Annotated in this window: 61 protein-coding genes and 4 pseudogenes (1 of these 65 running past the window's edge); 58 read left to right on the forward strand and 7 right to left on the reverse strand. The window is 35.3% G+C overall.

Annotated features, from left to right (window positions below; translation table 11 throughout):
* Positions 1-161 precede the first annotated feature (161 nt).
* On the forward strand, positions 162-863 hold the full coding sequence (locus BM153_RS05345) for a 5'-methylthioadenosine/adenosylhomocysteine nucleosidase (protein ID WP_092871512.1): 702 nt from the start codon (positions 162-164) through the stop codon (positions 861-863).
* Positions 864-899: 36 nt separating this feature from the next.
* A complete protein-coding gene (locus tag BM153_RS05350; RefSeq protein ID WP_092871514.1) occupies positions 900-2,240 on the forward strand; it encodes a glucose-6-phosphate isomerase in 1,341 nt (446 codons plus the stop codon).
* Positions 2,241-2,262: 22 nt separating this feature from the next.
* On the opposite strand, the gene BM153_RS05355 is transcribed toward BM153_RS05350, so the two are convergent.
* Positions 2,263-2,526, reverse strand: a complete 264-nt coding sequence (locus BM153_RS05355) for a hypothetical protein (protein WP_092871516.1) — start codon at positions 2,524-2,526, stop codon at positions 2,263-2,265.
* Positions 2,527-2,670: 144 nt separating this feature from the next.
* Here BM153_RS05355 and BM153_RS05360 point away from each other — a divergent pair, with 144 nt between their 5' ends.
* The 7 genes from BM153_RS05360 to nth all read left to right on the forward strand — a co-directional run bounded on the left by BM153_RS05360 (position 2,671) and on the right by nth (position 10,715).
* Positions 2,671-3,294 carry an MBL fold metallo-hydrolase gene (locus BM153_RS05360; protein WP_092871518.1) on the forward strand — a complete coding sequence of 208 codons (624 nt, stop codon included), beginning with the start codon at positions 2,671-2,673 and terminating at the stop codon, positions 3,292-3,294.
* A gap of 28 nt (positions 3,295-3,322) precedes the next feature.
* Positions 3,323-4,108, forward strand: a complete 786-nt coding sequence (murI, locus tag BM153_RS05365) for a glutamate racemase (RefSeq protein WP_092871520.1) — start codon at positions 3,323-3,325, stop codon at positions 4,106-4,108.
* Between the two features lie 128 nt (positions 4,109-4,236).
* A complete protein-coding gene (locus BM153_RS05370; RefSeq protein ID WP_092871522.1) occupies positions 4,237-4,623 on the forward strand; it encodes a DUF3783 domain-containing protein in 387 nt (128 codons plus the stop codon).
* A 30-nt stretch (positions 4,624-4,653) separates the two neighbouring features.
* Positions 4,654-6,228: a tetratricopeptide repeat-containing diguanylate cyclase gene (locus BM153_RS05375; protein WP_092871524.1), complete on the forward strand. Its 1,575-nt coding sequence runs from the start codon at positions 4,654-4,656 to the stop codon at positions 6,226-6,228.
* A gap of 29 nt (positions 6,229-6,257) precedes the next feature.
* Positions 6,258-8,318: an HD domain-containing phosphohydrolase gene (locus tag BM153_RS05380; protein ID WP_092871526.1), complete on the forward strand. Its 2,061-nt coding sequence runs from the start codon at positions 6,258-6,260 to the stop codon at positions 8,316-8,318.
* A complete protein-coding gene (locus BM153_RS05385; RefSeq protein ID WP_092871528.1) occupies positions 8,315-10,072 on the forward strand; it encodes a B12-binding domain-containing radical SAM protein in 1,758 nt (585 codons plus the stop codon). Before BM153_RS05380 ends, BM153_RS05385 begins: the two co-directional genes overlap by 4 nt.
* Positions 10,062-10,715 (forward strand): endonuclease III, encoded by a 654-nt coding sequence (gene nth, locus BM153_RS05390; protein WP_092871530.1) that lies wholly within the window; start codon positions 10,062-10,064, stop codon positions 10,713-10,715. Before BM153_RS05385 ends, nth begins: the two co-directional genes overlap by 11 nt.
* A 10-nt stretch (positions 10,716-10,725) precedes the next feature.
* Here the strand turns inward: nth and BM153_RS05395 are convergent, their stop codons facing one another.
* The gene (locus BM153_RS05395) at positions 10,726-11,355 is read right to left on the reverse strand and encodes a hypothetical protein (RefSeq protein ID WP_092871532.1); all 630 of its coding nucleotides are present in this window, start codon (positions 11,353-11,355) and stop codon (positions 10,726-10,728) included.
* A 292-nt stretch (positions 11,356-11,647) separates the two neighbouring features.
* Here BM153_RS05395 and BM153_RS05400 point away from each other — a divergent pair, with 292 nt between their 5' ends.
* The 5 genes from BM153_RS05400 (at position 11,648) to trmL (ending at position 16,584) form a co-directional block, all read left to right on the forward strand.
* On the forward strand, positions 11,648-13,240 hold the full coding sequence (locus tag BM153_RS05400; protein ID WP_092871534.1) for a VanW family protein: 1,593 nt from the start codon (positions 11,648-11,650) through the stop codon (positions 13,238-13,240).
* 39 nt (positions 13,241-13,279) lie between these two features.
* On the forward strand, positions 13,280-14,269 hold the full coding sequence (locus tag BM153_RS05405) for an AIR synthase family protein (RefSeq protein WP_092871536.1): 990 nt from the start codon (positions 13,280-13,282) through the stop codon (positions 14,267-14,269).
* Between the two features lie 28 nt (positions 14,270-14,297).
* The gene (locus BM153_RS05410; protein ID WP_092871632.1) at positions 14,298-14,783 is read left to right on the forward strand and encodes an Lrp/AsnC family transcriptional regulator; all 486 of its coding nucleotides are present in this window, start codon (positions 14,298-14,300) and stop codon (positions 14,781-14,783) included.
* Entirely contained in the window at positions 14,780-15,940 is a 1,161-nt protein-coding gene (locus BM153_RS05415) for an aminotransferase class I/II-fold pyridoxal phosphate-dependent enzyme (protein WP_092871538.1), read from the forward strand. The genes BM153_RS05410 and BM153_RS05415 overlap by 4 nt, the downstream gene beginning before the upstream one ends.
* Positions 15,941-16,080: 140 nt before the next feature.
* On the forward strand, positions 16,081-16,584 hold the full coding sequence (gene trmL / locus BM153_RS05420) for a tRNA (uridine(34)/cytosine(34)/5-carboxymethylaminomethyluridine(34)-2'-O)-methyltransferase TrmL (protein WP_092871540.1): 504 nt from the start codon (positions 16,081-16,083) through the stop codon (positions 16,582-16,584).
* Positions 16,585-16,714: 130 nt separating this feature from the next.
* On the opposite strand, the gene BM153_RS05425 is transcribed toward trmL, so the two are convergent.
* Positions 16,715-19,096: an endonuclease MutS2 gene (locus tag BM153_RS05425; RefSeq protein ID WP_092871542.1), complete on the reverse strand. Its 2,382-nt coding sequence runs from the start codon at positions 19,094-19,096 to the stop codon at positions 16,715-16,717.
* 237 nt (positions 19,097-19,333) lie between these two features.
* Here BM153_RS05425 and BM153_RS05430 point away from each other — a divergent pair, with 237 nt between their 5' ends.
* The 37 genes and pseudogenes from BM153_RS05430 (at position 19,334) to BM153_RS05605 (ending at position 47,373) form a co-directional block, all read left to right on the forward strand.
* Positions 19,334-20,284: a 3'-5' exoribonuclease YhaM family protein gene (locus BM153_RS05430; RefSeq protein ID WP_092871544.1), complete on the forward strand. Its 951-nt coding sequence runs from the start codon at positions 19,334-19,336 to the stop codon at positions 20,282-20,284.
* 53 nt (positions 20,285-20,337) lie between these two features.
* On the forward strand, positions 20,338-21,729 hold the full coding sequence (gene rlmD, locus BM153_RS05435; protein WP_092871546.1) for a 23S rRNA (uracil(1939)-C(5))-methyltransferase RlmD: 1,392 nt from the start codon (positions 20,338-20,340) through the stop codon (positions 21,727-21,729).
* Between the two features lie 49 nt (positions 21,730-21,778).
* The gene (locus BM153_RS05440; protein WP_092871548.1) at positions 21,779-22,150 is read left to right on the forward strand and encodes a mannose-1-phosphate guanylyltransferase; all 372 of its coding nucleotides are present in this window, start codon (positions 21,779-21,781) and stop codon (positions 22,148-22,150) included.
* 213 nt (positions 22,151-22,363) lie between these two features.
* Positions 22,364-22,675 carry an ORF6N domain-containing protein gene (locus BM153_RS13935; protein WP_242949077.1) on the forward strand — a complete coding sequence of 104 codons (312 nt, stop codon included), beginning with the start codon at positions 22,364-22,366 and terminating at the stop codon, positions 22,673-22,675.
* A 182-nt stretch (positions 22,676-22,857) separates the two neighbouring features.
* The gene (locus BM153_RS13940; RefSeq protein WP_242949078.1) at positions 22,858-23,286 is read left to right on the forward strand and encodes a hypothetical protein; all 429 of its coding nucleotides are present in this window, start codon (positions 22,858-22,860) and stop codon (positions 23,284-23,286) included.
* Between the two features lie 30 nt (positions 23,287-23,316).
* Positions 23,317-24,318, forward strand: a pseudogene (locus BM153_RS14270) (recombinase family protein); the annotation flags it as partial.
* A gap of 109 nt (positions 24,319-24,427) precedes the next feature.
* Positions 24,428-25,222 (forward strand): LEM-3-like GIY-YIG domain-containing protein, encoded by a 795-nt coding sequence (locus BM153_RS13675; protein WP_177205584.1) that lies wholly within the window; start codon positions 24,428-24,430, stop codon positions 25,220-25,222.
* A gap of 58 nt (positions 25,223-25,280) precedes the next feature.
* Complete coding sequence (locus BM153_RS13480; protein ID WP_143088270.1) at positions 25,281-25,457, forward strand: DUF6440 family protein; 177 nt, start codon at positions 25,281-25,283, stop codon at positions 25,455-25,457.
* Positions 25,458-25,517: 60 nt separating this feature from the next.
* Positions 25,518-26,150 carry a GyrI-like domain-containing protein gene (locus BM153_RS05465; protein WP_092871552.1) on the forward strand — a complete coding sequence of 211 codons (633 nt, stop codon included), beginning with the start codon at positions 25,518-25,520 and terminating at the stop codon, positions 26,148-26,150.
* A 142-nt stretch (positions 26,151-26,292) separates the two neighbouring features.
* Positions 26,293-26,808, forward strand: coding sequence for a helix-turn-helix domain-containing protein (locus BM153_RS05470; protein WP_092871554.1), 516 nt, complete (start codon positions 26,293-26,295; stop codon positions 26,806-26,808).
* Between the two features lie 125 nt (positions 26,809-26,933).
* Positions 26,934-27,668, forward strand: a complete 735-nt coding sequence (locus tag BM153_RS05475; RefSeq protein WP_092871556.1) for a MerR family transcriptional regulator — start codon at positions 26,934-26,936, stop codon at positions 27,666-27,668.
* 161 nt (positions 27,669-27,829) lie between these two features.
* Positions 27,830-28,144 (forward strand): annotated as a pseudogene (locus tag BM153_RS05480) (23S rRNA (uracil-5-)-methyltransferase RumA); the annotation flags it as partial.
* Positions 28,144-28,293, forward strand: a pseudogene (locus BM153_RS05485) (TnpV protein); the annotation flags it as partial. The pseudogenes BM153_RS05480 and BM153_RS05485, both read left to right, overlap by 1 nt.
* Positions 28,294-28,425: 132 nt before the next feature.
* The gene (locus BM153_RS05490) at positions 28,426-29,109 is read left to right on the forward strand and encodes a response regulator transcription factor (protein WP_092871558.1); all 684 of its coding nucleotides are present in this window, start codon (positions 28,426-28,428) and stop codon (positions 29,107-29,109) included.
* Positions 29,106-30,014, forward strand: coding sequence for a sensor histidine kinase (locus BM153_RS05495; protein ID WP_092871560.1), 909 nt, complete (start codon positions 29,106-29,108; stop codon positions 30,012-30,014). The genes BM153_RS05490 and BM153_RS05495 overlap by 4 nt, the downstream gene beginning before the upstream one ends.
* Before the next feature lie 98 nt (positions 30,015-30,112).
* The gene (locus BM153_RS05500; RefSeq protein ID WP_092871562.1) at positions 30,113-30,793 is read left to right on the forward strand and encodes an ABC transporter ATP-binding protein; all 681 of its coding nucleotides are present in this window, start codon (positions 30,113-30,115) and stop codon (positions 30,791-30,793) included.
* A gap of 13 nt (positions 30,794-30,806) precedes the next feature.
* Entirely contained in the window at positions 30,807-33,356 is a 2,550-nt protein-coding gene (locus BM153_RS05505; RefSeq protein ID WP_092871564.1) for an ABC transporter permease, read from the forward strand.
* A 22-nt stretch (positions 33,357-33,378) separates the two neighbouring features.
* Positions 33,379-33,684, forward strand: coding sequence for a hypothetical protein (locus BM153_RS05510; RefSeq protein ID WP_092871566.1), 306 nt, complete (start codon positions 33,379-33,381; stop codon positions 33,682-33,684).
* A 666-nt stretch (positions 33,685-34,350) separates the two neighbouring features.
* A complete protein-coding gene (locus BM153_RS05520) occupies positions 34,351-34,584 on the forward strand; it encodes a hypothetical protein (protein ID WP_092871569.1) in 234 nt (77 codons plus the stop codon).
* A 102-nt stretch (positions 34,585-34,686) separates the two neighbouring features.
* Positions 34,687-34,905 carry a helix-turn-helix domain-containing protein gene (locus BM153_RS05525; protein WP_027113728.1) on the forward strand — a complete coding sequence of 73 codons (219 nt, stop codon included), beginning with the start codon at positions 34,687-34,689 and terminating at the stop codon, positions 34,903-34,905.
* Complete coding sequence (locus tag BM153_RS13945) at positions 34,889-35,050, forward strand: hypothetical protein (RefSeq protein WP_242949079.1); 162 nt, start codon at positions 34,889-34,891, stop codon at positions 35,048-35,050. The genes BM153_RS05525 and BM153_RS13945 overlap by 17 nt, the downstream gene beginning before the upstream one ends.
* 17 nt (positions 35,051-35,067) lie before the next feature.
* Complete coding sequence (locus BM153_RS05530) at positions 35,068-35,457, forward strand: hypothetical protein (RefSeq protein ID WP_242949080.1); 390 nt, start codon at positions 35,068-35,070, stop codon at positions 35,455-35,457.
* 79 nt (positions 35,458-35,536) lie between these two features.
* Positions 35,537-35,848 (forward strand): annotated as a pseudogene (locus BM153_RS05535) (recombinase family protein); the annotation flags it as partial.
* A 330-nt stretch (positions 35,849-36,178) separates the two neighbouring features.
* A complete protein-coding gene (locus BM153_RS05540) occupies positions 36,179-36,424 on the forward strand; it encodes a 23S rRNA methyltransferase (RefSeq protein WP_092871571.1) in 246 nt (81 codons plus the stop codon).
* A gap of 151 nt (positions 36,425-36,575) precedes the next feature.
* Positions 36,576-37,142, forward strand: a complete 567-nt coding sequence (locus tag BM153_RS05545; protein ID WP_242949081.1) for a TetR/AcrR family transcriptional regulator — start codon at positions 36,576-36,578, stop codon at positions 37,140-37,142.
* A gap of 96 nt (positions 37,143-37,238) precedes the next feature.
* Entirely contained in the window at positions 37,239-37,460 is a 222-nt protein-coding gene (locus BM153_RS05550) for a hypothetical protein (RefSeq protein WP_092871575.1), read from the forward strand.
* Positions 37,461-37,563: 103 nt separating this feature from the next.
* Positions 37,564-37,824 carry a hypothetical protein gene (locus BM153_RS05555; protein ID WP_092871577.1) on the forward strand — a complete coding sequence of 87 codons (261 nt, stop codon included), beginning with the start codon at positions 37,564-37,566 and terminating at the stop codon, positions 37,822-37,824.
* Between the two features lie 101 nt (positions 37,825-37,925).
* Positions 37,926-38,105 carry a hypothetical protein gene (locus BM153_RS05560; RefSeq protein WP_242949082.1) on the forward strand — a complete coding sequence of 60 codons (180 nt, stop codon included), beginning with the start codon at positions 37,926-37,928 and terminating at the stop codon, positions 38,103-38,105.
* Entirely contained in the window at positions 38,102-39,085 is a 984-nt protein-coding gene (rsgA, locus tag BM153_RS05565; RefSeq protein WP_092871581.1) for a ribosome small subunit-dependent GTPase A, read from the forward strand. The genes BM153_RS05560 and rsgA overlap by 4 nt, the downstream gene beginning before the upstream one ends.
* A gap of 202 nt (positions 39,086-39,287) precedes the next feature.
* A complete protein-coding gene (locus tag BM153_RS05570; RefSeq protein WP_092871583.1) occupies positions 39,288-39,998 on the forward strand; it encodes a phosphatase PAP2 family protein in 711 nt (236 codons plus the stop codon).
* Positions 39,961-40,572 (forward strand): helix-turn-helix domain-containing protein, encoded by a 612-nt coding sequence (locus tag BM153_RS05575; protein ID WP_092871585.1) that lies wholly within the window; start codon positions 39,961-39,963, stop codon positions 40,570-40,572. Before BM153_RS05570 ends, BM153_RS05575 begins: the two co-directional genes overlap by 38 nt.
* Before the next feature lie 19 nt (positions 40,573-40,591).
* The gene (locus BM153_RS05580) at positions 40,592-41,122 is read left to right on the forward strand and encodes a GNAT family N-acetyltransferase (RefSeq protein WP_092871587.1); all 531 of its coding nucleotides are present in this window, start codon (positions 40,592-40,594) and stop codon (positions 41,120-41,122) included.
* Positions 41,123-41,448: 326 nt separating this feature from the next.
* Complete coding sequence (locus tag BM153_RS05585; RefSeq protein ID WP_092871589.1) at positions 41,449-42,195, forward strand: N-acetyltransferase; 747 nt, start codon at positions 41,449-41,451, stop codon at positions 42,193-42,195.
* A 365-nt stretch (positions 42,196-42,560) separates the two neighbouring features.
* Positions 42,561-45,125, forward strand: a complete 2,565-nt coding sequence (locus BM153_RS05590) for an EAL domain-containing protein (RefSeq protein WP_092871591.1) — start codon at positions 42,561-42,563, stop codon at positions 45,123-45,125.
* A gap of 232 nt (positions 45,126-45,357) precedes the next feature.
* Positions 45,358-45,813, forward strand: a complete 456-nt coding sequence (bcp, locus tag BM153_RS05595) for a thioredoxin-dependent thiol peroxidase (RefSeq protein WP_092871593.1) — start codon at positions 45,358-45,360, stop codon at positions 45,811-45,813.
* Positions 45,813-46,031, forward strand: a complete 219-nt coding sequence (yaaA, locus tag BM153_RS05600; protein WP_092871595.1) for a peroxide stress protein YaaA — start codon at positions 45,813-45,815, stop codon at positions 46,029-46,031. The genes bcp and yaaA overlap by 1 nt, the downstream gene beginning before the upstream one ends.
* A 70-nt stretch (positions 46,032-46,101) precedes the next feature.
* Positions 46,102-47,373: a hypothetical protein gene (locus BM153_RS05605; protein WP_092871597.1), complete on the forward strand. Its 1,272-nt coding sequence runs from the start codon at positions 46,102-46,104 to the stop codon at positions 47,371-47,373.
* A gap of 109 nt (positions 47,374-47,482) precedes the next feature.
* Here BM153_RS05605 and BM153_RS14390 read toward each other — a convergent pair whose 3' ends face one another.
* The gene (locus BM153_RS14390; protein WP_408606168.1) at positions 47,483-47,596 is read right to left on the reverse strand and encodes an Ltp family lipoprotein; all 114 of its coding nucleotides are present in this window, start codon (positions 47,594-47,596) and stop codon (positions 47,483-47,485) included.
* Complete coding sequence (locus BM153_RS13955; RefSeq protein WP_092871599.1) at positions 47,563-47,763, reverse strand: zinc-ribbon domain-containing protein; 201 nt, start codon at positions 47,761-47,763, stop codon at positions 47,563-47,565. Before BM153_RS13955 ends, BM153_RS14390 begins: the two co-directional genes overlap by 34 nt.
* 344 nt (positions 47,764-48,107) lie before the next feature.
* Here BM153_RS13955 and BM153_RS05620 point away from each other — a divergent pair, with 344 nt between their 5' ends.
* The 6 genes from BM153_RS05620 to BM153_RS05645 all read left to right on the forward strand — a co-directional run bounded on the left by BM153_RS05620 (position 48,108) and on the right by BM153_RS05645 (position 55,453).
* Positions 48,108-49,052, forward strand: coding sequence for a helix-turn-helix domain-containing protein (locus BM153_RS05620; RefSeq protein WP_092871601.1), 945 nt, complete (start codon positions 48,108-48,110; stop codon positions 49,050-49,052).
* A gap of 130 nt (positions 49,053-49,182) precedes the next feature.
* Complete coding sequence (locus BM153_RS05625) at positions 49,183-49,788, forward strand: MptD family putative ECF transporter S component (RefSeq protein ID WP_092871603.1); 606 nt, start codon at positions 49,183-49,185, stop codon at positions 49,786-49,788.
* Positions 49,788-50,519 carry an energy-coupling factor transporter transmembrane component T gene (locus BM153_RS05630; RefSeq protein WP_092871605.1) on the forward strand — a complete coding sequence of 244 codons (732 nt, stop codon included), beginning with the start codon at positions 49,788-49,790 and terminating at the stop codon, positions 50,517-50,519. The genes BM153_RS05625 and BM153_RS05630 overlap by 1 nt, the downstream gene beginning before the upstream one ends.
* Positions 50,516-51,997: an ABC transporter ATP-binding protein gene (locus BM153_RS05635; RefSeq protein WP_092871607.1), complete on the forward strand. Its 1,482-nt coding sequence runs from the start codon at positions 50,516-50,518 to the stop codon at positions 51,995-51,997. The genes BM153_RS05630 and BM153_RS05635 overlap by 4 nt, the downstream gene beginning before the upstream one ends.
* Positions 51,939-53,717, forward strand: coding sequence for an ABC transporter ATP-binding protein (locus BM153_RS05640; protein WP_092871608.1), 1,779 nt, complete (start codon positions 51,939-51,941; stop codon positions 53,715-53,717). Before BM153_RS05635 ends, BM153_RS05640 begins: the two co-directional genes overlap by 59 nt.
* Before the next feature lie 2 nt (positions 53,718-53,719).
* Complete coding sequence (locus BM153_RS05645) at positions 53,720-55,453, forward strand: ABC transporter ATP-binding protein (protein ID WP_092871638.1); 1,734 nt, start codon at positions 53,720-53,722, stop codon at positions 55,451-55,453.
* Positions 55,454-55,567: 114 nt separating this feature from the next.
* On the opposite strand, the gene pdxT is transcribed toward BM153_RS05645, so the two are convergent.
* Both pdxT and pdxS read right to left on the reverse strand, forming a co-directional pair.
* Entirely contained in the window at positions 55,568-56,128 is a 561-nt protein-coding gene (gene pdxT, locus BM153_RS05650) for a pyridoxal 5'-phosphate synthase glutaminase subunit PdxT (protein WP_092871610.1), read from the reverse strand.
* Between the two features lie 3 nt (positions 56,129-56,131).
* Positions 56,132-57,007: a pyridoxal 5'-phosphate synthase lyase subunit PdxS gene (gene pdxS, locus BM153_RS05655; protein ID WP_092871612.1), complete on the reverse strand. Its 876-nt coding sequence runs from the start codon at positions 57,005-57,007 to the stop codon at positions 56,132-56,134.
* A 530-nt stretch (positions 57,008-57,537) separates the two neighbouring features.
* Between pdxS and BM153_RS05665 the strand changes: the two genes are divergently transcribed.
* Positions 57,538-57,671, forward strand: partial view of a methyl-accepting chemotaxis protein gene (locus BM153_RS05665; protein ID WP_092871614.1) — the 5' end (the start) only. The gene runs 1,579 nt beyond the window's last position; the window shows 134 of its 1,713 coding nt (coding positions 1-134); it begins with the start codon at positions 57,538-57,540; its stop codon lies off the right edge, out of view.

Here is a 57,671-nt window from a genome sequence, read left to right on the forward strand (position 1 = left end):
CTTTAAGCGGGGGTATAAGCTTACTAGTGTCAGAAGGGGTTAAAGCCCCTTCTGACAGGTGGCACAAAGTGCCACTGCGTTCATGAGGAAGTAGCTAAGCGGATTCCGAATGTCCGCTTTACATTAAAGAAAGGAAAACTGCTTTGCAGTAAGGTAAATTAATGAGTGTAATCGGAATTATCGGCGCAATGGAAAATGAAGTCGCTGAGTTAAAAAGATCAATGGAGATTAAAGAAACCCTGAAAAAGGCCGGAAGGGAATTTTGTCAGGGAGTGTTAAATGGAAGAGAAGTAGTAGTTGTTGTATGCGGAGTAGGAAAAGTTGTTGCAGGACTTTGTGCACAGATTCTTATTGATGTATTTAATGTGGATTATATTATTAACACAGGTATTGCAGGCTCTTTAAAAAACGAAATTGACATAGGCGATATAGTTATTTCAACAGATGCATTACAGCATGATGTGGATGCGACTTATTTTGGATATCCAATAGGTCAGATACCGCAGATGGATACCTTGGCATTTAAGGCGGATGAACATCTTATAGAGGTGGCATATTCTGTTAATAATGAAGTTAACAATGACATTAAAACCTTTAAGGGAAGAATCGTAAGTGGTGATATGTTTGTATCAAGCAGCGCTCAAAAGCAAAATATTTTATCTCATTTTCCGGATGCTTATTGCACGGAAATGGAAGGTGCTGCCATAGCACAGTGTGCTCATATAAATAATGTGCCATATGTTATTATAAGAGCCATTTCCGACAAGGCAGACGAATCAATTGAAGTTGATTATAACGAGTTTGAAACAGGTGCTATAAGGCATTCAGTTAAACTTACAAAAGAAATGATTAAACACATATAATAATTAAAACCGGAGTGCTTAAGGAGGAAGAAAAACATGGTAAATATTGATTATTCAAAAACAAAAAAATTTATTAGCGATGAAGAAGTTGAAATAATGTCAAAAAAGACCCTTGAAGCAAAAAAAGAGCTTCTTTCAAAGGAAGGGGCTGGAAATGATTTTTTGGGATGGCTTGATCTTCCGGAAAATTATGACAAAGAAGAATATGAAAGAATAAAAAAAGCTTCCGAAAAAATCAAAAGTGATTCCCAGGTTTTAGTAGTAATTGGTATAGGTGGTTCTTATCTTGGAGCCAGAGCAGCAATAGAATTTTTAAATGATGGTTTTTATAATGATGTTGATAGTAGTATAAGAAAAACTCCAAGAATATATTTTGCCGGAAACAGCATTAGCTCAACCTATTTAAAAGGACTTGAAAAAGCTATAGGAGATGCAGATTTTTCAGTAAATGTAATATCAAAATCCGGAACAACAACAGAGCCTGCCATTGCTTTTAGATATTTTAAAGAAAAATTAGAAAAAAAATATGGAAAAAGTGAAGCTGCAAAGAGAATATATGCTACTACAGATAAGAAAAAAGGTGCATTAAAAACCCTGGCTGATGCAGAAGGATATGAAACCTTTGTAGTTCCTGATGATGTGGGAGGAAGATTTTCAGTTCTTACGGCAGTAGGACTTTTGCCTATTGCAGTAAGTGGAGCTGATATAGATAAATTAATGAAGGGTGCACAGGATGCAAGGAAAGTTTGCAATGAAAAGGAATTTAAGGAAAATCCTGCCCTTATTTATGCAGCAATAAGAAATATCCTTTTAAGAAAGGGAAAATCCGTAGAAGTAATGGCAAATTATGAGCCTAGTCTTCATTATGTGGCAGAATGGTGGAAACAGCTTTACGGAGAAAGTGAAGGAAAAGACCAGAAGGGAATATTCCCGGCGTCAGTAGACCTTACAACAGACCTTCATTCCATGGGACAGTTTATTCAAGATGGAGCCCGTATTCTCTACGAAACAGTTCTTAATGTGGAAGATGCAGGCTGTGAGATAATTATGCAAAATGCTGAAAATGACCTTGACGGTCTTAACTATCTTGCAGGAAAAGATATGGACTTTGTTAATAAAAGTGCCATGAATGGAACAATACTTGCCCATACAGATGGTAATGTGCCAAATATTATTGTTAATATTCCTAAAAAAGATGAAGAAACTTTAGGACAGCTCTTTTATATATTTGAATTTGCCTGCGGTGTCAGTGGATATATTTTAGGAGTAAATCCATTTAACCAGCCAGGTGTGGAAGCCTACAAGAAAAACATGTTTGCTCTCCTTGGTAAAAAAGGATATGAAAAAGAAAGAGAAGAACTTTTAAAAAGATTATAATAATAAAAGAACCCTTAAAGGCCTAGTCTTCAAGGGTTCTTATTTCAAGATAATCAAAGTCTATTTCTTCAATGAAATTGTCCTGACTAAATCTTGCCTTGTTATGATATTTAAAATCGTTGATGGTTTTATCAAGCCATATGGGTTTTGAAAGGTCAAATTCAAGGCAGATTTTTTCCAGGGCATTAAATACTTTGTGGGTTCGGGTTTCATGGCTGTTATCCTCGATAACAAGGTCTTTTAGGGTTTTACTGTTTTTTACTGTTCTTGCCCAAAGTCTAAACATAAAATACTCCTGATGTTCTAATAAATTTCTTGATTCTTGTGTTATAATTAAATAGTTTATAACAAAAAAATTTAAATTACTATAAAAAATTTTTCTTAAAAATCCGTTTTAAAAGACAAGCACAAAAAAGGGGGAAAAAATTTAATGGAAAATATTAAGATTAAATGGTATGGACACTCATGTTTTAAGGTTACATATAAGGGATACAGAATTGCTTTTGACCCATACGAAGATTATATACCGGGATTACATCTTCCAAAGATAAAGGCAGATGAAGTAATATGCTCTCATGGTCATAATGATCACAATTACAAAGAAGGAGTTACCATTGAAAAAAATGCACCAAATCCCTTTAATATTAAACTAATAAAAGGTTGGCATGATGAGGTAAAGGGTGCCAAAAGAGGAGAAAATACCATAAGCCTTTTAGAGGCAGACGGATATAAAATTATACATTTTGGGGATATTGGAGAAGAGCTTTCAAAAGAAAATGAAGAACTTTTCATGGATGCCGACCTGGTATTGATTCCTGTAGGAGGATTTTTTACCATTGATGCAGCCTTGGCCAAAGAAATTACCGATAAAATAAATGCTAAAATTATTATTCCGATGCATTACAGATCAAAGGATTTTGGATTTGAACAAATTGGACCGGTGGAAGATTTTACAAAATTGTGCGATAATGTGAAAATATATGACGGTTCTGAAATCGAAATAAACAAGGATACTTCACCTCAGGTGGCAGTATTAAAACCTTTCCAGGACTAAAAAATACTTTTTACGAGGAAATAAATAAATGAACAAAGAAAATAATCCTATAGGAGTCTTTGACTCAGGTTTAGGAGGTCTTAGCACTTTAAGAGAGTGCTTGAAAATAATGCCCAACGAAAATTATATATATTTTGGGGATTCAAAAAACGCTCCCTATGGAATAAAAACCGTAGAAGAAGTCAGAAGTCTTACCTTAAAAAATATCGAACTTTTAGTAAAAGAAAATGCAAAAGCAATAGTGGTGGCTTGTAATACGGCCACCAGCGCAGCCATTTTGGATTTAAGGAAAGAATATAAAGATATTCCTGTTATAGGCATGGAGCCAGCCCTTAAGCCTGCTGTTAATTTCAAAAAAAATCCGAAAGTTCTTGTTTTGGCTACGGATATGACACTTAAGGAGGAAAAATTCCACAATCTTATGGAGGAATATAAAGACAGGGCAGAAATAATAAAAAGACCTTTGACAGGACTTGTGGAATTTATTGAAAGGGGAGACTTTTTAGGAGAAGAAATAGAAGCTTATCTTGAAAAAGAGCTGGGAGAATACAAAGAAAAAGTTGATTGTGCCGTACTTGGATGTACCCATTTTCCCTTTGCAAAAGATGCTATTTCTTTAGTTTTGGGTAAAGAAGTAAAGCTTTTTGACGGAGCAGAAGGGACTGCAAAACAGCTTTATAATAAATTGCAGGAGGCAGGTACTTTAAATCTTTCCGGCAAAAGGGGAAGTGTAAGATTTTATAAAAGCTTTAAAGAACAAATGGAAGTTATTAAAAGGGGAAAATTTCTTCCTGAAGAAACGAATATTTTGTAAAAGTGTCGATTTTTCGGCACTTTTTTTCTTTTATCAAATCTTTCTTACCCAGTTTGTAAACTTAATATATGTATTAAAAAAACCGAAAAATATTATGTAATATTTATAAAAAGTGGGAGGAAATCATAATGAAAAACGCAGTGGTTTTAATGTATAACTTTGATGAAAACAAGGGTAAAATGATAAAAATGCTTTGTTTGAAAATGGGAATTCGTATTAAGACTATCGGAAAAGACCAGTATAAAGAGTCTATTGGAAGTTTAAGTGGAATAAAAGATGTTTACAAAGTTGACGATATAGATGATAATGCGGCAGCAGATTTTGATGATGAAATGCTTATTATGAAAGGATTTTCTTCAGACGATTTAAATATGTTTTTAGGTTCTTTTAAGAAAAACGGAATAACAAAAGTTGCATTAAAAGCAATAGTAACTCCTACCAATGCCAGCTGGAACTCTTTAAAACTTTATAGAGAAATAAGAAGTGAAGCTATGGCGATGGGGGATCTTAGATAGTAACACAGTTTAAAAAATCAGGATGAGATTATGGAAGACATTAAATATAATGATTCTCTAAAGAAAAAGGTAATTGAAAGCAGATATCAACCTGTTACCAGGGAAACTTTTGCAATCATTTCTGCCTATGAAATAGAAAGCAGATTTACAAATGATTATGATGGTTTGTCTTTGGCATATTTTTGCAAAGGGGAGGCATATTTAAGACAGGGGAAATTTTCAGAGACTATTACGGCTTTGGAAGAGAGTTTAAAATATAATAAAAATTCAAATATAGGTGGATGTGAGGGAGTCTGTTATAACACCATGGGGCTTGTTTATGCATATCAGGGATATGAATTAAATGCCATGAAATATTATTTTGAAGGAATAAACTTTGCCCAGGCTCATAATGATATTGAACTTTTGTCTACGCTTTATATCAATATAGGCTGGCTTTATTATGAACTTGGAGATACAAAAAAGGCCATTGGTTGTTATGAAAAGGCTTATGTAGAACTTCAGACTCTGGAGAATAGTTTCAGCCAAGAACTGGTAGATCCGGAAATAATGTGTCAGATATATCTTGGACATGCATATTTTGATCTGAAAAATTATGATACGGCTCTTACATATTTTTACAGTGCTGAAAAAATGCTCTCAACAAAAAAAGATTTGTATTATGATGTGTGTCTTTTTAATTTTTACATAAGAATATTTGATTACTTAGATGATAAAGAAAACAGTCAAAAAGTCTTTGACAGTGTTTCAGATATCCTTATTAGGGGAAAGGACTTTCTTGAATTTCTTGAGTTTTATATAGATCTGGCTGAATATTTTTTGGAATACAATCATTATGAGAGAGCTAAAATATTTGTGGATTATTTAATAGACAGGGCAGAAAAAATTGATCTTATCTATTTAAAGTACAGAATAAAAAAATTAAATATTAAATTTAATGAGCTTTATGGAGACAGAAATTCTTTTTTGGACGCCTGCGTAAAGTTTATAAAGATTGATTTTCAATATCAGGAACTGGCAGATGCCTCAAAGGTTTCTAGTATGGAAAATATGGAATTATTAAATATATCTAGAAATCAGACCATGTTTTATGAATCTTTGGCAAGACATGATAACATGACAGGACTTTTTAATAAAAATGCAGCAGAATATATGATTAAGCAGTTTCTTTCTAAAAGAAATTCAGGTGAAATGTGTATTTTTGCAATAATGGATTTAGATAAATTCAAGCAGATAAATGATACCTGCGGCCACTATGAGGGAGACAGGGTAATTATAAAAACTACAGAGCTTATGAAACAGATTTTTTCACAGGCAGAGGTTCTTGGAAGATTCGGAGGAGATGAATTTGTCGTTTTTTATAAACATGTAAGCGGATTTAGAGAACCCTTTAAACTTTTTGAAGAGTTTAAAAAAAGGGTGCATAGCGAAATTTCAACCAAAGAATCGGGAGTTGAGGTGGAAGTGTCTACCAGCATAGGAATTGTTTATACAAGAAGAATTGATATTTCCTATACAGATTTATTTAATGAGGCTGACAATCTGCTTTATGAATCAAAGGAAAAAGGCAGAAACAGAATTACTTTTGTAGAATACCAGGGGTAAAAGTTATTATTAAGGGAAAGTGAATTAAAATGCAAAATATTTTAATACTTGCAGTATATATAGCTGTTTTGGGCTTTGAAGAAAAATTTATAAGAAATCTTATGGAGTATAATCAGGAAGGGGTAAAGCCTCTTAGAAGGGCTATTATCGCTTTGGGCTCAATGACGCTTGTTTTTGCATTAACAACCCTTTCAAACAGTATTTATCTTTTAAGTTTTGTTACTTATTCAAAACTTATTATTTTAGATTGTGTAGCCTATCAGATGTTACTTTTTTCCACTTCTTTTTCCGGTATGGAGGAAAAATATAAAAAGATACTGGTGTCTGTTTTTAAAGTTCTTACAATCTGGGATATAGCTTTGGTAGTATTTAATATGGTTAATCCTTATTTGCTGGATTTAAGGATGGTAAAAGGCGGATTCTTAGGAGATTACCTTGCATACGGACCAAATGAGTATCTTTATATGCATTATGCATATTTGTATATTTTAATGGTGGTGCAAGTTGGCGTACTGGTATACAGATTTTTAAGGGTACCTCACTGCTATAAGAAAAAGTATGTTGTATCTATTGTTTGTCTTATAGGTTCCTATGCCCTAGGGTATGCAACTGCCGGAAGGGTGAATGCAGTATACGGATTAATCTTTGTCTTTTTCATTCCGATTATGCATCATTTGTCAGATTGTGTTACCAGCATGGATAGAAGAAATATTGTTAAAATGTCCCAGAAAGTTATTAATAATTATATAGATTTGCCAATCATAGTTTTTGATTACTATGGAAAAGTTATGGAATATACAAGTGTGGCATATTGTATTTTCGGGGAAGATATTGAAAAGTATGATTTTGATATAGATGAATTTTTCCTGGAACATTTCGGTTTTGACTCAAAAAATATCCCGAAAAATAATAGAGGACAGGAGATTTTTGAATATCACTATGACAGTGAAGATAATTTTTGTTATGAAGTAAGTACAATAAAGCTGACTGACGAAATGGGCAATTTAGTGGGAACATTGCTTATTTTCAGAGATATTAAAGAAACCAAGGAAATTCAAAAGCGTCTTGAATGGATCGCCTCCTATGATTCTTTAACAAATATTTACAACAGATCAACAATGATTTCAAAGGCAATGATAATGGATTCTGTTCAAAACCTGCCTTTATGCATAACTTATATAAATATTAACGGTTTGGATACAATAAATGATATTTTTGGTTTCGAAGTTGGTAATGAAGTAGTAAAATATGTAGTTGAAAACTTAAAAAACGGAATCAAAGAGGGAATGGTACTTGGAAGGACTGAGGGAGACGAATTTGGAATCATTGCCAAAAATATCACCAGTCTTGAAATGTCCGGCATTTTGGAAAATATAAGAAAAAAAGTCTTGAAAAACAATCCTTTTGATGTGGCAGTAACTTTTGAATATGGTATTGCTCAAAAGAACAATATAGAAGAATCTTTTTCAGAAATAAGAAAAAGCGCCAGAGAGGCCATGGTAAAGAAAAAACTTCTTTGCAATGATTCTGCCAGAAGTGCTTTGGTTGAGGCATTAAAACAATCTCTTATTGAAAATAACCCGGATACTAAAAGGCATATTGAAAAAACAGAGGTTCTGGCCCGAAAATTAGGGGAAAAATTAGAACTTCCGGATGTGGAAATAGCAAGTCTTTGCCTTTTGGCTATTCTTCATGATATAGGAAAAATAGGAGTACCTGACAACGTAGTCAATAAAAAAGCCAAATTAAATGAAGAAGAGTGGGAGGTAATGAAGCTTCATACCATAAAAGGCTATCAAATCGCCTGTTCCTGTAAATATTTAGAATCAATAGCCACAAGCATTTTGCACCACCATGAAAGATGGGACGGAAAAGGCTATCCCGCAGGATTAAAGGGGGAAGAAATCCCATTAAATGCAAGAATTATATCCCTTGTAGATTCCTTTGCTGCAATGACAAATGACAGACCTTATCATAAAGCATTAGATAAAGAGACTGCCATAGAGGAGATACGAAAAAATATTGGAAGTCAGTATGATCCTAAAATTGCAGAAGTATTTATTAAACTTTTGGAGGAAGAAAAAACTTGAAAATTCTCTTGGTTGGCGTAAATGCCAAATACATACATACAGGTCTTGCCATAAGAAGTCTGAAAAAATACAGTGGATTTAAAGAAGTTGAATTATGTGAATATACCATAAATCATGAAAAGGGATTTGTAATATCAGAGATATTTAAAAAGAAAGCCGATGTTTTGGCATTTTCTTGTTATATCTGGAATATCAACTACATATATGAAATATGTTCGGACCTTTCCAAAATTTTACCGGAAACAGATATCTGGCTGGGAGGTCCCGAGGTTTCTTTTGATGCAGAAGAAGTACTGAAAAATCATCCTTATCTTAAAGGTGTAATGAGGGGAGAGGGAGAGGAGATTTTTAAGGAACTTTCTTCTTTTTATGTAAAAAAAGAAACGGATTTGGAAAGTATTAAGGGAATTACCTATAAAGAAAAGGACGAAATAATAAAAAATCCGGATATGCCTCTTTTAAACATGGATTTACTGCCTTTTTGCTATGACGAGGAAGAATTTAATGACAAAAAAATAATGTATTATGAAGGAAGCAGAGGTTGTCCGTTTTCTTGTAGTTATTGTCTTTCCTCTTTAGATAAAAAAGTGAGATTTAAAAGTATAGACCTGGTAAAAAAAGAGTTAAAAATCTTTATTGAAAAAAAAGTCCCTCAGGTAAAATTTGTGGACAGAACCTTTAACTGCAGTAAAAAATATACAATGGCAGTATGGAAATTTCTTGTGGAAAATGACAAAGGGATTACAAATTTTCATTTTGAAATAGAAGCTGATATTTTAGATGATGAGGAAATTGAGCTGATTAATTCCATGAGACCGGGACTGATACAGTTAGAAATCGGAGTTCAATCCACTAATGATAATACAATTAAAGCCATAAATCGTCGGGTGGAATTTTCCAAAATAAAAAAAGCTGTGGAAAAAATCGCAAAAAACAATAATGTACACCAGCATCTTGACCTTATAGCAGGACTTCCTTTTGAAGGCTTTGAAAGCTTTAGAAAATCCTATAATGATGTATATTCCCTAAAGCCAAATCAGCTGCAATTGGGATTTTTAAAGGTTTTAAAGGGCTCAAAGATGCATGAAATGGCAAAAGAATACGGAATTAAATATCAAAATAAGGCTCCTTATGAAGTTTTGATGACGGACTTTTTAAGCTATGATGAAATAATAAAGATAAAACTGGTGGAGGAAATGACAGAGGTTTATTATAACTCTCATCAGTTTGACACCTGTCTTGCCACAATAAATCCCCAAAATACTTTTGATTTCTTTTTAAATCTGGGAAAATATTATGATGATAAGGGACTTTTGGAAATAAAACATAAAAGAGTAAGCCGTTATGAAATATTAATAGATTATGTGAAAAATGAAGCTTTGGCAGAGGAAAAATTACTTTTGGAAGCAGCAGATTTTGACCTGTATTTAAGGGAAAATATGAAAACAAGACCGGCATTTTCAAAGTCTTATTCAAATGAAGAAAAGGAAATCATTAAAGAATTTTATAAAAAAGAGGCAATGGAGCATAATCTTTTAAAGGACTATGAGAAAATGGATTATAAACAGCTTATGAGAATGACCCATATAGGTATTTACAGTAATGATTTTACCAGGGCGGATGCTGATTTTAAGTTGGATAATGAAAAAAAATACTATATATTATTTGATTATAAAAACAGAAGTGAGATAGATTATTCTGCAAGGGTTTACCTTATAAATGATTTGCTTAAAGGAGAAACAAATGTTATTTGATGTCAACGACAAAAAAAGCTTAAAAAGGCGTGATAATATTTTAAAAGCCTTAGATGAAAAATACGGCAAAGAATATATCTGCTATCTTAATCATAAAAATGCCTGGGAATTGCTGGTTGCCACAATACTAAGCGCCCAGTGCACAGATAAAAGAGTAAATATTATTACAAAAGATTTGTTTAAAAAATATGATACAATGGAAAAATTTGCCGGGGCGGATATTTCAGATCTTGAAATAGATATAAAACAGGCAGGTTTTTATCATAATAAAGCAAAAAATATAAAAAATGCAGCTATTATGCTTTTGGAAAAATATAATGGAGAAATACCCTCGGATTTAAAGGAACTTACTTCCTTACCGGGAGTAGGCAGAAAAACAGCCAATGTCATCAGGGGAAATATTTTTAATGAGCCCAGCATTGTGGTGGATACCCATGTAAAAAGGATTTCAGGCAAATTAGGCTTCACCGGTGAAAAAGACCCGGTAAAAATAGAATATGATTTAATGAAGGTTTTACCAAAGGATCACTGGATACTGTGGAACATTCATATAATCACGCTGGGACGAAGTATCTGCTTTGCCAGAAATCCGGATTGTGATAATTGCTTTTTAGGAAATTTTTGTCCCTCTAAGGGAAAATAAATAATAAAAGTCAGTCTGTATCAAAATCCTCTTTTTCTCCTATGGAGGATTTAAGGGTTCTTATTATTTTTGCTCTGGAAAGAGAATTAAGGGTCTTTGCCTGTCTGATAAGCTCCGGAATTTTATCTTCAAGATCCATATCCTTATAACAGTTGGCAAGCGTTTCATAGCTGATGCTTATATCTGTTCCGATAAAAACGGCATATTCAAGGATTTTACGGCACTCATCAAGGCGGCCGGCCTGGTAAAACCTGTCTCCCAAAGCATTTAAAAGTCTGACTAAAGTGGTGAAATTTTCATCTGCTTCGATTAAAAACTGAAGGTTGGCAGGACCATACTCCATTTTCAATTCGGTATTGCTTATACCGGTTAAATTTAGTATAGTTTTATCAGTAAGTTCAATGATTGTAGTCTTTATATTGTCAATTTCCGAATTGTTTTCCATGTTTAATGGAAGCTTGTCAACGGGAACTTTAATATAATCCAGAGAATTTATATCCTTTTTACGGGATGAGTTGGCTTTTGACTCTTTTTCCCAAAAGTCATCCACCGTGTTTTTATTTTTAGATTTTGACATTTTGATAGCGATATTGGTAGCTATTACAAATGTAATAAATATTGTTAATAATGGGAAATGCATATTTTAATCCTTTCAGAAAGAGGTGAATCAAACAAATGTTTAACTTTAAAAAAACAAAAAACAGACGCATATTTGCAGCTGCCATAGTTGTAGTATTAGTACTTGCAATGGTAGTGCCGATGGTATTATCTGCTCTTGTTTACTAATTTAGTTCATATTGAATATTGTGTCAATATCATGTAATAAGTTATTTTTTTTTAAGAAAAGCATTTTAATTAATGCATAATCAAAAGAAGAGATAAATTTTATCAATAAAATTTAGCATTAATTAAAAGCAGGAAAGGAAATAGTCATGAAAAAGAACCCAGGAGTGTTTTTTATTATGCTTGGTCTTGTAAGTGCATTGCTTCTTGTTATTTCCATGGATTCTTTTGCCGCTTCAAAAGATGAAACCATATTAAATGGTGTTAAAGCCGGCGGAAAAGATATTTCGAAAATGACCTTAGATGAGGCAAAACAGGCAGTTTCTGACTATGTTAATACACTTTTAAGCAAGACGCTAACTGTAAAAACCGGAGAAAATAAGACTGAAGTTGCGGTTTCGGATTTTAATATCAGCTGCGACTATGAAGAAGTTGCTGATGAGGCCTTCGAAATCGGAAGAAATGGAAACATTGTTACTCGTTACAAAACTATTCAAAAGTTAAATAGTGACGGAATTATTATTCCTATCAGTTTTAAAGCAGATGACGAAGCAGTAAGTTCAATCGTAAAATCCCAGGCGGATAGCTTTAATGTGGAGCCTGTTGATATGTCCCTTACAAGACAAAACGGAGAGTTTGTTATAAATGAGGGAAAGGAAGGAATAGTAGTAAAAGAAGATGCCTCAAAAGAGCTTGTTTCGAAATTTTTTGAATCTTCATTTTCTGATGGAGAGTCGGTTATAGAACTTGATTATGAAGCAGAAGCACCAAAGGGAGACAGAAAACAATTAGAAAAAGTTCATGATCTTTTAGGTTCATTTTCCACTAATTGCGGCTCTGGAGCCCGAGTTACAAATATCGCAAATGGTGCCTCCCTTATAAATGGTTCTATTGTTTATCCGGGAGAAGAATTTTCCGCAAACGCAGCCATGGAACCATATGACGGAGCACATGGATATGTTTTGGGAGGTTCCTATGAAAACGGCACGGTAGTTCAAACCTACGGCGGAGGTATCTGTCAGGTTTCTTCTACTCTTTACAATGCAGTACTTTACGCCGAACTGGAAGTCACCCAAAGACAATGTCATTCAATGCTTGTAAATTATGTGGCGCCTTCAAGAGATGCTGCCATAGCAGGTGATGTAAAGGATTTGAAATTTAAAAACAATACTGATGCACCTATATACATAGAAGGTTATGTATCAGGTGGAGTAGTAGGTTTTAATATATATGGACATGAAACCAGAGACCCAAGTAGAAGTGTAGAATACGAAAGCCAGACTCTTAGTACCAATGAGCCACAAAAGACTTTTACAGCTTCAGGGGCGGCTTTTGGTAGTATGAGCACAGTATCTACGGGACATGTTGGTAAAAAAGCTGTACTTTGGAAAGTGGTTTATGAAAACGGAGTAGAAAAAAGCAGAACACAGATTAACAGTAGTTCCTACAGAAGTAGTCCTACCACTATATCAGTAGGTATTTCATCAGTTTTAGAAGAGGCCAATGTGGCACTTAATTCAGCTATTGCTTCAAACAGCGAGGCTGCCATTAATCAGGCTATTGCAACCTGGTCAGGCCCTATTGCCGAGGAAGAGGCTAAAATAGCTCAACAGCAAGCAGAAGAAGAAGCTAAAAAAGCTGAGGAAGAGGCAAAGAAAGCCCAGGAAAACGGTGAAAATACTGAAAATAATCAGGAAGGGGATAATTCAAACCCGGATTCCGGTGAGAATAATCAACAGTAAAAAATTTATGCTAAAAATGCATAATCGGAGGGAAATGATATGGAAATAGGTAAAGTTCCGGAAACGGTATTAAAACGTTCCATAATCAAACAGATAAAAAATCAAAGAAGTGAAGTTTTGTTGGGAAGCGGAGTAGGCGAGGACTGCGCCGCTTTAAAACTCCTTGAGGATGAGGTTTTTGTGGTTTCAACAGATCCCATTACCGCATCAGATAAGGACATGGGAAAACTTGCTATAAATATAACGGCTAATGACCTGGCTTCTGCGGGAGCTGAGCCAGTAGCCGTTATGCTTACCTTTTTGCTTCCTCCTGCCACTTTGGAGGAGGATATTAAGGAATTGATGACTCAGATTCAATTAGAATGTCAAAGACTTAATATTCAGACCATTGGAGGACATACAGAAATTACTGATGCAGTAAATAAACCTGTCATTTCAGTTACCGGAATCGGAAAGGTACAGGAAAGTAAGCTTATAAGTACAGCCGGCGCTAAAAGCGGGCAGGATGTGGTTGTTACAAAGTGGATAGGTATAGAAGGCACTGCAATTCTTGCCAGAGAATTTGAAGATGAACTTAAGAAAAAATATCCTGAAGAATTTATAGACAGGGCAAAGGAATTAAACAGGTATCTCTCGGTACTAAAGGAGGCCGCCACCGCCGTTAAGTTCGGCGTCAGTGCTATGCATGATATTACCGAGGGTGGCGTATTTGGAGCTCTTTGGGAGATGTCACAGGCTTCTGGTGTCGGACTTACAGTAGATTTGAAAAAAATTCCCATTCGTCAGGAAACAGTTGAAATTTGTGAATATTTTGAAATCAATCCATATAAATTAATATCTAGCGGGTCAATGCTTATTGCAGCGGATAATGGACATGACCTGGTTTCTTTACTGGAAAAAGAGGGCATATCTGCCAGTGTAATCGGAAAATTTACAGACAGCAATGACAGAGTTTTCCTAAATAATGACGAAAGAGGATTTTTAGAACCACCAAAAACAGACGAAATCTATTCAGTATATAAGCGATAAAAGGAAGGCGATAAAAATGCAGGAATCAATGCGTGAGAAAATTTTAACTTTTATAGAAAAAAACAGCCGTATTGAATTAAAAGAGCTGGCAATTATTCTTGGGGTGGAGGAAGCCACAGTAGCCAATGAACTGGAACAAATGGAAAAAGAAAACATTATTTGCGGTTATCATACCATGATTGACTGGGAAAAAACCTCTAAAGAAAGAGTTTCAGCTCTTATCGAGGTAAGGGTAACTCCACAAAGAGGTCAGGGATTTGACAGAATTGCCCAAAGAATTTATAACTATTCAGAAGTTGAATCAGTATTTCTCATGTCAGGAGGCTATGATTTATTAGTAACTCTTGAAGGAAAGACTCTTAGAGAAGTTTCTCAATTCGTATCAGACAAATTATCAACATTAGACTCAGTAATAAGCACCACCACTCACTTCATCTTAAGAAAATACAAAGATCACGGAACTATCCTTTGTCAGGGAGCATCCGATGACCAGAGAATGAAGGTGTCATTTTGAGAAATCCCTTATCAAAAACAGTTGAAGGACTTGCTCCTTCAGGTATAAGAAAATTTTTTGATGTTGTCAGTGAGATGAGTGATGCAATTTCTTTAGGTGTTGGTGAGCCTGATTTTGATACCCCTTGGCATATTCGTGATGAGGGTATTTATACTCTTGAAAAAGGAAAGACCTTTTATACCTCCAATGCAGGTTTAAAAGAGCTTAAAGAAGAAATCTGCAAATATTTAAAAAGACGTTTTAATGTAAGCTATCATTTTCAGGACGAAGTACTTGTTACAGTAGGAGGAAGTGAAGCCATAGATGTTGCCTTAAGAGCAATGCTTGACCCGGGAGATGAAGTTTTGATTCCCCAACCAAGTTATGTTTCCTATGAGCCTTGTACCGTACTTGCAGGGGGAGTTCCAAAGATTATTAATCTTAAAGAGGAAAATGAATTCAGACTTACAAGGAAAGAACTTGTAGATGCCATAACCCCAAAAACTAAGGTTTTGATACTTCCTTTCCCTAATAATCCTACCGGTGCTATTATGGAAAAGAAAGATTTGGAAGAAATAGCAGATGTAATAGTTGATAATGATTTATATGTTATTTCTGATGAGATATACGCAGAATTAACCTATGGCAGAGAACATGTCACAATAGCCTCTTTACCAGGGCTTAAAGAAAGAACCATTCTTATAAACGGTTTTTCAAAGGCCTATGCCATGACAGGCTGGAGACTTGGATATGCCTGCGGTCCGGAAAATATTATGGAGCAAATGATAAAAATACATCAATATGCTATCATGTGTGCCCCTACAAATAGCCAGTATGCAGGAGTTGAAGCCCTTAAAAAAGGTGATGAGGATGTTGCTATGATGAGGGAAACTTATGATGGCAGAAGACGATTTTTAATGCAGGCTTTTAAAGATATGGGAATAGATTGTTTTGAGCCTTATGGTGCCTTTTATGTTTTTCCAAGCATAAAAAAATACGGCATGACTTCTGATGAATTTGCTACAAAACTTTTGGAAGATCAAAAAGTGGCAGCAGTTCCGGGAACAGCCTTTGGAGCCTGTGGTGAGGGATTTTTGCGAATTTCCTATGCTTATTCCTTAGAAGACTTAAAAGCGGCTTTGGAAAGAGTAGAAGCTTTTATTAAAAAGCAAAAATAAAGAATAAAAAACAGACCGGTATCTTTTTAAAACAAATATGGGATATCGGTCTTTTTAAGTGAATTTAAGCATATATTTTTGTAAAAGCGTTGGATTATGTGTTAGAGGAAATCTTAAAAATTAGAAAGTGAGAAGAAAAAATGTCAAAAATGAATATTGTATTGTTGGAGCCTGAGATACCGGCAAATACAGGAAATATTGGAAGAACCTGTGTTGCAACAGGAACAAGACTTCATTTAATAGAGCCACTTGGCTTTAGGCTTGGACAAAAAGAATTAAAAAGAGCCGGAATGGATTACTGGCAGGATCTTGATGTTACAAGATATATGAATTGGGAGGATTTCCTGGAAAAAAATCCCGGGGCAAAGATTTATATGGCCACAACAAAATCCAAAACAAATTATACAGATGTTAAATATGAAGAAGACTGTTTTATTATGTTTGGTAAGGAAAGTGCAGGAATTCCGGAAGAAATCCTGGTTAAAAATCAAAAAAACTGTGTCAGAATACCCATGAATCATGATATAAGATCACTAAATTTATCAAATTCAGTGGCAATTGTTCTTTATGAAGCCCTTAGGCAAAACGGCTTTTCAGACATGGAAAAGCAAGGAAATCTTCATAGATTATCCTGGAGCGAATAAATATAATAATAGCCAGGCAACTTTTTACATAAGTGCCCGGCTATTATTTTATGTTTATAAAATTAGTAACTGCCTTGGCAGGAAACTATATGACGGATGAAATAATCAGGAGTCTAATGAATTAATGTTTTTACTTAAACTCGACTATTGTGACACCGCCACCACCTTCTCCAAATTCACCAAGTCTATAGGAATCTACATATTTTAGCCTTCTAAGGTGATTATGAACGGCATTTTTAAGTGCCCCTGTTCCACGACCGTGTACAACTCTAACATTTGGTAAATGAGCAAGGTAGGCATCATCAAGATATTTATCAAGAACTGAAACCGCTTCATCACAGGTCATTCCTATAAGATTAACCTCTGGTGAAATATTGGCGGTTTTACTCATTTTTATCTTACCCTGATTACTTATAGTTATATTACTTCCTGTATAAACTGGTTCATCATTTTCAAGGAGTTCAAGGTCATTAATATTTATCATGGAATTTAAGATTCCCATTTGAACCTTTGCTTCTCCTTTGGCATTTGGAGCTTTAATTATGACACCTTTTATATTCATGCTGACTACCAGTACGCTGTCACCTTCTTTAAAATCAATTTTTTTATTAGATTTTTTCTTTTTAGGTTTATGTTTTTCCATGTAGGCATCAGCTTCATTTATTTTTTCTCTAAGTCCTGCTCTTTTCTTTTCCAGTTCCTTAACTGAGTTAGGAGAATTTGCCATTTTATTAATTTCATTTATGGTCTTGTCTGCGTATTCCTTTGCTTCTGCCAGGATTTTTCTTGCCATTTCATTGGCATTTCTAAGCATATTGTCCTTTTGTTTATTAGCATTATTCTGTTTTTCTTTGCTTTTTTCCTTAAGTTCTTTGGTTTCTGCCTTTAATCTTTCTATTTCGGCTCTTTCCTTTTCTATCTGACGGCGGCTTGAATCAAGGTCGGATAGTAAATCTTCAAAGCTTTGGGAATCCTCGTCAATTCTTTTTGTGGCATCAGCAATAATGGAATCAGGAAGGCCTAATCTTTTGGAAATAGCAAAGGCATTACTTTTTCCCGGAATACCAATAAGAAGCTTATAAGTAGGGCGTAGTGAATGCACATCAAACTCACAGCTGGCATTTTCCACTCCCGGTGTAGAAAGAGCATATACCTTAAGCTCGCTATAGTGGGTGGTTGCCATGGTATTAATATGTCTTTCGTGGAGCATATCCAAAATGGAAGTAGCCAGAGCAGCACCTTCGGTAGGGTCTGTTCCTGCCCCTAATTCATCAAATAATACCAGAGAATTTTTTGAAACATTTTTTAAAATCTCAACTATTTTAGTCATATGTGCAGAAAAGGTACTAAGACTTTGTTCAATGCTTTGTTCATCACCGATATCTGCATAAACTTCTTTAAAAACGGCTAAAGTCGATCCGTCTCCCGCAGGGATAAGAAGTCCTGCCTGTCCCATTAAAGTAAGAAGACCAACGGTTTTTAGAGAAACGGTCTTTCCTCCGGTATTTGGACCTGTAATAATAAGAGTAGTAAAATCCTTTCCAAGATATACATTTACCGGAACCACTTTTTTAGGGTCAATAAGAGGATGTCTTGCCTTTTTAAAATTGATATGGCCATTGGTATTAAGCTTTGGCATGGTACCGTTATATTTAAGCCCCAGATTAGCCTTTGCAAAAATGAAATCCAAAAGACTTAGATAGTGAAAATTATCGGATAAATTCTCAATATACTGGCTACAAAGCTGGCTTAAGTTTTCTAAAATCTCTTCAATAGCCTTTTTTTCATCATTATAAAGTTCCTTAAGGTCATTATTTAACTTAACAACCGACATAGGCTCTACAAAAATAGTAGAACCCGTGGAAGAAGTGTCATGGATAAGTCCTGGAACACTATTTTTAAATTCTGCTTTTACAGGCAGACAATATCTGTCATTTCTTAGAGTAATGACAGCATCCTGCAGATAACTTCTTACCGTATTATTGGAAAGAAGAGAATTTATCTGATTATGAATGGAATTATTAATATTATTGATTTTTCTTCTGATTTGATTAAGGGCAGGTGAAGCATTGTCACTGACCTCTGTTTCGGAAATGATACAACGGTCGATTTCCTTTTTTAGGGAAACCAAAGGCTCAATAGGTTCAAAATACTGATCCAAAGAATCCTCAGGCTCATCTTCTCTTTCATGTCCTGCGTAATTTTTAACATTTTTGCAGGCATAAAGCACAGATGATATATCAATAAGGTCTTTTTGGGACAAAGAACCACCGATTTTTAAATGTTTTAAGGCAAAACCAATGTCACAAAGACCGCCAAGGGGAATAGTTCCCTTTTTAAAAATCCTTGTAAGAGCATCGTTGGTATTGTTTAAAGCGACACTTATGTCATTTATATTAGTCATTGGAAGCAATTCATGGCAAAGTTTTTCGCCGGCTTTTGAGGCGGCTTCTTTTTCAAGAAGTGCTATAATTTTATCAAATTCAAGAGCTTTGTAAAATTTCTCTTTCATAATTATTCCTTTCTGTTATATAAGAAAAATTTTAGGCATTTTGAAGATAATTATACAATTTAAAGTCTTTAATCGCAAGACTTGGGAAAGGAGGATAAAAACCTGATAACTTTTACATTGACTTTTTTTTCATGCTTGGTAAAATACACTTGTGTTATTGTGTAAAAACAATATTTTTTCTATAATAAATTATCGCGTTTTTGATATGGAAAGTTATCAGCTAGAAGGGAAAATTAAATGAAATTTATTAAAGATTTGAGAGAGGGAGAAAGAATACAGGGAATTTATCTTTGTAAGCACAAACAGTCTGCAGTGACCAAAAACGGAAAGAGTTATGAAAATGTCATATTGTCAGACAAAAGCGGAAATATAGATGCCAAAATCTGGGAGCCTAATTCACAGGGAATAGAGGAATTTGACAAACTTGATTACATTGATATTACAGGAGATGTAAGTGCTTATCAAGGCTCACTTCAAGTCAGCATTAAAAGAGTCAGAGTAGCTGGTATAGAAGAGTATGATCCGGTAAATTATCTGCCGGTTAGTTCAAAAAACATAGATGAAATGTACCAGGAGCTTTTACAATTTATTAGCAGTGTAAAAAATCCTTATCTAAATACACTTTTATCATTAATTTTTATCCAAAATACAGAATTTGTTAGAAGTTTTAAGGCTCATTCAGCAGCCAAAAGTGTACATCATGGTTTTGTAGGAGGACTTTTGGAACATACTTTAGCAGTTACAAAGCATTGTCATTATTTTGCAATGACTTATCCGGAGGTATTAAACAGGGATCTTCTTATTACAGCAGCTATTTGCCATGATATGGGAAAAGTAAACGAACTTTCAGAATTTCCAATGAATGATTATACAGATGAAGGACAACTTTTGGGACATATAGTAATGGGGTCTGAAATGGTAGCTAAAGCTGCTGATAGAATCAAAGGTTTTCCAAAATCATTAGAAAGTGAATTAAAACATTGCATTTTGGCACATCATGGCGAATATGAATACGGTTCTCCAAAAAAACCTGCTTTGGCAGAGGCAGTTGTATTAAATTTTGCCGATAATATAGATGCAAAGATGGAAACCTTAAAGGAAGTATTTTCTACGGTTTCAACAAACGATTTAAGCTGGCAGGGTTATAACCGCTTTTTTGAATCCAATATCAGAAGAAGCGGAAACTAAAAGCCGGTAAGGATATAAGTTGATGATTAAATAGTCAGACAGAGGGAAAAAAATTGCAAAAAGACGATTTAATAGAACTTTTAATTGAAGATACAGGAGTTAACGGAGAAGGAATAGGTCATTTTGAAGGAATGACCTTTTTTATTAAGGACAGCTTAGAGGGGGATATTGTAAAAGCCAAGATTATAAAAATGAAAAAAAATTTTGGTTATGGAAGATTAATGGAAATTATTAAACCCTCTCCTTATAGAACACAAGCCAGGTGCCAGGTTTATAAGCAGTGCGGAGGTTGTCAGATACAGGCTCTTTCCTATGAAAGACAGCTGAAATTCAAGCAAAATAAAGTTATTAATAATCTAAAAAGAATCGGCGGCTTTGAGGATATAGTTGTTAATGAAACTATTGGCATGGATAAACCCTGGTATTACAGAAACAAGGCTCAGTTTCCTGTGGGAAAAGATAAAAACGGTAATATTCTTGTGGGATTTTACGCAGGACGAACCCATTCCATTATAGAAAGTGAGCATTGTTATATTGGAAGACCTGAAAACGAAAAAATCGTTGAGGCAGTTAAAGAGTATATGGAAGAAAACAAGGTGCCTTCTTATGATGAAAAAAGCGGTCAGGGGCTTATAAGGCATATACTTGTAAGAGTGGGCTTTAAGACAGATGAGATAATAGTTTGCCTTGTTATAGCAATAGATAAACTTCCAAAACAGGAAAAACTCATAGAAAAATTATCAAAAATAGAAAATCTGGTGGGAATCGACCTAAACATAAATAAAGAAAAAACAAATGTTATTCTTGGAAAAGAAAGCCATACAATCTGGGGAAGGTCTTATATTGTAGACTACATAGGAAATATCAAATATCAGATTTCACCCCAGTCTTTTTATCAGGTAAATCCTGTTCAAACCAAAAAGCTATATGACAAAGCCCTGGAATATGCAGACCTTAAAGGAAATGAAACCGTCTGGGATTTATATTGTGGAATTGGAACCATAACCTTGTTTTTATCCCAAAAGGCAAAAATGGTTTATGGTGTTGAAATAATTCCCAAGGCAGTGGAAAACGCAAAAAACAATGCAAAAATAAACAATATCGAAAATGTAGAGTTTTTTTTGGGAAAAGCCGAAGAGGTACTACCGGATTTTTATAAAAATTCCAACAAAGGTAAAGCCCCGGATACAAAAAATGTTGATGTAATAGTAGTTGACCCTCCAAGAAGCGGTTGCGATGAAAAGCTTTTAGAAACAATTCTTCTTATGGAGCCGGAAAAAGTGATTTATGTCAGCTGCGATAGCGCCACCCTTTCCAGGGATTTAAAATACCTTTGCCAAAGTGGAAAATACAGCGTTCACAAGGTTCAGCCCGTGGACATGTTCCCCCACACGGTGCATGTGGAGGTCGTAGTCTCGATGTCTCGGGTCGGGTCGAGACAATAGAACTATTGTATAGATAACAAATCAAGAGTGAATAATGGAGGATTAACCAGTGGATATTAGATACATTGAATTAAAAACAGGGTTTAACGATAATGGTCCTGCGTGGATCGGAAATATAAAAGAATCGAAATCCGGAAAGACGATTTATTTTAATGACCATGCATTCCAAAAATATCATGGTGTATATAGCAATTATATCGATATAGAAACAAATGATGAATATTGGATTTCAAGAGTAAAAAAGAACGGAGAAGATAGGCACTGGGCTGGAAATGGAAAAATTACAATAGATCGGAAGGTTGTTGATGAGTATTTAGCGATAGTCAATGCGGATAAGCTTGATGATTCAAAGTACATAATTGCTGATATTGAAGATATATTTCCAATTGAAAGAATAAGCAATTATTTGAACGCAGTGTAAGCAATCCCCCGCTTCAAAAGCGTAAGCTTTAAGCGGGGGTATAAGCTTACTAGTGTCAGAAGGGGTTAAAGCCCCTTCTGACAGGTGGCACAAAGTGCCACTGCGTTCATGAGGAAGTAGCGAAGCGGATTCCGAATGTCCGCTTTACTATAGAATACATGAAGTCACAATTTGTGACTTCAAAAAAAGAAAATGCAAAGGAATATAGTGTTTATGAAAAATACAACAGACTTACTCACAGTTGAGTCTATTAGAAACTGTGTATATACGATACGCGGACAACAGGTGATGCTGGACAGTGATTTGTCTGATATTTATGGATATGAGCTTAAAGCTATGAATCAGCAGGTGAAACGAAATATTGAGCGATTCCCGGAAGATTTTATGTTTCAATTGACAAAAGATGAAGTTAAATTGGTGAAGTCACAATTTGTGACTTCACGAGAAAACACATTTTTTCTGGACAAGGTGGAGGTCGTAGAAAATTTCCATATGCCTTTACAGAATAGGGCATTTATATGTTAGCAACGGTTCTAAAGGGTGAATTGGCCACTAAGCAGAGTATTTTTATAATGCGTGCTTTTAAGGAGATGCGTCACTTCATTGCTAATAATGCTCTAATGTTTGAGAAGATTAATGCTATCTAACTGAAGCAGTTGGAATATCAAAAAGATACAGATGAGAAGTTTGGCAGGATATTTGAGTATATGGCAAATCATGAGGAAGAAAATCAGAAGATTTTCTATGATGGTCAGATTTTTGATGCCTTCAGTTTTCTTACAGATATTATCGGACATGCAAAGAAGGAAATTGTTTTAATAGATCGATATATTGATGTGATTACATTAAATATACTTGCTAAGAAAAATTCGGGCGTTGATGTATTTGCATATACGTTGCCCAGTGCAAGAATATCTTCGCAGGATATTAATAATTTCAATGCACAGTATCCTACATTAACAATTAAAAAGACTATAGCTTTTCATGATCGGTTTTTGATTATAGATGGTGTGGAAGGCTATCATATCGGAGCTTCTTTGAAGGATGCAGGAAAGAAGTGTTTTGGGGTGAATAAGATAGAGGGTACGGATGTTGTTAAGGATATTATGAAGAAAGCACAACAGACAGGTACGTAACATAGAAGGGATTGATTAAATTGGGTAAGGATAAAACAAAAGTATATTTATATATATACCCGTGTTTCCACATCTATGCAGATAGATGGCTATTCTTTGGATGCACAGAAATCCAGAATGAAAGCTTTCTGTGAATTTAACGATTACGAAATATCCGGAGAATATGAAGATGCCGGAAAGTCTGGTAAATCAATAGAAGGGCGTGTAGCTTTCAATAATATGATGGAAGACATCAAATCCGGTAAAGATGATATTTCTTTAGTTCTGGTATTTAAGCTTTCCAGATTTGGCAGAAATGCAGCTGATGTTCTTAATTCACTTCAGATTATGTAGGATTTTGGAGTGAATCTGATTTGTATGGAAGATGGAATTGATTCATCAAAAGAAGCAGGAAGGCTTATGATTTCTGTTCTTTCTGCCGTTGCCGAGATTGAGCGTGAAAACATACGTGTACAGACTATGGAAGGCCGTATGCAAAAGGCTAGAGAAGGTAAGTGGAATGGCGGCTTTGCTCCTTATGGATATGCCTTGGTTGATGGAAAGCTTGAAATAAATTAAGAGGAAGCTGTAGTTATCAGAACCATCTTTGACCAGTACGTAAATACAGATATGGGGTCAAACGGAATCGCAAAATATTTGGAAAATCATGGAATACACAAAATAGCCAGACAAAATGGAAAGAATCCACTTTTTGATGCTTCACTTATCCGACGTATTATTCAGAATCCTGTATATTGCGGCAAAATTGCCTATGGCAGGAGAAGAACAGAAAAGGTTCATGGAACAAGAAATGATTATCGCCAAGTCTATAAGGATGATTACCTGCTTGTAGATGGGCTTCATGAGGCTTTAGTATCAGAAGAAGTATGGGAGCAGGCACAGATAAAAGTAGCAGCTCAGGCAAAAAAATATGAAAAGGTAAATTCACCTAAAGGTGAGAAAATACATCTTTTATCAGGTATATTAAGGTGTCCTGTCTGTGGTGCAGGCATGTATGGGAATAAAAGCATTAAGCATAGAAAAGATGGAAGTTGAAGGTATGCCATATCCACAAATGAAAATGATTGATATGGGTTTTTGGCAGGTCGGCTTTGATCTGGATACAAGCAAAGGAATAAAGACTGCACACTAGGAGAAATGGATGGATAGATTTTCAGAGAAGAGCCTTCTTTCACTTGGAGATTATTATGTGTATGGACTCATAGATCCACGCAGTAAGCAAATCTTCTATATTGGAAAAGGCACGAAAAACAGAGTATTTGAACATGAAAAAGAAAGCTTGGGCAGTCCTGATAGTGAGAAGTTGAAACTGAAGACTATTGCAGAAATTAAGGATGCCGGACTTGAAGTTGAAAAGATAATTATAAATTCAAATTTGACTGAAGAAGAGGCATTTGCTGCAGAGGCATCACTGATCAATGTTTTCAACTATGTTAGTGATGCGGGACTGACAAACATTGTTGCCGGACATCATTCAGCAGAGGCTTTATCAGTTGATGAGTATGAAAGAATAAACGGTGCCGTTGAACTTGAGGAAAAGGACATTAGGCACAGAATCCTTGTCATCAAAATAAACAGACTCTACCAGAGAGGTATGGATGAGAAGGTATTATATGATGCTGTTCGTGGTGTTTGGAGAGCATCAAAAGAAAAGGTTAAAACAGTGGAGTATGTTTTCGGTGTTTATAACTCTTTGATTGTGGCCGTTTATAAGCCGTCAGAGTGGTTTGTATGTAAAGAGGCAAAGGACAGACTTCCAAGACAGGATATCGTTCTGACACCGAAAACTGAAAATAGATTATTCTTCGTGGATGAAAGATATGAACAGGGACTTCCCCTTGATGAGAATGAAGAGTTCTATATCGGAAAGTCGATAGCCGGACTTAAGTTAAATCAGTCGGCACAGAATCCGATTACATATCTGAATCCACGTTAGAGCGATAAAATTCAGATTTTCGGAATTAAACAAATATGAATTTGAGGAGGATATTGAAATGGATAACAGGTTTGAATTTATTGAAAAGAAAGGTCTGATGGAAGGCACACGTATCATTGTTGACAAGGAGACGGGAGTCCAGTATTTAATGGCTCACTGGACTAACATTGGTGGTCTTACTGTTCTTGTCGATAAGGACGGAAAACCTTTACTTGACCTAAGATATGCAAAGTAACAAATCCCAGTTTGTAGGGATGATATAAAATTCCTATTTTGCTGTGAAGGAGAAATGAAAATGGCATTTGATTTTAAGAAAGAATATAAAGAGTTCTATATGCCAAAGAACAAACCAGAGATAGTTACTGTTCCAAAGGCAAATTATATTGCGGTAAGAGGAAAAGGTAATCCAAATGAAGAAGGTGGAGCATATCAGCAAGCTATAAGCATTTTATATGCTGTAGCCTACACACTTAAGATGAGTTATAAGACCGATTATAAAATTGACGGGTTCTTTGAATATGTTGTGCCACCACTTGAAGGCTTTTGGTGGCAAGATAATGTTGATGGTGTAGATTATTCCAACAAGGATACTTTTAATTGGGTTTCAGTAATAAGACTTCCAGAGTTCATAACAAAGCATGATTTTGATTGGGCTGTTGAAACGGCAACGAAAAAGAAGAAGTTGGATTGTTCATCTGCAGAATTCCTCACTATTGATGAAGGTTTATGTGTTCAGATTATGCATTTGGGTCCTTTTGATGATGAGCCAGCTACAGTTGAAATTATGAATGCATATCTTGAACAAAATGGGTATGCGAATGATATGAATGATAAGAGACTACATCATGAGATATATCTATCGGATGCGAGAAAAGTTGCTCCAGAAAAATGGAAGACGGTTATTAGACATCCGATTAAGAAAAAATAAAATTCCTATTTTCCGCGCCATGATAGGTATAAGTAGTACTAGACAGATTTGTCTAATAGCATAAATACGGCATTTTCTCGTTTTATGTCGTGTTATAAGTTTGCTCATTAAGTTAGTCTGTTGATGAAAGGAGGAAGTCTTAATGGACCAAAAGAAGATTGGTAAGTTTTTAAAAGAACTTCGTAAAGAAAAAGGAATTACACAGGAAGAATTTGCAGAAATGTTAAATGTATCTGGAAGAACTGTATCTCGTTGGGAAACAGGAACTAATATGCCAGATATAAGTTTGTTAGTTGATATTGCAGAGATTTTTGATGTAAGTATTCCGGAAATTATCAATGGCGAAAGGAAAAGTGAGATTATGGAAAAGGAAGTAAAAGAAACAGTATTATCATTATCTGATTATGCGGAGGCAATTAATAAAAAAATAAGAGGAAGGTTATTGGTGCTTACGGTTATTGCTATCGTGGGGATGATTGCATTTGTTGCCATCGAAAGTACGGGGTTAGATACTCCTGGAAGCATTTATGAAAAAATAGCAAGTGCAGGTCTTGGATTAGATTTTGGGATGTTAATTGTACTTGCGATGTATCTTTCTGGTTTGTTAGGGAGAATTAAAGCTAGGCGTAAAATGAGACGAGAAACAAATGTTAAATGATAGGTTGCACTGTAAATTCATATTTGTCGAGCTACTTAGATGAAAAAATTTTTTGAAAAAAGTATTGACTCCGACGTTACGTAATAGTTTATGCTGAAGTCACCAAGTTAAGGGAGGAAATAATAATGATGACAGTGCATGAAGTGAGTAAGCTTGCCGGAGTGAGTATACGCACTCTACAATATTATGACAAGATTGGTCTTTTACATCCGACGGGATATACCGATGCAGGCTACAGACTGTATGACGATACAGATTTGGAGCGCCTTCAACATATTCTGCTGTTTAAGGAATTGGAGTTTCCTCTGAAAGACATTAAGGCAATTATCAATAGTCCTGGTTTTGATAGAAGTAAAGCTTTAGAACAGCAAATAGAGTTGCTAAGGCTTAAGAAGGAACATATTGAGAACTTGATGAACTTTGCACTTGGAATCAAAATGTTAGGAGTGAAACATATGGATTTTAAGGCTTTTGATAGAAGCAAACTGGACGAATATTCCAGACAGGCAAAGGAATTGTATGGCAATATGCCAGAATACAAGGAGATGGAAGAAAAGCAAAGGAATCGAACTGAAGAGGACGAGCGAATTATAGCAGATAGATTTATGCTTCTGTTTAAAGAAGCTGGCGAGATGAAGAATATGGATCCGGCTTCTGCTGATGCTCAGAATCTTGTAAAGAGAATACAGGACTATATTACAGAAAACTTATATACATGCACAAATAAGATTTTGCGTGGATTAGGGAAAATGTATTCAGGCGGTGGAGACTTTACAACGAATATCGATTCATATGGTGGAGAAGGTACAGCCATCTTCGTAGCAAATGCGATAGAAATTTATTGCGATGATGCAGAGTAAAATTGAAATTTACGCAATAGGCATTTACTGTATTTGCCTATACGAGCAATAAGGCAACTCAATATTGGTATCGGTTCGACATACCCATTTTTAGGCGAAAATAGGTGTTCCACCATTCCCTTGTACAGTAGGCATGAAATGCGTTACTCGTTGGAGAACCGAGCCATGTGGAGACGGTTGTTCTTCTGTCCCAACAAAAATCAGATGACACGATAGAGATCGACTTAGACCTGGACGAGCTGGATGCCACCAGTGCCGAGTTGAAAGCAACCTATCAGGAAATCAAAGATTATGTGCTGAAAGAATTTGACCTGAAGGTTTCAAATTTATATATTTCTCAGGTAAAACGCAAATATGGAATTGAAGTGGGAGAAAACTATAATCTTCCAAAATCAGAAAATGCAAGAATTCCACAATGCCCGAAAGAGAAAGAAGATGCTATCAAGGCTGCCCTGAAATATTTTGCGATGATCTAAGGACATATATTCTGATGCGTCAGATGATGGAGCGGCAGGGCATTACGGAAGAATTGAAAGCTCGTGACCAGATGGAATGGGTCAGATTGGTAAATGGTATTCGTAATATGGCAGAAGAGATTGTGTTAAAAGAATTGATGTATATTTAAAGTGTGGAAAGCTCCTTCGGGAGCTTTTTGCTGTCTATAAGATAAATTCTGTCGGAGGTTTTGATCTAATAATTTGAATTATAAAACTGACAATGATACAATTAGCGTAATTTGTAAGAAAGTAGAGAAAATATGAGTGAAAAGTTACTGATTGTTGAAGATGACAAAAAATTAAATGATGGAATCTGTCTGGCTTTAAAGAATGATGATTATTTCTTTTATCAGTGCCAAACTTTGCAGGAAGCTAGAGAAATCTTGAAAAAGGAAGATATCACATTGGTTTTATTAGATGTGAATTTGCCGGATGGGAATGGGATTAATTTTGTAAGAGAAATAAGGAAAAATAGTCAGGTGCCGATTATTCTGCTTACAGTAAATAACATGGAAGTAGATATTGTAACAGGATTGGAAGCTGGGGCAAATGATTATATTACGAAACCGTTTAGCTTGATGGTTTTGCGTGCAAGAGTGTCTGTACAGCTTAGAAATAAAGAGGCAGCAGCTAAGAATTCTATGGAGCTTGATGGATTTGAGTTCTATTTCGATAAAATGGAATTTTTCAAAGATGGAGAACCTATTGAACTTAGTAAGACAGAACAAAAGCTCCTTAGAGCGCTGTGTGAAAACAGAGGAAAAGTATTGAAACGGGAATATCTGATTGACGAGGTATGGCAGGGAGATACAGAGTTTGTGGATGCCCATGCCTTGACTGTTGCTATCAAACGCCTCAGAGACAAATTAGAAGATGATACGCAGAAGCCTGAATATATCAAGACGGTTTATGGAATTGGTTATACATGGGCGGTGAATGGATGATAGAAACAATTATGTTGATTGTAGTTATATTTGTCCTGAGCGGAGTTTTTTGGTACAGCTTTTTTTATCAGAAAGAAAAAAAGCTTTTGAACCGGCTGCAGCAAATGCTGGATTGTGCAGTAGATGGAGAACTGGAACGGACAGAAGTATCAGAAGAAAAGTATTCTGCTCTTGAAAACAGCATGAAACAATATATAGACAGTAGCTTTCTGGCAGGAAAAAATCAACAGGAACAGAAAGAAGTGATACAAAAACTTATTTCAGATATTGCGCATCAGACACTGACTCCTATTTCAAATCTGAAAATCTATGGAGAAATACTCTCTGAAGTGAGTAATGAAAATCAGGAGGAGATAGCTACCATTTTGGAGCAAACAGATAAATTAGATTTTTTGATACAATCATTGGTCAAATTATCACGGATGGAGAGTGGAATTATCGCAGTACATTCGGAGGATACTACTATTAAGCAGATGCTTGAATCTATACAGCAGCAGTTTAACGTAAAAGTAAGGGAGAAGAATATTACTCTGAGCCTATGTGACACGGATTTGCATGTTCGATGTGATTCAAAATGGACCGTGGAGGCACTCGGAAATATTGTAGACAATGCGATTAAATACACAGCATGTGGGGGAAATGTTCAGATAAAAGTCGAGCAGTATTCTTTTTTTGTAAAGATTGATATCATTGATGATGGCATTGGAATAGAAAAAGAAGAAATACCAAAGATATTTGGAAGGTTTTATCGGAGTCTGTCAGTGGCAGACCAGCCAGGAGTAGGAATTGGCTTATTCCTTGCAAGAGAGATCATTCAGGCACAAAAAGGATATATAAAAGTGACATCAAAGAGAGGAAAGGGTTCTACATTTTCTGTGTTTCTTCCGATAGCAAAGAAGGAATAGTATCAAAACTGTGACATTTCAGAAACCAGATGGAGACATTGTTATGATAAAGTCTGTATTGTAAAAATCAATACAGGCTTTTTTGATGGGAGGATGACATGAATATATTAAAAGCAGTAAATTTACGAAAAATATATGGGCAGGGAGAAACAGAAGTCAGGGCTCTTGATGGTATAAACCTGGAAGTAGAAAAAGGGGAGTTTGTAGCGATTGTTGGAACCTCTGGAAGTGGAAAGTCTACATTGCTTCATATCATTGGTGGTTTGGATAATCCAACATCCGGTCAGGTCATTGTTGACGGACAGAATTTAAGCCATATGACAGATGAAGAGCTTACTATTTTTAGGCGTAGAAATATTGGATTTGTATTTCAACAGTATAATCTGGTTCCGATGCTGAATGTATGGGAAAATATTGTTCTTCCTGTAAAACTGGATGGAAAAAAGATTGAAAAAGGTTATGTAAATGAAATCATAAATACACTGGGCATTCGGACAAAACTGGAAAATCTTCCAAGTGCACTGTCAGGGGGTCAGCAGCAAAGGGTGGCAATCGCAAGAGCATTAGCGGCAAAACCTGCTATTTTGCTGGCAGATGAACCGACAGGCAATCTGGACTCAAAAACGAGTCAGGATGTATTGGGACTTTTAAAAGTCACCAGTAAGCGTTTTCATCAAACGATTGTAATGATTACTCACAATGAGGAGATTGCCCAGATGGCTGACAGGATTTTACAGATTGAAGACGGAAAAATTGTTTCAGACAGTGGTTTGGTATAGTGAGGGCGATTATATGGTAAAAGTAGAGAATAAAGAAACGTTACGATTATTGACGAAACGTTTTATGAAAATGAACCGAGCAAGAAATATTATTGCTGTTATTGCAATCATGTTGACATCACTGTTATTTACAAGCCTCTTTGTGGGGAGCGTATCCATGATACTTTCCAAAAGAGCAACGGAAATTAAGCAATTTATGGATTCATCCCATGCTATTGCGCAGAATTTGTCAGAAGAAGATGCGGAGAGATTGCAAAAAACAATAGAACAAAGTGATGAGGTGGAACGATATGGAACAGGCATTTTTCTGGGAGCAGGAAGAGATAAACATTTTGGCTTTTCAGTAGAAGTTAGATATGCAGATAAAAATATGGCAGAAAGCTTTAATTGTCTGCCAACTACAGGAAGACTGCCAGAGAAGGAAAATGAAGTAGCAGTCAGCAGCTTGGTACTGGAAGCACTGGGAGTTACACCAAAGATTGGGGAAGAAGTCACGCTGACGTGGGAAGTAAATCCAATGCTGAAACAATACAAAACAGATACATTCCAGATATGTGGATTTTGGCAGGGTGATAAGGCTGTTTTAGGTCAGATGGTCTGGGTATCTGAAGCCTATGCTAAGGAGAATTGTTATCCTGTTACACAGAAAGAATTAGAAAAAGGTATCTATAATGGGGGAAAGGAGTATTCTGTCTGGTACAAGAATCTTTGGAATCTGGAAAAGAAAACAGAAAATATATCTAAGACAGCAGGATTTACGAAAGCAGGGACAGGATTGGAGATCAATCCGGCATATAATCTTTTTGAAGAGGATTCATTTTCATTCACTTCCCTTATTGTAATGGTGCTGTTTGTGATATTGGCTGGTTACTTAATTATTTATAATATTTTTAATATATCCGTGAAAACGGATATTAGAGCCTACGGATTATTGAAGAACGTGGGAACAACAGGAAAACAATTGAAAAAAATTGTACGTATGCAGGCGTGGAGATTATCAGCTATTGGTATTCCAATCGGATTGCTTTGTGGTTATCTTGCAGGTCTTTGTATGGCTCCGTCCTTGAATACAGATGCTGCAATTAGTGCACAGGCAGGAAAAACGACTCAGACAGTAGTATCAGCGAATCCTTTGATCTTCCTTGCAGCGATACTTTTAACGCTTTTGACGGTGTATCTCTCTAGTTTGCAGGCTTGTAAAATGGTAGAAAGGGTATCTCCTGTGGAAGCTCTGCGTTTGGCAGAAGGAGAGCAGTCACATAGGAAAATAAAAAAGAATACTTCTGTAACCTGGTGGGGGATGGCAGTTCAAAATGTGTTACGAAATTGGAAAAAGGGATTGATTGTTATGCTTTCTATCGCTCTTTCTATGGTGGTGGTAAACTGTATCGTGATGTTGGTGCAGGGATATGATTTTGATTCTTACAAGAAAGTGTTTTTAGCATCCGATTTTCAACTAGATCAGATGACGGCAAGTTTGTCAAATACGAATTTCAACGGTATTACACCTGAAATTAAAGAGATTCTGGACGAAAGCCCTGATAGTGCTCAAACAGGATATGTGTATTATTCGGAGGAAACCCACAAGATGGAGCCGGAACTTCTGAAAACATGGGAAACATTCGCAGATAAATATGAAAAAAACTGGAACGATGATGAAGAACAGATTTGGGAAGAGGCAAAGGCTTCCAATACAGTAAGTGTTCATTTTCTCGGAATCAGCCAGTCAGTGTTTGACAAATTAGAATGGAGAGGGGAAAAATGCTCTTGGGATACATTTAAAAGCGGAAATTATGTGCTTGTAGATTATGGTGATAAATATGCAGAGCATCCGGTTTCTTATTATCAGACTGGGGATGTTTTTCAAATGGAGTACAAAAATGGAAACCAAAAAGATTACGAAGTCATTGGAGAAGCACTGATGCCATATGCATTGGATTATCCGTATGCAGACCTTATCTATATTACGGTATTAGTTCCAGAAGATGAATATATTACTCAGACGGGAAATGAATCAGCCATGTATGCTGCCATCGATGCAAAGAAAGGAGCGGATAAGCAGATAAAAGAATACCTTGATGAAAATATTTTGAAAGAAAATGATATGATCAATGTGTTTTCTGTATTGGACATGAAAGAGAGCTTTCAGCGGTATGTCAATAAATATTATATGATCGGTAGTTTTCTTGTCGTTATTTTAGCATTTATCGGTATTATGAATTTCTTTAATACAACAGCAACCTCTGTAATCAGCAGGAAAAAGGAACTGGCGCTTTTGGAAGTTGTGGGAATGACGAAAAAACAGATATCGAAAATGCTAGTGGCTGAGGGATTCCTATATTTGGGAGGTGCATTTGTGATTGCAGTATTGCTAGTTGTGTTTGGAGCAAAGCAGATTTTAGCAAATACACTCGGTACAGCATTTTACTTCCAGATGCATCTTACGATAGTGCCATGTGTGCTTATGATTCCAATTTTGGTTGGGATTGCGTATGTGATACCAAAGTATCAGTTTGAAAAGATGAGTCAGGAAAGTGTAGTTGAAAGAATTCGTAAGGAATAATAACAATATATAAATTAGGCGTATGGAGTTGCTGATTCATGCGCCTCTTTTTAAAGGAATTATAATTCTATATCCAAAGACCTGTCCGGAAGAAACAGTTTATCAACTTGGTACAAAGGATGGTTATGAGGATGCAATTTTGAAACCGTCTAGCGGAGCTACAAAAGAAAAAAGAAATATTGCGAAATCTCTTCTTGATGGTGCGGTCAATCTTCTAAAGAGAAAATCGGAAAATATCATGGCAGTTGTCAAGGAGGCGTTGGAAAATCCGCTGATGAAGAAAAAGAGTCATGAGGAAATTGCTGAAGCAGCAAGAATGTCTGTGTGAGAAAGACTTGCCAAGGCAAAAATGGAAGCAGACAAAGAAAATGCATCACATGATCATATTCATAAGAAATATGATAGGGATGAGCGGTGATATTTCTGAAGAAAGTTTTTGTTACAGACTATGGAAAGAAGGTAAAAAATTGATGGATGAATTAAAGAGCTTAAGCAAGGAAAAACAGGAGGAAGTAATGTCAGAGGCGGACAGTCTTGATTATCCTGTTTGGATTTCTTCTTAATCAAAAGGATATATCACTTTTGATAAGGATGCCGTCTGCACTACAAAAGACTTATACCGGGCTTACAGAGATTATGGTGAAGCTAATGTTGTAAAGGTAAGATCGGAGACAGCTTTTTCTAAGGAAGTACGTCAATTGGCATCGAAACTCGGTATTGAATACGTGAAAAACGTTTCTATCGAGGCACGTTCCGCTCGCGGTTATAAAGGCTTATACGTTAATCACACGATGAAAGATAATCCTTTTGTTGGCAGATAGGCGGGAGGGCGGAAGTTTTGAGTTGAAAACATTTTTACAACAACTGAATAATTTTTTTGTAACGGAGTTAAAGTACGTGCCTATGTGCCTAATGTCAGTAAAGACGGGGGACATGGGCTTTTTTATGCCTGCAAAGTGTCTGAAAAAATATGATATTACGAGGGAAGAAGGATATGAAGAAATATTATGATAATCGGGAAGATAACATTGCATTTGAGCGTTGTATTGATGTTATGGCAAGGCTGATGCTCAAATACGGACTTGCATTCCTTAAGAGAATGGAGGATAAAAGAGTAATCTGTGTGATCGATATTGAGAGTGCTGAAGATGAAAAGGAGTTTGTATGCAGCTATGTAATATACAGCAAAGCGGTTGCTGACAGTGATTCAAATGAGTCTGTAGCTTGATATAATATTCTGAAATTACCATTGCAGAGGTACACGTTGTGTAAGAAAGATATATATGTTACAATATTATACAACGTGTATTTTGTTTGAGGGTGATAATTCATGGATAATAAAGCAAAGAAAATAAAAGAACTTCGTGAAAGTACTGGTATGAATAGAAGGGAGTTTTGTGATTATTTTGATATTCCTTATAGAACAGTTACAGAATGGGAACGGGATATGCGCCATGCACCGGATTATGTTGTAAGACTTTTGGAGTATTACATAAGGATGGAGAAACTTATTAAAAAGGATGATGAGCATTATGGAGAAAGAGAATAAAACAAGAAATGTATCTGTAATAAAGGATGCGGACGGAAACAACATTGTCATGATAAATGACATTATTTTTAAGGGAAAGAGAAGCCTAAATTGGGAAGATGCTGAACAATATCTTAAAGATTATGTTGGGAATTTTATTCAATAGCAGAAGATGGAGAAATTGTGTATATAGGGACAAATCTTCCGGGAGAATACTCAGGATCGATTTATACAAAGAAGCTGAAAGGGGCTGTCGCTAAAGCCAAGGCAAACGCTGCGCAGGGGATTCATGAGATGATAGAAATAGCAACCAACGGAGTATTTGAGGAAAACAGAAAGAAAAAGCACGGACGTGATGCAAAAAATGGTTGGTATAGATACGATACTCGTTTTGGTTTATCAGTCTATGGCGATGATGGGGAAATCAGAGGATATAATATATTTCATGCAAGGCTTTTGATCAGACATGCAGGTAGCGGAAAAAAGTATTTGTACGATGTTATGGAAATAAAAAAAGAAACGAGCAAGTCCTGTCAGGCTGATGCCCTACCCGGTGAAAAACCCATTTCTTAATTTTCATCTTAAAGAACTTTGTTGTAATTGTCAACAAAAATTTGGAGGGGTACTATTTTATGAAGACAAAAAAAGCTAAATGTTATATGATATTGAGGATTGCAAGGACGAGGTAAAATACGTCCTTGTTTTCAAATTGTCACGTTTTGGAAGAAATGCTGCCGATATACTTAACTCACTCCAGTTAATGCAGGACTATGGTGTAAATCTTATATGTGTCGAGGACGGAATAGACAGCTCAAAGGAGGCAGGAAAACTTCTGATATCTATTCTGGCTGCTGTTGCAGAGATGGAGCGTGAGAACATCAGGGTTCAGACTATGGCAGGACGTGAACAGAAGGCGCGTGAGGGAAAATGGAATGGCGGCTTTGCTCCATATGGATATAAACTTGAACGCAGTGTAAGCAATCCCCCGCTTCAAAAGCGTAAGCTTTAAGCGGGGGTATAAGCTTACTAGTGTCAGAAGGGGTTAAAACCCCTTCTGACAGGTGGCACAAAGTGCCACTGTGTTCATGAGGAAGTAGCGAAGCGGATTCCGAATGTCCGCTTTACTGCGAGCATTAAATAACAGTGTGTTATATATTTGTTTAGTTAGAGCCAAAATCATGGATAGTTTCCCGTTTACGACTGACATTCATGGTGTTGTCTCCAGACATGTGGAAACGGTATGCTTATTGTCCAAACTTCATGAAGCAAAGCTCATGTCAATGTAAAAGTGGGTATGGATGAGCTTGATCTGACAAGTGGGGAAACTAAGGCCACATACAAGGAAATTGAGGAATGGGTGCAGGAACACTACGGATTTCATGTAACAAACCTAAATATTGCACAGGTTAAGCAGAAGCATGGAATTATAGAAAGAGAGAATTACAATAAGCCTAAATCAGAAAACAGCAGACAGCCGGGAACAACACCAGAGAAAGAGAGAGCTATTACTGAGGCACTAAAGTTTTTTAAGATGATATAAGTTTGAGGACAGGGATTAGAAATCTTTGTCCTTTTTCTATTATTGAAAAAATGATTGGTAAAGTGGTTCGTACAGAAATTATTGTTGACAAAACTAACAGTATTAGTATAATAAAACTAACATTATTAGTTTATGGAGGATGGGAGTAAATATGCCAAGAACAGGATTATCTAAGGAAGAAATAATAGAAAAAGCTGCTACATTAGCAAATGAAAAGGGGTTATCATATTTGAGCGTCACAACGCTTTCTGAATATTTAGGAATCAGAAAACCGTCTCTCTATAATCATGTAAAGTCAATAGATGATTTGCACTATAAGCTTATGATCTATGGTTGGAAGACGGTTTCGGATGAGATAGTTGCAGGAATTGATTCAACCAGTCCAAAAGAAAAACTCAAAAATTATGGCATAGCATTTTACAGATTTTCTATGGAGAATCCGGGTGTATTTGAGGCGATGCTTTGGTATAACAAATACTCTGATGAAACTTTACATGAAGTTACAGAGGGCTTGTATTCATTCTTCTTTGAACAAACAGATAGTCTTGGTATAGATAGAGAGGTGGCAAATCATTTGCTTAGAACTTACAGAGCTTTTCTTGAAGGATTTATCATGCTACAGATCCATAATTCTTTTGGCAATCCGATTTCTATTGATGAAAGCTTCGAGATATCTATGAATGTATTGATATCTGGTATGGAGCAGTATAGGAGATGACTATTGTTAGCTGGGATATGAATATGAGCATGAATATACGGCATATGAGGTGTCGAGCGAGGAAATTGCTGCTTGGCAGAAGTGTTGGAGGAACAAATGAGTAAATATGATTCTCTGTGGAAATGGATACAGAAAAACGGCGATGATAAATTCAGCCTGACTTATGCTGAGATTGAAAAGATTGCCGGACTTCCAATAGATCATTCTTTTTTGACATATAAAAAAGAATTGCCGGAGTATGGCTATAAGGTCGGAAAAATCTCTATGAAAGAACAGAAGATCATGTTTGAGAAAATAGTGGAGACCGAGAACAGATGAAGGAATTAAAAACAGAAAGAATTTACCTGGTATTCTGATCCTGAAGATGATACTTCTTTTATAATAACAAAAACTCTTTGAACAGCCAGGGAAGGATGTAAGTATGAAAAAACTCTATGAGAAAAATGAGATATTATTTGCTGTGATAGGTATTGTTTTATACTGCGTTGTGATGACTACATTAAAAGGAAATTATGGATACCAGAGCATAATTATGCTACTCGGAATTAGCGTATTTGCCATATGTATAAGCCTTTTCGTAAAAGAGAATCATCTTGAGACAAAATGCGGTATCTCTTCATGGCCGGGAAATACAAAAAAAATATTTGTACTTTATTCCTATGTGGATACTGGTAACAGGTAATCTTTGCAGTTTCCTGGGGATTTATCCTTACTATGGTGTTTTATAAGAGTGGGAGTCTTCTTCCATGCATAATAACCCATTCAATGATAGATGCTTTTTCAATGTTTGGGGCTGACAATGCAGTTGTGGACCAGATTTATGTCGTGACTACCATTGTTGTTGCGATTGTTTACTGTATATATCTGGGAAGAATAAAAGAGGATGCCATTAAAAATGAGAACGGTTCTATTCCAGACAGTGGGATCCATACTGATATTGGCGATAAGGGTGGAGACAAATGAATAATACAAATGGAGAACTTTTTAAAGGCAGAATATCTGCGATACACAAGAACAATTATACAATTAGATACGAAGGAAAGGATATCCCTGCCAGACTCAAAGGGAGCTTTTATGACTTAATGACAGATTGGTTTCCTGTAGTGGGTGATTATGTTTCTTTTGAATACAACCCAATCGGAGATTCTTTGATCGTATCAGTGCTTGAGTGTTCTGGCCTTTTGCAGCGCCCTGATCAGGCGAAGACCGGAGTTATGCAGTACATGGTAGCTAACGTGGATTATACCTTTATTGTGACGTCGCTTAATGAAGACTATAGCTATAATCGAATAGCTCGATATGTGAGTGTTGTTCTTCAGGGGCATTCTATTCCGGTGGTGGTTTTGACAAAAGCAGATCTATGTAGTAACTATGGCAGATATATAAGAGAGGTGGAGAGCATATCTGATAAGGTTAGGGCTCATGCAATTTCAGCACTTTATGGGATAGGAGTCGATGAACTACAGGAATATATGAGACCAGGTATTACTATCTGCCTAATGGGATCTTCCGGGTCTGGAAAGTCAACACTTTTAAATGCTTTTGCTGGTGAAGAGATAATGAGAACTTCCAGCGTCAGAGAGTCAGATTCCACAGGGAGACATACCACTACCTACAGACAGCTAATTGAACTTAATAACGGCGTATCCATAATTGACACACCAGGCATGAGAGAAATTGGCATGGCAAATACGCAGCTGGGAATTGATAATACCTTTTCGGATATAGCCAAGTTGGAAAAACAATGTAAATTTAGTGATTGCCAGCATGACACGGAGCCAGGCTGTGCTGTGAAAGCCGCAATAGAAAGTGGTGATCTTTCTGTGGACAGATACATCCTGTACAAGTCACTAAGCTCTGAGAACACAAGGAATTATGCCAAGAAAAAAGAAATATCAAAATGGGCTAAGGCTGCAAAGAAAATAAAAAGAGATAGTTTTTGACATTATAAAGGAATTTCAGCGCGGAGGCGGGTATGGGTGAAATTAATAACCTGCTAATTTGTGACATTGCACAAATCCAGTATCTATGCTGATGACACGAAGCGTATCGCCCATGTGACGGCGGGATTCTTTCTGTTTTTCATATCCTTTGATACTTTGAAATCAGCCGGAAGGAAATTTTTCAAGGAAAGGAATTAGAAAAATGAGAAACAGAAAAACTTGCTTTTTAACAGGAGTCACTTTTATAGCATTGTTTGCATTATTAACCTTGCTTATTATGACAATTGATGTTAGGCCCGTCGGTCAAAATGGAACAAATATTGGATTTGCAACATTCAATACCGGATTTCATGCGTTGACTGGAGCCAACATGACACTGTATACCATCACAGACTGGCTTGGGCTGGTACCTATTTTTATCTGCATGATATTTGGTGGTGTTGGGTTACTTCAGCTGATTAAGAGAAAGAGCCTGTTTAAGGTGGATAAGGATATTATCATTCTCGGAATCTACTACATTATTGTCATCATGGCTTACCTTATATTTGAGATGATACCAGTGGGCTACAGGCCTATACCTATTGAAGGGGTCATGGAGGCATCGTATCCATCTTCTACAACGCTGCTGGTACTTAGTGTGATGCCGACACTGGTGGAACAAGCTGGCAGAAGGCTAAGTGATGATCTGATAAATAAACTGATCACTATTTTTGCAGTATTGTTTTCACTATTTATGGTAATAGGAAGACTTATTTCAGGAGTCCACTGGTTTACTGATATCGTGGGCTCGGTACTTTTAAGCATCGGCTTGTATTATCTGTATAAGGGATGTGTTCTGTCATGCAGAAAAAGAGGCATAAGAGGAGATGGCAGCTATGGAGTTTGGCGAAAAAGTGTTGGAACTGAGAAATAGCAAAGGGATGACCCAGGAGGAACTGGCAGAAGCTTTGTTTGTTTCAAGGACAGCAATCTCAAAATGGGAATCTGGCAGAGGCTATCCAAGCATTGATTCGCTAAAAGAGATATCAAAGTTCTTTTCTGTATCCATAGATGAGCTTCTATCCAGTGAAAAACTGGTGACTATAGCTGAAAAAGAAAACAGGGCAAATATTCGCAAGGTACTGGATTATCTTCTTGGGCTAAATGACCTGCTGGCGTGTGGGCTGATATTCCTTCCGCTTTTCCCGCACCCGATAGAAAAGATGGTTTACGCAGTGAGTCTTATCGAATACAGCGATGTTTCGACTACTATAAAGCTGATTTACTGGATATTGTTTGCATCCCTTGTGGTAATCGGAGCTGTAATAGTGGTTTTAAACCATTTTAAGTGTGAAAAGATAAAGAGGGGAATGATCATCTTATCCATGGGAATCAGCATAGTCACCGTGCTTGTCCTTGCTATTACCAGGGCAGCGTATGCTACATCTGTAGCTTTTATTCTGATGACCATAAAAGGATTATTGCTACTTAAACGAGAAAAGACATAAGTTTATAGGAGATTAAGAAATGAATTCAAATGATTATGCAATACGACTTGAGAGAAAAGATGAATACAGAGAAGTTGAAAACCTTGTAAGGGAGTCCTTCTGGAACGTGTATCGCCCGAGATGCAGTGAGCATTATGTGATTCATGTCCTTAGGGAGGATCCTGCTTTTGTAAAAGAACTTGATTTTGTCATGGAAAAGAATGGGAAACTTATAGGGCAGAACATTTTTATGAAGACGATAATTGAGGTAGATGATGGCAGGACTATCAATGTCCTTACCATGGGACCGATCGGTATCGCTCCTGAATTAAAGAGACAGGGATATGGCAAGGCAATCCTGGACTACTCTCTTGAAAAGGCCACAGATATGGGCTTTGGAGCAGTGCTTTTTGAAGGAAATTTTGGATTCTATGGACACAGCGGCTTTGACTATGCCAGCAAGTTCGGAATCAGATACCATGACCTTCCGGAAGATGCTGATGTTGAGGAGTTTGATAAGAATTTTCGGCCAAAGGAAAAGCTTAAGCTTCCTGGGCAGATTTTTGAGTAAACTATAAGGATGATATTGATTATGAGACAGAGAGTCAGAAAAAAGATGCTTTTTGTATCCATGTTTGGGTTCTCTATATTCTTCGGACGTGTGTGGTGGGATACATCTGTCCGGCAGGAGGACTTCAAGAATGTGTATTACTGATAAATGACAAACCATCAAAGCAAGGCGGAAGGAACAGGATCAAATATGTGATCTGGATTATTTGGATAATGGCGGTCATTGTTACATTTATTCTTGGCAAGGGTAATGTGACGATTAATCCGTTTTATATGACCGATCACGGGATATAAAGTTATACTAATAAAACTTATGGAGGAATAACAATGGAATATATTAGAGTTACAAAAGATAATATTGAAGAAGAGCATATTTGTTGCGCTATTTCCAATAATAAAGATATACAGGTATCATCAAAGAAAGTATGGCTTGCCGACAGGTTTGATGAGGGACTTGTTTTTCTAAAGAGTGCCAAAAGGGGTAAGTGTTTTATCGAGTACATCCCTGCTGAGAATGCATGGATTCCCATAAGTGCTGATGGATATATGTATATTGATTGCCTGTGGGTGTCCGGATCTTTCAAAGGGCATGGTTATTCCACGGAGCTTTTGAATGCATGCATCAAAGACAGCAAAACAAAAGATAGAAATGGCCTATGCATTTTGTCATCAGCAAAGAAAAAGCCCTTCCTTTCCGATTCCAAGTTTCTCAAATATAAAGGGTTTGAAGTATGTGATGAAGCAGATAATGGAATACAGCTTATGTATTTGCCCTTTGATGCAAAGGTAGAAAAGCCGATGTTTAAAGAATGCGCCAGACATCCGCATGTAGACGATAAAGGGTATGTTTTGTATTACACAAGCCAGTGCCCTTTTAATGCAAAATATGTACCTGTGTTAGAAAAAACAGCAAAGGAAAATAATATACCTTTCAAAGCTATTCATATTGAGAATAAGGAAATAGCCCAAAGCGCCCCAACACCTGTAACAACTTATGCATTGTTTTATGACGGAGAATATATTACTAATGAGCAACTAAACGACAAGAAATTTCTCAAAATGACAGGAAGGTAGCAAGATTCATTTTGTCAATGCAAAAGGTATTTTAACTGGCAAAAATGGATATTATGGTCTGCTCTGATAATTTTTACAGAGACAGGCCTTTTTTATTCTTTTATAACATTTTATCACCGGCGTTGACACGGCGAATCATTCAGAATCCGGTCTATTGCGGAAAGATAGCCTATGGAAGAAGGAGACCAGAAAAATTACATTTTTTACCATTTGTATTATAGATTTTTCTAGTTTTGTGGATTTACGGAAAAAATATGTCGATATTGAAAATAGTCAGCATTTTCTGGAATTTAGTCGTTTAAAAGATAAAATAATATTATTTATACATTGGGAATCGATGAGTGTTATAAAGAGGGAGGTTCCAAATGAATGATTCATTTATTGGAAGCAGAGAAAAGTATTTGCTTGAAAATTTTGAACGTGCACTTAATCTGGGGTGGATTGAAATATACTCGCAACCTGTAGTTCGTGCGTCTACTGGCAGAGTATGTGAGGAAGAACTATTTGCACGGTGGGATGATCCCGCTCTTGGAATACTTAATCCCTTTGATTTTATACCTGTTTTGGAAAAAAATGGTGTTGTTGAACGCCTTGATCTGTATATTTTGGAGAGAGCTATTGAAAATATTCAGATCCAATCATCTGTTGGGGTAAATTTTGCAACTACATCAATCAATATTTCATTATCAGATTTTCATAATAAAGATTTTGTAAAAGAAATAGAAGATAGAGTCTGTGCTTCAGGTATTTCAAGAGAAAAATTTGCCTTTGAATTATCAGAAAGTACAGTTTTGGTAGAAAATGAAGAAATAGCTGTTCAGCTAGAAAAGCTTGAGGAATTAGGTTATAGATTAGAAATAGATGATTTTGGCTATAATTGCATTCCCCTTATGTTGTCTTCGAAAATCCACTTTGATGCATTAAAACTGAATATGACATTGATTAGAAATATTCCCACCAGTAAGGAATCGGTAATAATTGTAGATGGATTACTTAAGATGGCTGCAAAACTTGGCATAGATGTCATTGCCAAAGGAGTAGAAAGAAAAGAACAGGTAGATTTACTATGCGATATTGGATGTACCAAGCTTCAGGGATTTTATTATAGCAGACCTGTATCTACAGCAGATCTCTATAATTATGCAAAAAGTAACAAACCGTTATTTACAGTGGAGGATGCCAGGGAAGAAGATTATTATGCCCAAGTTGATGGATTAAATATTCATGAATTATCCAGTATTCGAGGGAATAATGAAGGATTTAAGAATAATAATAATGAGGATCCTATGGCTATTCTTGAAATAGATGATGATGAAATCCGGGTTATTCGAATTAACGATGCGTGTAAAGGTTTTATCAGTAAATACTTCCCGGGAAAAGAAAAAATAAGGAGTGTCGACATAAGCTCGCAGCTTAACTTACCAGGAGCCTATGTTCTATCCGAAATCAGGAAATGTATACAGTCTGACCAAAGGATTATTGTTGAGGACACAACTCCAACTGGCAAGACGGCACATTTGTTGGTTCAAAAAGTTGCACAAAATCCGGTTTCACGTTGCACGGCAGTGATTTTTGCAGTCATTTCTGTAGATACATCTTTAAAGAATTCAACTTCTTTATCATACAATTATATTGCCAGAGCATTATGTGATGACTATGTTGCCATGTATATTGTTGATATTGAAACTAATAATTATGTTGAATATCATATGGACGGGCTTAATCGTAACATTACTGTTGAAAAGATTGGCAAAGACTTCTTTTATGATGCACATAATGATGTGGAAAACAAAACATATCATGAAGACAAAAGTATGTTCAATGAACTTTGTACAAAAGAAAATATGCTAAGGCAGATAGCTAAACAGGGCGTTTTTTCTATAATTTACAGAGCTGAAGATGAAGTGGGAATAAGGTATGTAAACTTTAAGGCAGTTCTTGATAAAAGTGATGACAAGCATATTATTATCGGAGTACATAGTGTAGACAAGCAGATAAAACTGCAACAGGACTTTAAATCTCTACAGGAAGAGCGAATTATATTTTCCAGAATAGCAGCTCTTTTCGGGGATTTTTTTGCTATCTATACCATAAATCTTGAAAATAATACTTACTCTGTGTATAAGACCCTTCAGGGAGAAAGATATATAGGAGAAAATAAAGCTGGGGAGGATTTCTTTGCCGAGACTCAGATGTTAATAAAGGAGATAATACATCCGGATGACTTACAGGGTTTTAAGAAAAATATAAAGAAAGAGAATATTCTAGAGAGTATAGCAAAAGAGGGTTTCTTTCAATACCAATACAGGCTGATTGTTGATGGCAAGCCAACCTTTTTTAGGCAAAAAGCTGTTATTATCACTGAAAATGATGAGGAGAAACTAATTATTGGACTTATTAATGTTGATGCTCAGGTAAAAAAGGAAAAAGAGTACGCACAAAACCTTTCTGTTGCTGAGAATATGGCATTAAAGGATGAACTAACGGGTGTCAATAACAAACATGCCTATACTTTGGCAGAAAAGAAACTGGCAGATTCCCTCAAGGAAGACAAGACTAAGAGGTTTGTAATTGTAGTGTTTGATCTTAATGACCTTAAATATATTAATGACAATTTTGGGCATAAAAAGGGCGATGAATATATCAAATCGGGTTGCAAAATTATTTGCGAGACCTTTGAACATAGTCCTGTGTTTAGAATTGGTGGTGATGAGTTTGTGGCTATTGTGCAAGGAAGGGATTTTGAAAATATTGACTACCTCATGAGAGTTATTGAGAAGAAAAACAATGATAATAAACTAAGTGGTGATGTGACTATAGCCGCCGGAATGGCATTTGGAACCAACAATTCTATTGTAAATGATGTTTTTGTACAGGCGGATGCCAATATGTATGAAAAAAAGAAAAAAATGAAATCAGAGTATCTTTGAAGGATATAAATTCGTAAATAAAATCTTACCAGTGTTAGTGCAAGATGAAATGCAAATGATTCGAGAAAGGATGGCACAAAGAAGGGCTATTCTGGCAGAAAAAGTTTGTGGAGATAACATTTACTGTGTTATACTTTATTTTAGGTGAATATTAATAATTTTACTACGGTTTTGTATATTCGGTTTGGAGAAAATGTACAAAATATTTATAGATTTTATAAGGAGGTATTTTATGCTGGAAGTAGGAACAAATGCACCGGACTTTGAATTGCCGGATCAAAATGGAGATATTCATAAGCTTAGCGACTATGCAGGAAAGAAGGTAATTTTATATTTTTATCCTAGAGATAATACTTCAGGATGTACAAAGCAGGCATGCGGATTTTCTGAGAGATATCCTCAGTTTACGGAAAAAGGTGCTGTGGTTTTGGGGATAAGCAAAGATTCTGTTGCATCTCATAAGAAATTTGTAGAAAAGTACGGTCTTGTATTTACTCTTCTTGCAGATCCTGAAAGAAAGGTTATTGAAGCATATGATGTGTGGAAAGAGAAAAAAAATTATGGAAAGGTATCCATGGGAGTTGTAAGAACCACATATCTTATAGATGAAAATGGAGTGATTATAAAAGCAAATGATAAAGTAAAGGCAGCAGATGATCCTGAAAAGATGCTTAAGGAGCTTGATTAATGAAGATTATTCTTTCGCCGGACAAGCAGATGAATGTTGATACGGACACATTAGAGCCTCTTGGGCTTTCGGTGTTTATTGATAAATCTGAAGAAATACTTAGTTTCTTAAAGGGCAAATCATATGAAGAACTTAAAAATCTTTGGGCATGTAATGACAAGATTGCAATGCAAAATTTTGAGCGTCTTAAAAATATGAATTTAAGAAAAAATTTATAACACCATTTTAAACTTTTTTTCTAACAAATAAAAAATGAAATAAAAGAAGAGTTATAGGAGGGGTAAACTATTGAAAAAAATTTTTACAGCAATATTATTAATTTTTGTTTTTTTAACCGGATGTGGTTCAGGCTCACAAGTAGATAGCAGTTTAGTTAATGATGAACCTTCATCGGTTAAAGAAAATGTAGCTTCACAAGAAGCAAAAAAGGCAGATTCAAACGACTTTGAAAGTAAGGATTATATCTATAAAGACAGCTCGGGAAATACTATGTATTTTTATATAGTAAAAAGTAATTTAGACAAAGCTGTATCGCTTATAGGTGATGCTCTTGCTTATGATTCAGAGGGCAATTTGTTAGATACATGCCAAAAAAACATTGAAATAATCGGAAACGGTGAAACCAGTATAATGGCCTTTGAGTTTAAAGGAATAGAAGGAATTGAAAAGGTAGAGTGCGAACTTTCATATAGTGAAGATGTATATTACACACCGGTTTTAAACAATATCAGCCTTGAAGAAAGTGTAAATAAAAACAATTTAACAATAGAAGCTACTAATGAAGGAGATTTAAGTGCTCAGTTTTTAGAGGCATATACCTTGTTTTTTGATAAAGACGATAATGTATTATCATACGATTCATCGTATATAGCGGATATAAATGATGAGTTAAAACCAAAAGCTACATTATCTTGTCAGTTTGATTCAGAAGGGGAGTTTGAGCATGCTCAGTGCTATTTGATAGCAAGAGGAGATGAAACTGAAGAGGCAGTTAAAAATGAAGTATCAGCTGATGATTTTTCAGTTAGATATTTTCCTTTTGAAGCAGAGGGTGAAGATACGGAATATTTTTTTGCAATAAAAAATAATAGCGATAAAACTGTAGAAATACAAGGCAATATGACAGCTTATAATCAAGATAATAAAGCTTTGGGAGCAGCTAATGGTTCTATAGATGTGATAGCTTCTGATGAAGAAATTATTATGCCTTTTTCTTTTGGTTCTATTGATAAAATAGACCATATTTCTTACTCTTTAAGCTTTAATGAAAATCCGGTTTATGACTCTGTTATGGCCGGGCTAAAGATGAGCAAAAAACAAAATTCCGACAGTGTTGAAGTGACAGTTGAAAATAATGGTTCAAAGCCTGCTGAATATCCTCAGGTATATGCTTTGTTTTTAGGGGCAGATGAGGAAGTAATATCCTATGATTTAGCCTTTTTTACAGATGATGATAATGAATTAAAACCTGGTGATTCCATAACAAATACTTTAAATGCATATGGTGCTTATGATTCGGTGGAATTATTTCTTGATGCAAGAGGAGAAAAGGAAGAATAATTATTATTTTTAATGGTGGTTTAAAAAAATAAATTAAATAAAATGCAAATCCCCGCTTGATTAGTCAAATCAGACTTTTTCTTTAAGCGGGGATTTTAAGTTAAGATTATTATAATCCCAATTGATTTACGGCATATTCAGCCTGTTCTTGTGTAAATTGGCTTCCATAAGGAGAAGTAAGCTGTTCGATTAAGCCTTGTCTTGAAAATGCAGTAAGATCCAGATAAGATTCAAAACAGTTATAGGTAAGAAAATAATTTTTTTTATAAACTTTAAAAATGATTTTTCTTCTTTTTCATCCCATCTTGTTTCAGAATCAACTTTTGCTCCACAAACTGAACAAAATTGACTGTTATTTGGTAAATTTGCTCCACAATTATTACATTTCATGTAGAAACCCCCTTGTTAATTAAATTTTTTGATAATGTAAAAATGTTAAAATGTGTACGAAAAATATCAGAATTTTTCTTATGTTTTTTTTACTGTCTTAATATTACTCGCACTACTGTCCTTTAAAATGGACTTTAAAGAAAAATTGTTAACTTTAATTGAATTTTTAAAAGAAAAAAGATGTATAAAAGGATTATTGACACTTAAAGGCAAGTTTGCTAAGGTGAACGAGGTAGTAGCGAAGCGGGTTTAAGAATGTCCGCTTTACGTATGATTTTTTTTTATTTTACATAGTTAGTCTAAACTAACAACAATCAATTGCAACAAATTTAGGAGAAAAGTTTATGATTAAGGAAAAAGAAAGAACAAAATATGTTACCTCTTTAATAGATTTTGGTAATGAAGGAAAAATGAAATGGCTTGGAATTAAAGAATGTCTTTATGTGGGATATATTGATATAAGAACCAGATATCTGCCGGAAAATCTTGCAAAATCAGTGGTTTTTAAAAATCCTTATACAGTACCTATAAAGATAAATTATTGCTTTCATGGCAGATGTGAAGTTCTTCTTAACTCTAAAGTGACAACATTTGTGGTGGGAGATGAATTTGCCATAGATTATGGATTTTCTAACGAAGATAAGACTTCATTTTTTTATCCATCTGCTGATTATGAAGGAATAGAGCTAATTATTTATCCCACAGATGAACTAAATGAATTCATCAATGTTATGCCCGGATATAATTTGATATCTGATATAATACAAAAATTTAATAACAGGACTATACCATTTATATCTATAGCAGATAAAAGATTTAAAAGATGTTTGGAAGATATTAAAGAAGATATTATAAATTCTGATAGTTACGATATTTTGGTGATAGATATTATAAAATTACTATTACTTTTGGAAAAAATATCCTTTGAAAATGATAAGAGAAGGACATTTTGTACTCCTTCACAGGTTGAAATAGCTAAAAAGACCTTGGAGATAATAACAAAAGATTTATCTGTAAGATATCCTGCATCAAAACTTGCTTTATCATTTGGTATAAGTGAAACTTCTTTAAAAAATTATATTAAAGCGGTTTTTGGCAAGGGTTATAGTGACCTGGTAAATGGAATAAGAATGGAAACAGCGGCAAAACTTATTTCAAAAGGGGGAAAATCAATAGGGGAAATAGCTGAACTTGTAGGATTTCAGAATCAGTCTCGTTTTTCAAAAGCTTTCTATAAATATCACAAAATCCTTCCCATGGAATATAAAAGAAGAAACTTTTTGCTTTAAGGACATAAGAAGATGTTAAAAAGGACAAAAATGTTATTAGGATATTGAAAAATGTCTGCTAAAAAATATAATTATAAACTAGGGTTAGCTACAACTAACTAAAAGCGTTTTTTAAAGGAAGGAGTTTAATATGGATGGAGTAACTAATCAAAGAAAATCAGAAGAAAAACTTGGAGGAAAAGATTTAATTAACATTGGAATTTATGCGGCTATATATTGTGTGATAATGACCTCGATTTCAATGCTTGGATTTATCCCGATAATGATGCCTATGTTGGCAGTCCTTTGCCCTTTGATAGGGGGGATAACAATGATGCTTTTTTATACAAAAGTAAAAAAATTTGGAATGATAACTATTATTACAGTAATAATCGGAGCTTTTTTGTGGATTACAGGAATGGGATATTGGCCGTTTATTTTCGGAATTGTTTGCGGAAGTGTTGCAGATTTGGTTGCAAAAAGCGGCAACTATTTAAGTAAGAAAAAGACAGTTTTAAGTCATGGAATTATGAATATTACAATATTTGGCTGTTTTCTTCCTCTATATCTTGATATAAATGGATATTTTGCCACAAGGACATCTTTTGGAAGTGAATATGTAAAGGCACTTAGTGATATATTTAAACCTTGGACTGCACCTATTATTTTATTGTGCTCATTTATATTTGGAATTTTTGGAGCTTTACTTGGAATGAGCTTTTTGAAAAAGCATTTTGAGAAAGCGGGGATTGTTTAATGGATGATTCAAATAATCCGGCTAAAAATAACAGAGGTCTTTATTTAGATCCCAGAACCAAAATTTTATTTCTAATAACAATAACAACCTTTGCCCTTGGAGGCGCCGGGGGAAGAAGAGTGGAAATGCTTGCACCGGTACTTTGCATGGTTCCTTTTCTTCTTTTAATAACAGCCAAAAGATTCAAAACTGCATTAGTTGGAATAATCCTTCTATTTGCATCTAGTATATTACTTGAATTTGCAAATAAGATTAATATGAGTGGATTGTTATATTATCTTGTACTTGGTTCCTTTGGTATTCTTAGCAGATTTTTACCTTGCATTATGATGGGGAGATATCTTATGGAATCAACAACAGTCAGTGAATTTAATGCAGCTATGAAAAAACTTCACATAAGCGACAAGGTGATTATTCCTTTGTCAGTAATGTTTAGATTTTTTCCTACAGTAATGGATGAGGCTGAATCTATAGGATGGGCAATGAAAATGAGAGGAATAAGTCTTGGGGGAAAACATGCTTCAAAAATTATTGAGTACAGGATGGTTCCTTTTATGACATGTTGTGTAAATATCGGAGAGGAATTATCGGCGGCAGCACTTACAAGAGGGCTTGGAGGCGAAGTAAAAAGAACGAATATCTGTAAAATAGGATTTCGTCTACAGGATTATTTTTCCGTTGCTTTGTGTCTGATTCCCTGGATATTACTGATTATGGATGTGGTGAAATGATAAAGTTTGAAAATGTAAATTTTAAATATGCAAGGTCAAAGGATGCATCACTAAATAATGTTTCTTTAAAAATAAAAAAAGGGGAAACAGTTTTAATTTGTGGAGAATCCGGTTGTGGAAAAACTACTTTGGTAAGGATGATTAACGGATTGATTCCCCATTATTATGAAGGAGAAATGTCTGGGAAAGTCTATTTAAATGGAGAAGAGACATCTAAAAGGATGCTTTATGAAACGGCAAAAACTGTAGGTTCGGTATTTCAAAATCCTAAAAGTCAGTTTTTTTGCGTAGACAGTAGAAGTGAATTGGCCTTTGGACCTGAAAATATGGGGATAAATGAGGAAGAAATTCTTAAAAGAATAGATAAAACAGTTTCATCTATGAATATAAATTCATTAATGGACAGAAATATTTTCGCTATGTCAGGAGGAGAAAAACAAAAAATAGCCTGTGCCTCAGTAGATACCTTAAGTCCAAAGGTATGTGTCTTGGATGAGCCTTCTTCAAATCTTAGTCTTGAAGCTATTGAAGATTTAAAAGAGACACTTTTAATGTGGAAAAAGGAAGGCAAAACAATTATTGTTTCCGAACACAGACTATATTGGTTAAAGGATATTTGTGACAGAGTAATTTGTTTAAATAACGGTGAAATTATATTTGATATGCCAATGAAAAAGTTTAAAAATTTACCGGATTTAAAACTTAGAGAATATGGCCTAAGATCTGTTAATGAAAATTTGTCAATGACACCTTTAAAGTCAGACTTAAATAACAAAGATTATATTACTTTTGAAAATTTTAATTACAGTTATAAAAATTTTGATGTTCTTCATATAGATAAATTGGAAATTCCCCGTAATGAGGTAATAGCCATAGTAGGACCAAATGGAGCGGGAAAATCTACATTTTCTAAATGTATCTGCGGACTTATGAAAGGATTTAAGGGAACAGCTCATATTGGAGGGAAAAAATATAAAGGGAAAAAACTTTTACAAAAATCTTATATGGTTATGCAGGATGTAAATCATCAGCTTTTTTGTGAAACAGTTTTAGATGAAATTACCTTGGGGATGGATGAATTGAACGAAAAAAAGATTACAAATATCCTTAATAAACTTGGCCTAAAATCCTTATCAAAAAGGCATCCTATGAGTCTTTCGGGAGGACAAAAACAAAGAGTTGCAGTTGCAAGTGCCTTGCTTTGTGACAAAGAAATAATTTTATTTGATGAACCAACCAGCGGCCTTGATTTTTATAATATGGAAAAGGTTGCAAATTTAATAGGATTATTAAGAGGCAAAAAGACAGTATTTATTGTAACACATGATCCGGATTTAATAAGAAGATGTGCAACGGTTGTACTTCATTTAGAAAAGGGTCATATTGTAAATTCTAATATTATAGGAGTGAGAAAAGAATATGAAAAAGAAGAAGAAGAGTACTATGGTGCAGCTGTTTCATTATGCAGGCAATCATAAGTATTTTACAATTTCTTCCTGGATACTGGCAGGTATTAGCGGGATTATGGCATTGATACCATTTTATTATATATGGTGCATAATAAAAGAAGTTGTAAGTGTAAAAGGCGATTTTTCAAAAGCTACAAATATAGTAACTTATGGTTGGTATGCTGTAGGCATGAGCCTTTTGGCAATGCTTATTTATATTGCGGCATTGATGTGTTCCCATGTTGCGGCATTTAGAGTACAGGCTAATATGAGAACTGTCATGATGGAACATGTAATGAAACTTCCCATGGGCTATATTGAATCTGAAGGAAGTGGAAAAATTAGAAAAGTTATATCAGAATCCAGTGCTGCCACAGAAACATACCTTGCCCATAGCCTTCCTGATAAAGCGGTAAGTTATGTAACTCCCATAGGATTATTATTTATGCTGATTGCTTTTGACTGGAAGATAGGCCTAATTTGTCTTATTCCTGCCTTGATGGCTTTTCTTATGATGGGGGGCATGATGGGAGAAAAAATGCAAAATGATATGAAAGAATATCAAAATGCCTTGGAAGAAATGTCATCGGAAGCCGTTGAATATGTCAGAGGAATACCTATAGTAAAAACTTTTGGGCAGTCAGTTTTTTCTTTTAAAAGATTTAAAAATTCCATTGATAAATATGAAAAATGGACAATAGCCTATACCTTAAAAGTAAGAATGCCTATGGTGGGTTTTGTAACTGCTGCTAATGCAATATTTGCGGCTCTTGTAGCCTGCAGTTTTATTTTTACAAAAAACGGCATAACAGATACATTTATTTATAATATTTTATTTTACATAATTATTACACCTATTCTTACTGTTACACTTATGAAAGTGGCATATGCCGGAGAAAGCCAGATGATGGTATTAGATGCTTTGGAGAGAATGAATTTACTTTTAGAAGTGGAGCCTTTAAAAGAAGCAAAAAATCCAGTTTTGCCAAAAGACGGGGGAATAGATATAGAAAATATTTCCTTTTCCTATGATGAAAAAAAATCAAAAGCCATTGATAATATATCACTTAATATAAACCCCGGGGAGCATATAGCCCTGGTAGGACCTTCCGGCGGTGGAAAAACCACCATGGCATCCTTAATAGCAAGATTTTGGGATGTGAAAGAAGGAAGCATAAAAATAGGAGGAGCAGATGTAAAAGACATAGCCTCCAAAGAGCTTATGAAGCACATATCTTATGTTTTTCAAGACAGCAAATTATTAAAAATGTCCATTTTTGATAATGTAAAACTGGGAAAACCTGATGCTACAAAAGAAGAAGTAATAAAAGCCCTTAAAGATGCCATGTGCTGGGATATTATTGAAAAACTTCCTCAGGGAATAAATACCGTAATAGGAAGCAAAGGTACTTATGTTTCCGGTGGGGAGGCACAGCGAATATCAATAGCCAGAGCTTTTTTAAAAAATGCCCCTATCTTAATACTAGATGAGGCTACAGCCTTTGCGGATCCTGACAATGAAAATGAGGTTTTGCAGGCCTTTGAAAATTTATCAAAAAATAAGACAGTAATAATGATTGCCCATCGTCTTTCTACGGTAGTGGATATGGATAAAATTTGCGTTTTAAAGGATGGAAAAATTGTAGAATCCGGAAAACATGAAATATTGCTGGCAAAAAAGGGCATTTATGCTCATATGTGGAATGAATATCAAAAATCTGTTAATTGGAAGGTAGGTAAAGGAGCATGAGTATAATTGAAAAACTACAGCATAAATATGCCCTTTCAAACCAGGGGGCAAAAGATATGATAAAGGCATTTGTAGCCTGCACATTGGCAAATATGGCTCAAATGATGCCGGTGGGAATGCTTTATATGATGACGGCAGATCTTTTAAATAAAGAATTGCCACAAAATCATAAAACGATTTATATAGCAGGAAGCGCAATTTGTATTGTTCTTATAGCCATAACAGAATATTTTCAATACAATGCAACATTTTTTTCAACCTATGTTGAAAGTGGTGTTAGAAGGCGTTCTCTGGCAGAAAAATTAAGAAAAATCCCCTTGTCATTTTTTGGAAAAAAAGATTTAGCTGACTTGACAAATACCATAATGTCAGATTGTGCTATGCTTGAAACTGCTTCTTCTCATTGGCTTCCTGAGTTGGTAGGAGCTTTTATTTCCACAACATTAGTGGTAATAAGCCTGTTCTTTTTTAATGTAAAAATGGCAATAGCAGCTATATGGGTTTTACCGGTAGCTTTTATAATTGTTTTTACATCAAGAAATGTTATGCATGCAGTAAATAAAAAGGCAAGTAAATATAGGGTGGCTTGTCTTGATGGAATTCAAGAAGCTTTAGAGACTGTTCGTGATTTAAAAGCTTATAATGCTCAGGATGAATATATGACGGGGCTTAATAAAAAGATTAAAGCTGTGGAATCAAACAGTATATTTATCGAATTTTTAAATGCTGCCTTTGTATGTAATGCCCAGATGATATTAAAATTTGGTATAGGAACTGTTGCTTTGGTAGGTTCTGATTTATTAATAAAAAATCAGATAAATGTAATTACATTTTTTATGTATTTAATGGTGGTTTCCAGAATGTATGAACCCCTTCAGATAGCATTACAAAATTTTTCAGCCCTGATTTCCACAGATACCCAGTGCGAAAGAATGGATGAAATTCTTTCACATCCGGAACAAAAGGGAACACAAAAACTTTCAAATAAAGGCTATGATATTGAATTTAAAAATGTAGCATTTTCCTATGAAGAAGGAGATAGCGTATTATCAGATGTAAATTTTGTGGCAAAACAAGGAGAAGTAACCGCCCTTATAGGACCTTCCGGAAGTGGAAAAACCACGGTTTCAAGGCTTGCTTCAAGATTTTGGGATGTTAATAAAGGTTCCATAAAAGTAGGAGGAATGGACATATCAAAAATTGATCCGGAAAAATTACTATCCATGTATTCCATAGTATTTCAGGATGTAACACTTTTTAACAATACACTTTTAGAAAACATCAGAATAGGAAGAAAAGAAGCCACCGATGAAGAAGTAAAAATTGCAGCAAGACTTGCTCATTGCGAAGAATTTATTAACAAACTTCCAAAAGGTTATGATACTCTCATAGGAGAAAACGGTTCTGAATTATCCGGTGGTGAAAGACAAAGAATATCCATTGCCAGAGCCTTTCTTAAGGATGCCCCTATAATATTAATGGATGAAGCTACTGCATCTCTTGATGTGGATAATGAATCATTGATTCAGGAAGCAATAAGCAAGCTGATACAGGATAAAACCGTATTAATAATTGCTCATCGTATGCGTACTGTAGCCGGTGCAGATAAAATAGTTGTTCTTAAAGACGGAATTGTGGCAGAAGCAGATTCACCGGAAAAATTAAGAAAATCAGGAGGAATCTACAGCCATATGATTTCTCTTCAGATGAAATCTGATAATTGGAAAATGGCATAAAAAACGCTAAAAAAGCTTCATGAATATATCTCAAAGTATTATACCTTTGTGACCATAAAAAATTTAACCCTGCAGCAAATTGATATGTTGCAGGGTTTTTAATTCAAAGGATATTTATCCTGCCATTTCCAATAATTTTTGATGAATACGATAATCATCAGTCATTTCCGGATGAAATGACAGGCCGATTTGATTTTTATATTTTACTGCTACGATTTTTTCATCCACTTTTGATAATACAGATACATTTGAATAAACATCTGTAATATAAGGAGCGCGGATAAAGACCTGAGGAAAGTTATTTAAATGTCCCACATCAGCCTTTGTAATAAAGCTTCCCAGTTGTCTTCCGTAAGCATTTCTTTTAACTTTTACAGGAAGTGTTGCCAAATGATTATTTTTTTGATTTTCTATTTTATCTGCTAGTAAAATAAGCCCGGCACAGGTTGCAAGTGTTGGAAGGCCGTTTTCTATTTCTTTTTTTAAAAGGTTAAACATATCAAGCTTATGCAAAAGTTTTCCTTGTACAGTGCTTTCGCCGCCGGGTAATATTAATCCGTCAATGTCTTTAAAATCTTTTTTTTGGCGGATTTCTACGCATTTTACACCTAATTTTTCAATTATATTTTTATGCTCTATAAAAGCTCCTTGTACAGCCAAAACACCAATTTTCATATGCTAGATTCCCCTTTCTTCCATGATTAGTTTTATTTCATCTTCATTTATTCCAACCATTGCTTCTCCCAAATCATAGGACAATTTTGCAATAAGTTTTGCATCAGTATAATTTGTCACAGCTTGCACAATGGCTTCGGCTCTTTTTTTAGGGTTTTTTGATTTAAAGATTCCGGAACCTACAAATACACCTTGGGCACCAAGTTGCATCATTAAGGCAGCATCACTTGGAGTAGCAATACCTCCTGCTGCAAAATTTACCACAGGAAGTTGTTTATTTTTATGAACATAAGATAATAGTTCAAAGGAAACTCCTAATACTTTTGCTTCTTCAAATAATTCATCTTTTGATAAAGATGAAACTTTTCGTATCTGGGAATTGATTTTTCTCATATGACGGACAGCTTGTACTACGTCTCCTGTTCCCGGTTCGCCTTTTGTACGAATCATAGAAGCTCCTTCTTTTATTCTTCTTAAAGCTTCTCCTAAATCTCTGGCACCGCATACAAAAGGTACTTTAAATTTAGTTTTATCAATATGATATATATCATCAGCAGGTGAAAGTACTTCTGATTCATCTATATAATCTATCTCAAGAGCCTCAAGTACCTGGGCTTCCACAAAGTGTCCGATTCTACATTTTGCCATTACGGGAATTGAAACAGCTTCTTGTATTTCTTTTATTAATTTAGGATCGCTCATTCTTGAAACGCCCCCTGCTGCACGGATATCCGCCGGGATTCTTTCAAGAGCCATTACAGCACAAGCGCCTGCTTCCTGGGCGATTTTTGCCTGAGAAGCTGATGTTACATCCATAATTACTCCGCCTTTAAGCATTTTTGCCAAGCCTTTATTTAATTCATATCTGGTATTTTCCATTATTTTTCCTCCTTGTGATTTGATAGGAAAAATCATATAATAAATCTGGATATATTAAAATTATCAAAATAAACAAATTTTATATTCCAGATTAGGAGAGAAAAAATGATAACCTATAATTTTGATGAAGCAAAAGAACCTTTATATTTTTTTCTTTATAAATCAATAAAAAAAGATATTTTATCATGAAAATTAAAGCCGAAAGAGAAACTTCCATCAAAAAGAACCTTTGCTAGAAACAACGGAATTAGAACCATTACGATTCAAAACGCTTATGACCAGTTAATAAGTTAAAAAGCACATTAAAAAAAGGTTGTATTATTCAAAACAAAGAAAAAAATTTAATACAATTTATCTATATTCCCCCATGGTAATTCAGACGATAACCATAGGGGAATACTTATTTTATATTTAGGGAATATATTGGTTATAAAAATAACTATAATGGGCGTTCATGAGGAAGTAGCGAAGCGTATTCCGAATGTCCGCTTTACATGTATAATTTCGAAAGTTGAAAGGAGATAGCAGGTATGAAGGTCAGAAAGGTCAGTATTACCAATAAATTAATCTTTGTTATTTTTGCGATGTTTCTAATCGCTGATGTGATTCTTGGATATGTAACTTATAGCAAATCTGAAAATATGCTAATTACTCAAATTAAAGA

It is taken from the genome of Acetitomaculum ruminis DSM 5522 (assembly GCF_900112085.1).
Taxonomy (GTDB): Bacteria; Bacillota; Clostridia; order Lachnospirales; family Lachnospiraceae; genus Acetitomaculum; species Acetitomaculum ruminis.

Bases quoted from the DNA above. Each gene is read 5' to 3' on its own strand.
- BM153_RS05345 (WP_092871512.1), top strand. From the start codon at position 162: ATGAGTGTAATCGGAATTATCGGCGCAATGGAAAATGAAGTCGCTGAG.
- BM153_RS05350 (WP_092871514.1), top strand. From the start codon at position 900: ATGGTAAATATTGATTATTCAAAAACAAAAAAATTTATTAGCGATGAA.
- BM153_RS05355 (WP_092871516.1), bottom strand. From the start codon at position 2,526: ATGTTTAGACTTTGGGCAAGAACAGTAAAAAACAGTAAAACCCTAAAA.
- BM153_RS05360 (WP_092871518.1), top strand. From the start codon at position 2,671: ATGGAAAATATTAAGATTAAATGGTATGGACACTCATGTTTTAAGGTT.
- murI (WP_092871520.1), top strand. From the start codon at position 3,323: ATGAACAAAGAAAATAATCCTATAGGAGTCTTTGACTCAGGTTTAGGA.
- BM153_RS05370 (WP_092871522.1), top strand. From the start codon at position 4,237: ATGAAAAACGCAGTGGTTTTAATGTATAACTTTGATGAAAACAAGGGT.
- BM153_RS05375 (WP_092871524.1), top strand. From the start codon at position 4,654: ATGGAAGACATTAAATATAATGATTCTCTAAAGAAAAAGGTAATTGAA.
- BM153_RS05380 (WP_092871526.1), top strand. From the start codon at position 6,258: ATGCAAAATATTTTAATACTTGCAGTATATATAGCTGTTTTGGGCTTT.
- nth (WP_092871530.1), top strand. From the start codon at position 10,062: ATGTTATTTGATGTCAACGACAAAAAAAGCTTAAAAAGGCGTGATAAT.
- BM153_RS05395 (WP_092871532.1), bottom strand. From the start codon at position 11,355: ATGCATTTCCCATTATTAACAATATTTATTACATTTGTAATAGCTACC.
- BM153_RS05400 (WP_092871534.1), top strand. From the start codon at position 11,648: ATGAAAAAGAACCCAGGAGTGTTTTTTATTATGCTTGGTCTTGTAAGT.
- BM153_RS05405 (WP_092871536.1), top strand. From the start codon at position 13,280: ATGGAAATAGGTAAAGTTCCGGAAACGGTATTAAAACGTTCCATAATC.
- BM153_RS05410 (WP_092871632.1), top strand. From the start codon at position 14,298: ATGCGTGAGAAAATTTTAACTTTTATAGAAAAAAACAGCCGTATTGAA.
- trmL (WP_092871540.1), top strand. From the start codon at position 16,081: ATGTCAAAAATGAATATTGTATTGTTGGAGCCTGAGATACCGGCAAAT.
- BM153_RS05425 (WP_092871542.1), bottom strand. From the start codon at position 19,096: ATGAAAGAGAAATTTTACAAAGCTCTTGAATTTGATAAAATTATAGCA.
- BM153_RS05430 (WP_092871544.1), top strand. From the start codon at position 19,334: ATGAAATTTATTAAAGATTTGAGAGAGGGAGAAAGAATACAGGGAATT.
- BM153_RS13935 (WP_242949077.1), top strand. From the start codon at position 22,364: ATGAAAAATACAACAGACTTACTCACAGTTGAGTCTATTAGAAACTGT.
- BM153_RS13940 (WP_242949078.1), top strand. From the start codon at position 22,858: ATGGCAAATCATGAGGAAGAAAATCAGAAGATTTTCTATGATGGTCAG.
- BM153_RS13675 (WP_177205584.1), top strand. From the start codon at position 24,428: ATGGATAGATTTTCAGAGAAGAGCCTTCTTTCACTTGGAGATTATTAT.
- BM153_RS13480 (WP_143088270.1), top strand. From the start codon at position 25,281: ATGGATAACAGGTTTGAATTTATTGAAAAGAAAGGTCTGATGGAAGGC.
- BM153_RS05465 (WP_092871552.1), top strand. From the start codon at position 25,518: ATGGCATTTGATTTTAAGAAAGAATATAAAGAGTTCTATATGCCAAAG.
- BM153_RS05470 (WP_092871554.1), top strand. From the start codon at position 26,293: ATGGACCAAAAGAAGATTGGTAAGTTTTTAAAAGAACTTCGTAAAGAA.
- BM153_RS05475 (WP_092871556.1), top strand. From the start codon at position 26,934: ATGATGACAGTGCATGAAGTGAGTAAGCTTGCCGGAGTGAGTATACGC.
- BM153_RS05490 (WP_092871558.1), top strand. From the start codon at position 28,426: ATGAGTGAAAAGTTACTGATTGTTGAAGATGACAAAAAATTAAATGAT.
- BM153_RS05495 (WP_092871560.1), top strand. From the start codon at position 29,106: ATGATAGAAACAATTATGTTGATTGTAGTTATATTTGTCCTGAGCGGA.
- BM153_RS05500 (WP_092871562.1), top strand. From the start codon at position 30,113: ATGAATATATTAAAAGCAGTAAATTTACGAAAAATATATGGGCAGGGA.
- BM153_RS05505 (WP_092871564.1), top strand. From the start codon at position 30,807: ATGGTAAAAGTAGAGAATAAAGAAACGTTACGATTATTGACGAAACGT.
- BM153_RS05510 (WP_092871566.1), top strand. From the start codon at position 33,379: ATGGAGTTGCTGATTCATGCGCCTCTTTTTAAAGGAATTATAATTCTA.
- BM153_RS05520 (WP_092871569.1), top strand. From the start codon at position 34,351: ATGAAGAAATATTATGATAATCGGGAAGATAACATTGCATTTGAGCGT.
- BM153_RS05525 (WP_027113728.1), top strand. From the start codon at position 34,687: ATGGATAATAAAGCAAAGAAAATAAAAGAACTTCGTGAAAGTACTGGT.
- BM153_RS13945 (WP_242949079.1), top strand. From the start codon at position 34,889: ATGGAGAAAGAGAATAAAACAAGAAATGTATCTGTAATAAAGGATGCG.
- BM153_RS05540 (WP_092871571.1), top strand. From the start codon at position 36,179: ATGGATGAGCTTGATCTGACAAGTGGGGAAACTAAGGCCACATACAAG.
- BM153_RS05545 (WP_242949081.1), top strand. From the start codon at position 36,576: ATGCCAAGAACAGGATTATCTAAGGAAGAAATAATAGAAAAAGCTGCT.
- BM153_RS05550 (WP_092871575.1), top strand. From the start codon at position 37,239: ATGAGTAAATATGATTCTCTGTGGAAATGGATACAGAAAAACGGCGAT.
- BM153_RS05555 (WP_092871577.1), top strand. From the start codon at position 37,564: ATGAAAAAACTCTATGAGAAAAATGAGATATTATTTGCTGTGATAGGT.
- BM153_RS05560 (WP_242949082.1), top strand. From the start codon at position 37,926: ATGTTTGGGGCTGACAATGCAGTTGTGGACCAGATTTATGTCGTGACT.
- rsgA (WP_092871581.1), top strand. From the start codon at position 38,102: ATGAATAATACAAATGGAGAACTTTTTAAAGGCAGAATATCTGCGATA.
- BM153_RS05570 (WP_092871583.1), top strand. From the start codon at position 39,288: ATGAGAAACAGAAAAACTTGCTTTTTAACAGGAGTCACTTTTATAGCA.
- BM153_RS05575 (WP_092871585.1), top strand. From the start codon at position 39,961: ATGGAGTTTGGCGAAAAAGTGTTGGAACTGAGAAATAGCAAAGGGATG.
- BM153_RS05580 (WP_092871587.1), top strand. From the start codon at position 40,592: ATGAATTCAAATGATTATGCAATACGACTTGAGAGAAAAGATGAATAC.
- BM153_RS05585 (WP_092871589.1), top strand. From the start codon at position 41,449: ATGGAATATATTAGAGTTACAAAAGATAATATTGAAGAAGAGCATATT.
- BM153_RS05590 (WP_092871591.1), top strand. From the start codon at position 42,561: ATGAATGATTCATTTATTGGAAGCAGAGAAAAGTATTTGCTTGAAAAT.
- bcp (WP_092871593.1), top strand. From the start codon at position 45,358: ATGCTGGAAGTAGGAACAAATGCACCGGACTTTGAATTGCCGGATCAA.
- yaaA (WP_092871595.1), top strand. From the start codon at position 45,813: ATGAAGATTATTCTTTCGCCGGACAAGCAGATGAATGTTGATACGGAC.
- BM153_RS13955 (WP_092871599.1), bottom strand. From the start codon at position 47,763: ATGAAATGTAATAATTGTGGAGCAAATTTACCAAATAACAGTCAATTT.
- BM153_RS05620 (WP_092871601.1), top strand. From the start codon at position 48,108: ATGATTAAGGAAAAAGAAAGAACAAAATATGTTACCTCTTTAATAGAT.
- BM153_RS05625 (WP_092871603.1), top strand. From the start codon at position 49,183: ATGGATGGAGTAACTAATCAAAGAAAATCAGAAGAAAAACTTGGAGGA.
- BM153_RS05630 (WP_092871605.1), top strand. From the start codon at position 49,788: ATGGATGATTCAAATAATCCGGCTAAAAATAACAGAGGTCTTTATTTA.
- BM153_RS05635 (WP_092871607.1), top strand. From the start codon at position 50,516: ATGATAAAGTTTGAAAATGTAAATTTTAAATATGCAAGGTCAAAGGAT.
- BM153_RS05640 (WP_092871608.1), top strand. From the start codon at position 51,939: ATGAAAAAGAAGAAGAAGAGTACTATGGTGCAGCTGTTTCATTATGCA.
- pdxT (WP_092871610.1), bottom strand. From the start codon at position 56,128: ATGAAAATTGGTGTTTTGGCTGTACAAGGAGCTTTTATAGAGCATAAA.
- pdxS (WP_092871612.1), bottom strand. From the start codon at position 57,007: ATGGAAAATACCAGATATGAATTAAATAAAGGCTTGGCAAAAATGCTT.